At 60.8% G+C, this 57007-nt stretch carries 51 protein-coding genes and 4 pseudogenes (1 of these 55 cut by a window edge); 26 read left to right on the top strand and 29 right to left on the bottom strand.

Annotation, left to right across the window (positions count from 1 at the left end; genetic code table 11):
* On the top strand, positions 1–751 hold the 3' portion of the coding sequence (gene nagZ, locus AC07XM_RS18995; RefSeq protein WP_172455937.1) for a beta-N-acetylhexosaminidase. The gene continues 248 nt to the left of window position 1, outside the view; 751 of the gene's 999 nt are visible here — the last part of the coding sequence; its start codon lies off the left edge, out of view; the stop codon is at positions 749–751.
* A gap of 125 nt (positions 752–876) precedes the next feature.
* Here nagZ and AC07XM_RS18990 read toward each other — a convergent pair whose 3' ends face one another.
* From AC07XM_RS18990 to mfd, 3 genes are read right to left on the bottom strand one after another with little or no spacing between them, the layout of a single operon-like run.
* The gene (locus tag AC07XM_RS18990; RefSeq protein WP_016485647.1) at positions 877–4194 is read right to left on the bottom strand and encodes a DEAD/DEAH box helicase; all 3318 of its coding nucleotides are present in this window, start codon (positions 4192–4194) and stop codon (positions 877–879) included.
* A gap of 4 nt (positions 4195–4198) precedes the next feature.
* Entirely contained in the window at positions 4199–4771 is a 573-nt protein-coding gene (locus tag AC07XM_RS18985; RefSeq protein WP_016485648.1) for a CsiV family protein, read from the bottom strand.
* 9 nt (positions 4772–4780) lie between these two features.
* The gene (mfd, locus tag AC07XM_RS18980) at positions 4781–8230 is read right to left on the bottom strand and encodes a transcription-repair coupling factor (RefSeq protein ID WP_031311939.1); all 3450 of its coding nucleotides are present in this window, start codon (positions 8228–8230) and stop codon (positions 4781–4783) included.
* 167 nt (positions 8231–8397) lie between these two features.
* Between mfd and AC07XM_RS18975 the strand changes: the two genes are divergently transcribed.
* The 3 genes from AC07XM_RS18975 to sthA all read left to right on the top strand — a co-directional run bounded on the left by AC07XM_RS18975 (position 8398) and on the right by sthA (position 12615).
* On the top strand, positions 8398–9861 hold the full coding sequence (locus tag AC07XM_RS18975; RefSeq protein ID WP_016485650.1) for a glyceraldehyde-3-phosphate dehydrogenase: 1464 nt from the start codon (positions 8398–8400) through the stop codon (positions 9859–9861).
* 156 nt (positions 9862–10017) lie between these two features.
* On the top strand, positions 10018–11016 hold the full coding sequence (locus AC07XM_RS18970) for an FAD:protein FMN transferase (protein WP_024717338.1): 999 nt from the start codon (positions 10018–10020) through the stop codon (positions 11014–11016).
* 204 nt (positions 11017–11220) lie between these two features.
* Complete coding sequence (sthA, locus tag AC07XM_RS18965; RefSeq protein ID WP_016485651.1) at positions 11221–12615, top strand: Si-specific NAD(P)(+) transhydrogenase; 1395 nt, start codon at positions 11221–11223, stop codon at positions 12613–12615.
* A 48-nt stretch (positions 12616–12663) separates the two neighbouring features.
* Here sthA and AC07XM_RS18960 read toward each other — a convergent pair whose 3' ends face one another.
* Entirely contained in the window at positions 12664–13380 is a 717-nt protein-coding gene (locus tag AC07XM_RS18960) for a glycerophosphodiester phosphodiesterase (protein ID WP_016485652.1), read from the bottom strand.
* Between the two features lie 31 nt (positions 13381–13411).
* Positions 13412–13996 carry a PilZ domain-containing protein gene (locus AC07XM_RS18955; protein ID WP_016485653.1) on the bottom strand — a complete coding sequence of 195 codons (585 nt, stop codon included), beginning with the start codon at positions 13994–13996 and terminating at the stop codon, positions 13412–13414.
* 93 nt (positions 13997–14089) lie between these two features.
* Here AC07XM_RS18955 and AC07XM_RS18950 point away from each other — a divergent pair, with 93 nt between their 5' ends.
* The 3 genes from AC07XM_RS18950 (at position 14090) to AC07XM_RS18940 (ending at position 17334) form a co-directional block, all read left to right on the top strand.
* On the top strand, positions 14090–15340 hold the full coding sequence (locus tag AC07XM_RS18950) for a lipoprotein-releasing ABC transporter permease subunit (protein WP_016485654.1): 1251 nt from the start codon (positions 14090–14092) through the stop codon (positions 15338–15340).
* Positions 15341–15347: 7 nt separating this feature from the next.
* Positions 15348–16031: a lipoprotein-releasing ABC transporter ATP-binding protein LolD gene (gene lolD / locus AC07XM_RS18945; protein ID WP_172455936.1), complete on the top strand. Its 684-nt coding sequence runs from the start codon at positions 15348–15350 to the stop codon at positions 16029–16031.
* Between the two features lie 61 nt (positions 16032–16092).
* Positions 16093–17334 carry a lipoprotein-releasing ABC transporter permease subunit gene (locus tag AC07XM_RS18940; protein ID WP_024717337.1) on the top strand — a complete coding sequence of 414 codons (1242 nt, stop codon included), beginning with the start codon at positions 16093–16095 and terminating at the stop codon, positions 17332–17334.
* A 121-nt stretch (positions 17335–17455) separates the two neighbouring features.
* Here the strand turns inward: AC07XM_RS18940 and AC07XM_RS18935 are convergent, their stop codons facing one another.
* Positions 17456–18808, bottom strand: a complete 1353-nt coding sequence (locus AC07XM_RS18935; RefSeq protein WP_016485657.1) for a heavy metal sensor histidine kinase — start codon at positions 18806–18808, stop codon at positions 17456–17458.
* Positions 18805–19485 (bottom strand): two-component system response regulator CinR, encoded by a 681-nt coding sequence (gene cinR, locus AC07XM_RS18930; RefSeq protein WP_016485658.1) that lies wholly within the window; start codon positions 19483–19485, stop codon positions 18805–18807. The genes AC07XM_RS18935 and cinR overlap by 4 nt, the downstream gene beginning before the upstream one ends.
* Positions 19486–19667: 182 nt before the next feature.
* On the opposite strand from cinR, the gene AC07XM_RS18925 reads away from it, so the two are divergent.
* Positions 19668–20174, top strand: coding sequence for a cupredoxin domain-containing protein (locus tag AC07XM_RS18925; protein WP_016485659.1), 507 nt, complete (start codon positions 19668–19670; stop codon positions 20172–20174).
* Positions 20175–20242: 68 nt separating this feature from the next.
* Entirely contained in the window at positions 20243–21073 is an 831-nt protein-coding gene (gene queF / locus AC07XM_RS18920; RefSeq protein ID WP_016485660.1) for an NADPH-dependent 7-cyano-7-deazaguanine reductase QueF, read from the top strand.
* Between the two features lie 142 nt (positions 21074–21215).
* Here queF and AC07XM_RS18915 read toward each other — a convergent pair whose 3' ends face one another.
* Both AC07XM_RS18915 and pcrP read right to left on the bottom strand, forming a co-directional pair.
* Positions 21216–21479: a DUF4404 family protein gene (locus AC07XM_RS18915; protein WP_016485661.1), complete on the bottom strand. Its 264-nt coding sequence runs from the start codon at positions 21477–21479 to the stop codon at positions 21216–21218.
* Positions 21480–21601: 122 nt separating this feature from the next.
* The gene (gene pcrP, locus AC07XM_RS18910; RefSeq protein WP_016485662.1) at positions 21602–22168 is read right to left on the bottom strand and encodes an HAD superfamily inactivated hydrolase PcrP; all 567 of its coding nucleotides are present in this window, start codon (positions 22166–22168) and stop codon (positions 21602–21604) included.
* 201 nt (positions 22169–22369) lie between these two features.
* On the opposite strand from pcrP, the gene AC07XM_RS18905 reads away from it, so the two are divergent.
* Entirely contained in the window at positions 22370–23077 is a 708-nt protein-coding gene (locus AC07XM_RS18905; RefSeq protein WP_016485663.1) for an MlaA family lipoprotein, read from the top strand.
* A gap of 31 nt (positions 23078–23108) precedes the next feature.
* On the opposite strand, the gene AC07XM_RS18900 is transcribed toward AC07XM_RS18905, so the two are convergent.
* Entirely contained in the window at positions 23109–23408 is a 300-nt protein-coding gene (locus tag AC07XM_RS18900) for a PilZ domain-containing protein (protein WP_016485664.1), read from the bottom strand.
* A 270-nt stretch (positions 23409–23678) separates the two neighbouring features.
* Here AC07XM_RS18900 and rssB point away from each other — a divergent pair, with 270 nt between their 5' ends.
* Both rssB and rssC read left to right on the top strand, forming a co-directional pair.
* Positions 23679–24860, top strand: coding sequence for a two-component system response regulator RssB (rssB, locus tag AC07XM_RS18895; protein ID WP_024717336.1), 1182 nt, complete (start codon positions 23679–23681; stop codon positions 24858–24860).
* The gene (rssC, locus tag AC07XM_RS18890) at positions 24857–25339 is read left to right on the top strand and encodes an anti-sigma factor antagonist RssC (protein ID WP_102689585.1); all 483 of its coding nucleotides are present in this window, start codon (positions 24857–24859) and stop codon (positions 25337–25339) included. Before rssB ends, rssC begins: the two co-directional genes overlap by 4 nt.
* A gap of 138 nt (positions 25340–25477) precedes the next feature.
* Here rssC and AC07XM_RS18885 read toward each other — a convergent pair whose 3' ends face one another.
* From AC07XM_RS18885 to AC07XM_RS18855, 7 genes are all read right to left on the bottom strand, one after another.
* Positions 25478–27328, bottom strand: a complete 1851-nt coding sequence (locus AC07XM_RS18885) for an alkaline phosphatase D family protein (RefSeq protein WP_096425813.1) — start codon at positions 27326–27328, stop codon at positions 25478–25480.
* Positions 27329–27535: 207 nt separating this feature from the next.
* Positions 27536–28462: a transaldolase gene (tal, locus tag AC07XM_RS18880; protein ID WP_016485667.1), complete on the bottom strand. Its 927-nt coding sequence runs from the start codon at positions 28460–28462 to the stop codon at positions 27536–27538.
* Positions 28463–28672: 210 nt separating this feature from the next.
* Positions 28673–29683 carry a tRNA dihydrouridine(20/20a) synthase DusA gene (dusA, locus tag AC07XM_RS18875; protein ID WP_102689586.1) on the bottom strand — a complete coding sequence of 337 codons (1011 nt, stop codon included), beginning with the start codon at positions 29681–29683 and terminating at the stop codon, positions 28673–28675.
* A 422-nt stretch (positions 29684–30105) separates the two neighbouring features.
* A complete protein-coding gene (locus AC07XM_RS18870) occupies positions 30106–32631 on the bottom strand; it encodes a TonB-dependent siderophore receptor (RefSeq protein WP_060518368.1) in 2526 nt (841 codons plus the stop codon).
* Positions 32632–32730: 99 nt separating this feature from the next.
* Positions 32731–33672 carry a FecR domain-containing protein gene (locus AC07XM_RS18865; protein ID WP_060518366.1) on the bottom strand — a complete coding sequence of 314 codons (942 nt, stop codon included), beginning with the start codon at positions 33670–33672 and terminating at the stop codon, positions 32731–32733.
* Complete coding sequence (locus AC07XM_RS18860) at positions 33669–34196, bottom strand: sigma-70 family RNA polymerase sigma factor (protein ID WP_019472810.1); 528 nt, start codon at positions 34194–34196, stop codon at positions 33669–33671. The genes AC07XM_RS18865 and AC07XM_RS18860 overlap by 4 nt, the downstream gene beginning before the upstream one ends.
* A gap of 73 nt (positions 34197–34269) precedes the next feature.
* Positions 34270–34671, bottom strand: a complete 402-nt coding sequence (locus AC07XM_RS18855; protein WP_082422023.1) for a GFA family protein — start codon at positions 34669–34671, stop codon at positions 34270–34272.
* Between the two features lie 216 nt (positions 34672–34887).
* Here AC07XM_RS18855 and AC07XM_RS18850 point away from each other — a divergent pair, with 216 nt between their 5' ends.
* From AC07XM_RS18850 to AC07XM_RS18840, 3 genes are all read left to right on the top strand, one after another.
* The gene (locus AC07XM_RS18850) at positions 34888–35415 is read left to right on the top strand and encodes a DUF3455 domain-containing protein (RefSeq protein ID WP_096425816.1); all 528 of its coding nucleotides are present in this window, start codon (positions 34888–34890) and stop codon (positions 35413–35415) included.
* Between the two features lie 109 nt (positions 35416–35524).
* Positions 35525–36067 (top strand): sigma-70 family RNA polymerase sigma factor, encoded by a 543-nt coding sequence (locus tag AC07XM_RS18845; protein WP_031311700.1) that lies wholly within the window; start codon positions 35525–35527, stop codon positions 36065–36067.
* A complete protein-coding gene (locus AC07XM_RS18840) occupies positions 36064–36771 on the top strand; it encodes an anti-sigma factor (protein ID WP_023047169.1) in 708 nt (235 codons plus the stop codon). Before AC07XM_RS18845 ends, AC07XM_RS18840 begins: the two co-directional genes overlap by 4 nt.
* Positions 36772–37027: 256 nt before the next feature.
* Here the strand turns inward: AC07XM_RS18840 and AC07XM_RS18835 are convergent, their stop codons facing one another.
* The 4 genes from AC07XM_RS18835 to AC07XM_RS18820 all read right to left on the bottom strand — a co-directional run bounded on the left by AC07XM_RS18835 (position 37028) and on the right by AC07XM_RS18820 (position 39776).
* Complete coding sequence (locus AC07XM_RS18835) at positions 37028–38251, bottom strand: amidohydrolase family protein (RefSeq protein ID WP_102689587.1); 1224 nt, start codon at positions 38249–38251, stop codon at positions 37028–37030.
* 47 nt (positions 38252–38298) lie between these two features.
* Positions 38299–38556, bottom strand: coding sequence for a DUF2790 domain-containing protein (locus tag AC07XM_RS18830; protein WP_102689595.1), 258 nt, complete (start codon positions 38554–38556; stop codon positions 38299–38301).
* 63 nt (positions 38557–38619) lie between these two features.
* Positions 38620–39090 carry a cyanase gene (gene cynS / locus AC07XM_RS18825; protein WP_023047166.1) on the bottom strand — a complete coding sequence of 157 codons (471 nt, stop codon included), beginning with the start codon at positions 39088–39090 and terminating at the stop codon, positions 38620–38622.
* A gap of 26 nt (positions 39091–39116) precedes the next feature.
* The gene (locus AC07XM_RS18820; protein WP_031311695.1) at positions 39117–39776 is read right to left on the bottom strand and encodes a carbonic anhydrase; all 660 of its coding nucleotides are present in this window, start codon (positions 39774–39776) and stop codon (positions 39117–39119) included.
* A gap of 112 nt (positions 39777–39888) precedes the next feature.
* On the opposite strand from AC07XM_RS18820, the gene cynR reads away from it, so the two are divergent.
* Entirely contained in the window at positions 39889–40800 is a 912-nt protein-coding gene (gene cynR, locus AC07XM_RS18815) for a transcriptional regulator CynR (protein WP_102689588.1), read from the top strand.
* Between the two features lie 47 nt (positions 40801–40847).
* Positions 40848–40980 (top strand): annotated as a pseudogene (locus AC07XM_RS18810) (LysE family translocator); the annotation flags it as partial.
* 37 nt (positions 40981–41017) lie between these two features.
* Here AC07XM_RS18810 and AC07XM_RS18805 read toward each other — a convergent pair.
* On the bottom strand, positions 41018–41326 hold the full coding sequence (locus AC07XM_RS18805) for a chorismate mutase (protein ID WP_023047163.1): 309 nt from the start codon (positions 41324–41326) through the stop codon (positions 41018–41020).
* A gap of 160 nt (positions 41327–41486) precedes the next feature.
* On the opposite strand from AC07XM_RS18805, the pseudogene AC07XM_RS18800 reads away from it, so the two are divergent.
* Positions 41487–42108 (top strand): annotated as a pseudogene (locus tag AC07XM_RS18800) (tyrosine-type recombinase/integrase).
* A gap of 200 nt (positions 42109–42308) precedes the next feature.
* Here AC07XM_RS18800 and dmeF read toward each other — a convergent pair.
* From dmeF to AC07XM_RS18775, 5 genes are all read right to left on the bottom strand, one after another.
* Positions 42309–43238 carry a CDF family Co(II)/Ni(II) efflux transporter DmeF gene (dmeF, locus tag AC07XM_RS18795; RefSeq protein ID WP_102689589.1) on the bottom strand — a complete coding sequence of 310 codons (930 nt, stop codon included), beginning with the start codon at positions 43236–43238 and terminating at the stop codon, positions 42309–42311.
* Positions 43239–43246: 8 nt separating this feature from the next.
* Complete coding sequence (locus tag AC07XM_RS18790) at positions 43247–43522, bottom strand: metal/formaldehyde-sensitive transcriptional repressor (protein ID WP_031311694.1); 276 nt, start codon at positions 43520–43522, stop codon at positions 43247–43249.
* 413 nt (positions 43523–43935) lie between these two features.
* The gene (locus tag AC07XM_RS18785) at positions 43936–46371 is read right to left on the bottom strand and encodes a TonB-dependent siderophore receptor (RefSeq protein WP_060518354.1); all 2436 of its coding nucleotides are present in this window, start codon (positions 46369–46371) and stop codon (positions 43936–43938) included.
* A 102-nt stretch (positions 46372–46473) separates the two neighbouring features.
* A complete protein-coding gene (locus AC07XM_RS18780) occupies positions 46474–47427 on the bottom strand; it encodes a FecR domain-containing protein (RefSeq protein WP_102689590.1) in 954 nt (317 codons plus the stop codon).
* Positions 47424–47939 (bottom strand): sigma-70 family RNA polymerase sigma factor, encoded by a 516-nt coding sequence (locus AC07XM_RS18775; RefSeq protein ID WP_102689591.1) that lies wholly within the window; start codon positions 47937–47939, stop codon positions 47424–47426. Before AC07XM_RS18775 ends, AC07XM_RS18780 begins: the two co-directional genes overlap by 4 nt.
* Positions 47940–48270: 331 nt before the next feature.
* Between AC07XM_RS18775 and AC07XM_RS18770 the strand changes: the two genes are divergently transcribed.
* Complete coding sequence (locus AC07XM_RS18770; protein ID WP_023047156.1) at positions 48271–48813, top strand: AAA family ATPase; 543 nt, start codon at positions 48271–48273, stop codon at positions 48811–48813.
* Between the two features lie 62 nt (positions 48814–48875).
* Positions 48876–49388: a GrpB family protein gene (locus AC07XM_RS18765; protein ID WP_023047155.1), complete on the top strand. Its 513-nt coding sequence runs from the start codon at positions 48876–48878 to the stop codon at positions 49386–49388.
* Between the two features lie 229 nt (positions 49389–49617).
* Here the strand turns inward: AC07XM_RS18765 and AC07XM_RS18760 are convergent.
* Positions 49618–49788 (bottom strand): annotated as a pseudogene (locus tag AC07XM_RS18760) (FAD-dependent oxidoreductase); the annotation flags it as partial.
* A 510-nt stretch (positions 49789–50298) separates the two neighbouring features.
* Here AC07XM_RS18760 and AC07XM_RS18755 point away from each other — a divergent pair.
* The 4 genes from AC07XM_RS18755 to AC07XM_RS18740 all read left to right on the top strand — a co-directional run bounded on the left by AC07XM_RS18755 (position 50299) and on the right by AC07XM_RS18740 (position 53123).
* Positions 50299–50841: a redoxin domain-containing protein gene (locus AC07XM_RS18755; RefSeq protein ID WP_019751018.1), complete on the top strand. Its 543-nt coding sequence runs from the start codon at positions 50299–50301 to the stop codon at positions 50839–50841.
* A gap of 11 nt (positions 50842–50852) precedes the next feature.
* Positions 50853–51392 (top strand): DsbA family protein, encoded by a 540-nt coding sequence (locus tag AC07XM_RS18750; RefSeq protein WP_070086726.1) that lies wholly within the window; start codon positions 50853–50855, stop codon positions 51390–51392.
* Positions 51393–51491: 99 nt separating this feature from the next.
* A complete protein-coding gene (locus AC07XM_RS18745; RefSeq protein WP_102689592.1) occupies positions 51492–52592 on the top strand; it encodes a low temperature requirement protein A in 1101 nt (366 codons plus the stop codon).
* 228 nt (positions 52593–52820) lie between these two features.
* Positions 52821–53123 carry a putative quinol monooxygenase gene (locus tag AC07XM_RS18740; protein WP_023047152.1) on the top strand — a complete coding sequence of 101 codons (303 nt, stop codon included), beginning with the start codon at positions 52821–52823 and terminating at the stop codon, positions 53121–53123.
* A 415-nt stretch (positions 53124–53538) separates the two neighbouring features.
* On the opposite strand, the gene AC07XM_RS18735 is transcribed toward AC07XM_RS18740, so the two are convergent.
* Positions 53539–54522, bottom strand: a complete 984-nt coding sequence (locus AC07XM_RS18735) for an LLM class oxidoreductase (protein WP_102689593.1) — start codon at positions 54520–54522, stop codon at positions 53539–53541.
* A gap of 523 nt (positions 54523–55045) precedes the next feature.
* Here AC07XM_RS18735 and AC07XM_RS18730 point away from each other — a divergent pair.
* Positions 55046–55732, top strand: a pseudogene (locus AC07XM_RS18730) (transposase); the annotation flags it as partial.
* A 235-nt stretch (positions 55733–55967) separates the two neighbouring features.
* Positions 55968–57007, top strand: a 1040-nt coding sequence (locus tag AC07XM_RS18725; RefSeq protein WP_102690329.1) for a GAF domain-containing sensor histidine kinase, incomplete at its 3' end; no start/stop codon positions are given.

The following is a 57007-nucleotide window of genomic DNA, read 5'->3' as shown; positions in this document are numbered from 1 at the left end:
GCTGGCCGACAATGACAACGCCGAGTACCTGGCGGAGCAGTGCGGTTGGCTGATGGCGACCGAGGTGCTGGCGGTTGGCCTGGACCTCAGCTTTGCACCCGTGCTGGACCTGGACCACCAGCGCAGCGCCGTTGTCGGCAGCCGTGCCTTCGAGGGCGACCCCCTGCGTGCCACGCAACTTGCGGGGGCGTTCATCCGCGGTATGAATGCGGCGGGCATGGCTGCCTGTGGCAAGCACTTCCCCGGCCATGGCTGGGCCGAGGCTGACTCGCATGTGGCCATTCCCACCGATGAGCGCAGCCTTGAGCAATTACGCCAGGCCGACCTGGTGCCGTTCACGCGCCTGAGCGGCCAGCTGGCGGCGGTGATGCCGGCGCATGTCATCTACCCGCAGGTTGACAACCAGCCAGCCGGTTTTTCGCGGCGCTGGCTGCAGGACATCCTTCGCGGCGAGCTGGGCTTTGACGGGGTGATCTTCAGTGATGACTTGTCGATGGCCGGTGCGCATGTGGTGGGTGATGCGGCCAGCCGTATCGAGGCAGCGTTGAGCGCCGGCTGTGACATGGGCCTGGTGTGCAATGACCGGGCGGCAGCGGAGCTGGCACTGAGTGCGGCGCAACGTATGAAGGTCAAGCCATCGCCGCGGATTGCGCGGATGCGCGGGCAAGGGTTTGCGCGGACCGATTATCGCCAGCAGCCGCGCTGGCTGGAGGCGTTGGGGGCGTTGAAGGAAGCTCAGCTGGTCGATTGACTGCCTCGGCCGCTTCGCGGGCATGCCCGCTCCCACAGGTACTGCGCATGCCAGATAGCGGTGCGGTCACTGTGGGAGCGGGTTCACCCGCGAAGAGGCCAGCTTGGGCAGTGAAAGTTGATGGTTTACCGCCCACGCTTGCCTGGCAATGGCGCAAACAGTGCCTCGATTTCTTCATCGCCCATGCGCCATTGCCCAGCCTGCCCGCCATCCAGCAAGCTGGCTGCCAATGCCGCTTTCTCCTGCTGCAACATCTGGATCTTCTCTTCCACCGTACCCCGGGTAATCAGCTTGAACACGAACACTGGCTTGTCCTGGCCAATCCGGTACGCCCGGTCGGTGGCCTGGTTTTCGCTGGCCGGGTTCCACCAGGGGTCGTAGTGGATCACCGTGTCTGCGGCCGTCAGGTTCAAGCCCACCCCGCCTGCCTTCAAGCTGATCAGGAACACTTCGCTGTCACCCTGCTGGAACTGCCGCACTGGCGTGCGCCGGTCGCGCGTGTCGCCGGTCAGCAAGCTATAGCGGATCTTGCGTTTCTGCAGCTCCTGCTCGATAAGTGCCAGCATCGAGGTGAACTGCGAGAACAGCAGTACCCGGCGCCCTTCGCTGAGCAGCTCCTCGAGCATTTCCAGCAGCGCGCCCAGCTTGCCCTTGTCGGCCTGGTTCCCATGGCTTTCCACCCCTTTTACCAGGCGCAGGTCGCAGCACACCTGGCGCAGCTTGAGCAGGGCGTCGAGGATGACGATCTGGCTGCGCGCGGCGCCATTGCGAGCGATTTCGTCGCGGACTTTCTGGTCCATGGCCACTCGCACGGCCTCGTAGGTGTCGCGCTGGGCGTCGCTGAGCTCGACCCAGTGCACCATCTCGGTCTTGGCGGGCAACTCGGTGGCCACCTCCTCCTTGGTGCGGCGCAGCAGGAAGGGGCGAATACGCGTGACCAGGTGGGCCAGGCGCTCAGCGTCGCCATGGCGCTCTATCGGGACGCGGTAGTCCTGGTTGAACCGTTTGAGGTCGCCCAGCCAGCCGGGCATGAGGAAGTGGAAGATCGACCACAGCTCGCCCAGGTTGTTTTCCATCGGCGTGCCGGTGAGGCACAGGCGCTGGCCGGCCTGTAGCTCGCAGACGGCGAGGGCGGCCTTGCTGGTGCTGCTCTTGATGTTCTGTGCCTCGTCCAGCACCAGCATGTGCCAGGCTTGGGCGCGCAGGTGTTCCAGGTCGCGTGGCATCAGGGCGTAAGTGGTCAGGACCAGGTCGTATTCGTGCAACCGGGTGAAATGCTTGCTGCGCCCTGGGCCATGCAGTGCCAGTACGCGCAGGTCAGGGGCGAAACGCTGGGCTTCGTCCAACCAGTTGGGTATCAGGCTGGTGGGCATGACCGCCAGGGCCGGTGCGCCCAAGCGCCCGGACTGTTTTTCCAGCAGCAGGTGTGCCAGGGTCTGCAGGGTCTTGCCCAGGCCCATGTCGTCGCCGAGGATGCCGCCGGTACCCATCCCTCGCAGTGCCTGCAGCCAGTTCAGGCCCTGCTGCTGATACGGCCGCAAGTTGGCCCGCAGCCCGGCGGGGGGTGGCACTTGCAGCTCGCGGGCATCGCGCAGGCGGCGGCCCAGGTCGCGTACGTGCTCGCCCCCTTCCCAGTGCAAGGGCAGGCCCTCGATTTCGTTCAGGCGCGCGGCGTCGGCGCGCTCCATGCGCAGGCTCGGGCCAGCGGTGTCTTCGTGCAGGTACAGCTCACCCAGGGTGCCCATCACGGCCTTGATGCGGCCGTAGGGCAGGGCGACGCGCAATGCCGGTGTGTCCAGGCGGCCGCGGTTGAGGTCGATCAGCAGGTGTTCATCGTCACTGCGCCGGGCCAGTTCGCTGGGGCGCAGCAGCTCTGGGCTGCTGCGCAGCAGTTGCAACACGATGGGCAACAGGCTGTGACGCTGGCCATCGACCACAATGCCCAGCTCCAGGTCGAACCATTCATGGCCGGGCGCCTCGTCGATGGTCGCATACCAGTCGTCCACCTCCTGCAAGTTGAAGGCGAAATCGCGGTGTATGTCGATGTTCCAGCCGGCTTCGCGCAGGCGCGGCAGACCTTCGCGTGCAAAGCGCAGCCAGGCTTCGTCGTCGGGCAACTGATACATTTCGCCGGCACTGTCGGGCAGGGCCTTGCTCTGCCGAGTGGCGGGTTTGAAGCCCAGGTCGCGTAACGCATTGCGCAGGGCTAGCTCGGCTTGCGGCTGTCGGCGAATTCGCTGGCTGGTGCTGCCCGCCAGGCGGGTCAGCGGCTTCTCGTCGGTGCCGCTGACCTGCAAACCGTCATAGTTGAATGCCAATGCGGCGCGGTGTTGCATTTGCCGTTGCATGCGACCGGTTTTCGGCATGTAGGCGGTGTATTCAAGGCTGCCGAGCGCAAGAATGGGCTTGGGCTGGATGTGATCGAGCAACTGCTCCTGCACTGGCGTCGGCGTCGGCACCTTGTGGCTGAGGGCATTGAGTTTATGGCTGAGGGGTACGACCAGGTGCTCGGGTACATCGGGGGCAATAGTCAGCTGCACGGCGACATGCGGATCCAGGCTGTGCTCAACCTTGCCCACTTCACTGGTCAGCAGATCGAAGTAGTAAAGTGGCAGCAGCGGGATGACGCAGCGCAGCATTTCCTCGCCGCTGTACCACAGTCCCCGGTAGTTTCCGTTGTCCAGGCGTACCCAGCGGAACTCGGCATGGCGCACCGGGCCTTGATGAAGCGGTGGGAAGCCGACATCGTAAAACATGCGCCCGGTTTCGAGTGCGCGCTGGAACAACTCGCCACCTTCCTGGCCCTTCAGTTTATAGCCGCGGTCCTGGCCGCCGCCCTGATTCAGGGCCGAGAGCAGGCGCAGAATGCGGGTGTCTTCTTCCGTCACGAAGCGCGGTGGCTCGTAGAGAAAGTCGTACAGTGACTGGACGCGGCTGAAGCGTATGCCGTCCTCGGTTCGTGTGCCCTTGCGTACCAGCAGGGCGCAGCCGGCATCATCGGTGAGGTCGAGCTGGTAGCACACCATGCGTCCGCGTTTGTCTTCGGCTGCGTTGGGCTTGGGCGGGGCCTGCTCCAGGCCGCTCAACCAGTGCTGCAGTTCCGCGGACAACGTTGCCGGGTCGGCTTGCGTGGCCTCATGATTGGACCAAGGGTCGCTTATGCAGAACAGTGCAGCGGCGCAATGCTTGCAGTTTTGCCCTACAGGGCAATCGCATTCACCGTGCACATGGCAACGGCCGCCGGCTACGTGCAACTCGATGCTTTGCCGATAGTGGTTGTCGCCACTCCCTTGGCAATTGGCCGTGATGGTCGGCCCATAGAAGCCTTCCAGTTCGACCCTGCCTTCCTCGGCATAGCGCTCACCGCGTTGCAGGGCAGCTTTGCTGAACGATTGGGTCCAGTTCGGATAAGCGTTCACCATCTCGGCGGCATCTTGCTTCATCGGATTACTGCTCCATCATCTCCGGGTCCATCACCGGCATTTTCGGCGTACCCGGTGGTGTCACCTTCAGCAGCACCGCCAGGTGCCCGCCGTCGAGGAAGGTCAGCTGGCCGGCCTTGACGTTGCTGTTGTTCTGCCTGAACTGCTCGCTTTGCAGCACGCTGCCGTTGCCGTCCAGCTGGTTGACCCAGAAGTTGGCCTCGACCGAGATGAAGCGGCCTTGCGCGATGCTCAGGTTGCCTTCGATAGGGAAGTGGCCGAACTGTTCGGCGCCTTCGCCCAGGGCAATGCGGCCAGGTTCGCTGCCGACCTGCTGCTGCCAGGCCTTGTGCATCAATACGGTGTAGTCGGCGGTGGCTTCCAGGCGGGTGGCTTCGTCTTCCAGCGCCAGTGGGCGCTCTGCGTCTTTTGCCAGGCGTGGGGCGCCAGCGCTCCAGTCTTCCGGGGCGAACGGGCTGGTGAAGGCGGGCACGCTGTTCTGCCGCACCAGAATCATTTCTACCTGATACAGGCCTTCGGCGAAGGCGGCTGGCGCGAACAGCGCCAGCAGCAGGGTCAGGCAACGGATGGCACGCATGGATCTTCCTTAGGCAGGCTGTGGGGTCAGGCGCTCGAACAGCGCCTCCAGGGTGTTGAAACGTTCGTCGGGGCGTTCCATCGGCACAAGGAAGCGGAACTGGGTAGCGCCTTCGAACTTGTAGCGTTTGGGCTGGCCCTGGATCAGCTTGATCAGGGTCAGCGGGTCGACCGGGGTTTCGGCTTCGAACTCGAGCTTGCCACCATTGGGGCCAGCATCGACTTTCTTGATGCCGAGCTTTTCCGCCTGCAGCTTGAGCGAAGTCAGGCGCATCAGGTTCTTGGTCGGTTCTGGCAGCAGACCGAAGCGGTCGATCATTTCCACTTGCAGGTCCTTGAGGCCTTCTTCGTCGGCGGCCGAAGCAATGCGCTTGTACAGGATCAGCCGTGCATGCACGTCAGGCAGGTAGTCCTCGGGGATCAGTGCTGGCAGGCGCAGGTTGATCTCCGGGCCGCCGCCAAGCGGTTGCTCCAGATTTGGCTGGGTACCCTTGCGGATCGCCTTGACCGCGCGTTCGAGCATTTCCATGTACAGGGTGAAGCCCACCGCCTGGATCTGACCGCTCTGGCCTTCGCCCAGCAGCTCGCCCGCACCGCGGATTTCCAGGTCGTTGGTGGCCAGCACAAAGCCAGCACCCAGGTCCTGGGTGTTGGCGATGGCTTCCAGGCGTTTTTCAGCGTCGGCGCTGACTTTCTGTCGGGTTGGGGTCAGCAGGTAGGCGTAGGCCTGGTGGTGGCTACGGCCGACCCGGCCACGCAGCTGGTGCAGCTGGGCCAGGCCAAACTTGTCGGCGCGCTCGATGACGATGGTATTGGCGCTAGGCACGTCGATGCCGGTTTCGATGATGGTCGACGCCACCAGCACGTTGAAGCGCTTGTGGTAGAAATCGCTCATCACCTGTTCCAGCTCGCGTTCGCGCATTTGCCCGTGGCCGATGCCGATACGTGCCTCGGGCACCAGTTCGGCAAGGTCGGCGGCGCATTTTTCGATGGTTTTCACATCGTTGTGCAGGTAGTACACCTGGCCACCGCGCAGCAGTTCGCGCAGCAGTGCCTCCTTGACCGTGCTCTTGTTCTGCTCCATGACAAAGGTGCGCACCGACAGGCGGCGCGCTGGCGGCGTGGCGATGATCGACAGGTCGCGCATGCCGGCCACTGCCATGTTCAACGTGCGCGGGATCGGCGTAGCGGTCAGGGTGAGGATGTCGACCTCGCTGCGCAGTGCCTTGAGCTGCTCTTTCTGGCGCACACCAAAGCGGTGCTCTTCGTCGATGATGGCCAGGCCCAGGTCCTTGAAGCGCACATCGTCCTGCAGCAGCTTGTGGGTGCCGATGAGGATGTCGATCTTGCCTTCGGCCAGGTCGGCGGCGGCGGCGGCCACTTCCTTGGCCGACTTGAAGCGGCTCATCACCTCCACGGTCACCGGCCAGTCGGCAAAGCGGTCGCGGAAGCTGTTGTAGTGTTGCTGGGCGAGCAGGGTAGTGGGCACCAGCACGGCGACCTGGCGGCCACTGTGCACGGCGATGAACGCCGCCCGCATGGCCACTTCTGTCTTGCCGAAGCCGACGTCGCCACACACCAGGCGGTCCATTGGCTTGGGCGCGAGCATGTCAGCCCGCACCGCCTCGATGGCCGTTTGCTGGTCCGGGGTTTCTTCGAACGGGAAGCCGGCGCTGAACGTGGCGTAGTCGGCGGACGGGTCGGCAAACGCATACCCTTTGCGCGCGGCCCGGCGGGCATAGATGTCGAGCAGTTCGGCGGCCACGTCGCGCACCTGTTCGGCGGCCTTGCGCTTGGCCTTCTGCCAGGCTTCCGAGCCCAGCCGGTGCAGCGGTGCCAGGGCATCATCGCTGCCGGTGTAGCGGGCGATCAGGTGCAGGTTGGCCACCGGCACGTACAGCTTGGCGTTCTCGGCGTATTCCAGGGTAAGGAATTCGGCAGCCTGGCCTTCGATTTCCAGGGTGGCCAGGCCCAGGTAGCGGCCCACGCCATGGTCGATGTGTACCACCGGTGCGCCTTCGCGCAGCTCGGTGAGGTTCTTGATGACCGCGTCGTTGGCGGTTTCGCCACGCTTGTCGCGGCGGCGGCGCTGCATCACGCGCTGGCCGAACAGTGGGCTTTCCGCGACCAGGGCCAGGCCTGGGTCGTCCAGCAGCAAGCCGTCATCCAGCGGGGCGATGGTGATCGCCAGGCGCTCGCTTCCGGTGATGAAGTCGGCCCAGCCGTCGACAGTGTGCGGCCGCAGTTTCAATCGTTCGAGCAGCTCCAGCAACACTTCGCGGCGGCCGGCCGATTCGGCGGTGAACAGCACGCGGCCGGGGAACTGGTCGAGGAAGTTGGCCAGCTCGGCCAGCGGCTGGTTGGCCTTGGCCTCAATCGCCAGGTTGGGCAGGGCGCGCGCCGGGAAGCGCTCGCGGCCCGCGCCCGGTTCGATGTCTTCGCTGCTGACCACCACTCGCGGCCACTGCTTGAGCCGGGCGAAGCAGTCCTCCACTGGCATGAACAGCTCGGCAGGCGGCAGCAGCGGCCGGCTGAGGTCGCCACGGCGGTCTTCATAACGGCCGCGCACGTCGTTCCAGAAGTGTTCGGCGGCCTGTTCCACGCCAGGCAGCGAAAACACCTGGGTGTCGGCCGGCAGATAGTCGAACAGGGTGGACGTTTCTTCGAAGAACAACGGCAGGTAGTACTCGATGCCGGCCGGGATGATGCCGCTGGCCAGGTCCTGGAAGATCGCACTGCGGCGGAAATCGACGTCGAAGCGTTCACGGAAGCGTGCCTTGAAGCGGGTCACTTCCTCTTTTTGCATCGGAAATTCGCGTGCCGGCAGCAGGCGCACCGAATCCACCTTGTCGATCGAGCGCTGGGTCTCGGGGTCGAAGGTGCGCAGTGTCTCGATCTCGTCATCGAACAGGTCGATGCGGTAGGGCAGCTTGCTGCCCATCGGGAACAGGTCGATCAGCGCGCCGCGCACGGCGAACTCGCCATGCTCGTAGACGGTGTCGACGCAACGATAGCCACTGGCCTCCAGGCGTGTGCGCATCTGCTCCACGTCGATGGTCTGGCCCACGTCCAGCACCAGGCTGCTGCCCAGCAGGAAGCGGGTGGGCGCCAGGCGGTGCAGGGCGGTGGTGACCGGCACCACGAGGATGCCATGGCTCAGTTCCGGCAGGCGGTACAGGCTTGCGATGCGCTGGGAAATGATGTCCTGGTGTGGCGAGAACAGGTCGTAGGGCAGGGTTTCCCAGTCGGGGAATGGCAGCACCGGCAGGTCCGGGGCGAAGAAGCGCAGCTCCTGCTCCAGACGGTCGGCGGCCTGGCTGTCGGCTGTCAGCAGCAGGGTGAAGCGGCCAGCGTTGCTGGCGGCCTCGGCGATGGCAAGGCTGAGGGCGGCACCGGGCAGGTTACCCCAGGTTTGTTTGCCGGCCGTGGCCGACATGTGCGGTAGGCGCAGAACTGACACGGGAGATTGCACTCCAAGCGTTGCGGCAAAGACACCGATTGTACCGGTGACCGTGCCGGCTGTCAGGCTCGAAAGGGCGTGAACGCTGGCTTGCGTGACTGCGACAGGCGCTCATTGCCGGTTCCGCGTCGGGGCGTCATAATGTAGCCCCTTTTTTCTGTCCCTACATGTGGAAGGTTCCCGTGACTCAGAAGCCCGACCAGTGTCTTGGTGAGTGGATTGATCGTGAAGCTCTGGCTGAAGCGATGATCCCGCTTATCGGTCAGCTCTACCGCAACAACAACGTGGTGAGCTCGATTTATGGCCGTAGCCTGATCAACCGTTCGGTTATCTCGATCCTCAAGGCGCACCGCTTTGCGCGTCATCGTCAAGCCGACGAAACCGAGCTGTCCGTCCACGAGACATTCCCCCTGCTCAAGGCCATGAGCGAGCTGAAACTGGGCGCCGCTTCGGTCGACCTGGGCAAGCTGGCCAACAAATTCAAGCAGGAAGGCAATGGCCGTACTGCCGAGCAGTTCGTCCGTGAAGAACTGGCCGACGTGGTTGGCCAGCAGAACGCTTCGGCGCGCAAAGGCACCGACGTTGTCCTGTACGGCTTCGGCCGCATCGGCCGCCTGCTGGCGCGTATCCTGATCGAGAAGACCGGTGGTGGCGACGGCCTGCGCCTGCGCGCCATTGTCGTGCGCAAAGGCGCCGAGAACGACCTGGTCAAGCGTGCCAGCCTGCTGCGTCGTGACTCGGTTCACGGCCCGTTCGACGGCACCATCACCATCGACGAAGCCAACAACACCATCACTGCCAACGGCAACCTGATCCAGGTTATCTACGCCAAGAGCCCGAGCGAAGTCGACTACACCCAGTACGGCATCGAAAACGCGTTGATCGTCGACAACACCGGGGTATGGCGTGATGCCGACGGCCTGGGCCAGCACCTGGCCTGCCCGGGCGCTGCCCGCGTTATCCTCACCGCACCTGGCAAGGGCGCGCTGAAGAACATCGTGCACGGCATCAACCACGGTGACATTGCTGCCGATGACAAGATCATCTCGGCGGCCTCCTGCACCACCAACGCCATCGTGCCGGTGCTCAAGGCTGTCAACGACAAGTACGGCATCGTCAACGGCCACGTCGAAACCGTTCACTCGTTCACCAACGACCAGAACCTGATCGACAACTTCCACAAGGGCAGCCGCCGTGGTCGTGCCGCGCCGCTGAACATGGTCATCACCGAAACCGGCGCAGCCACTGCTGCCGCCAAGGCGCTGCCGGTGCTGAAGGGCAAGCTGACCGGCAACGCCATTCGCGTACCTACGCCGAACGTTTCGATGGCCATCCTGAACCTGAACCTGGAAAAGGCCACCAACCGCGACGAAATCAACGAGTACCTGCGCCAGACCGCCATGCACTCGGAACTGCACAAGCAGATCGACTACGTCAGCTCGCAGGAAGTGGTTTCGACCGACTTCGTTGGCTCGCGCCACGCCGGTGTCGTTGACGCTGAAGCCACCATCGCCAACGACAACCGCGTTGTCCTGTACGTCTGGTACGACAACGAATTCGGTTACAGCTGCCAGGTGGTTCGCGTGATGGAAGACATGGCCGGTGTGAACCCGCCAGCGTTTCCACGCTGATTCGCTTGTAAGGCAATGAAAAAACGGGAACCTTCGGGTTCCCGTTTTTTTTGCTTGCCGTGGGTTGTGTGGTGCCTGTGAGATCGAGCGCCGCCCGCGCGGCGCTCGATATGCGCCATACCCCAAAGCCCAAGCCAAGCACCCAGGAACCGAACCTTGCGCACAGCCTTACTGTTCATTTTCCTGCTGCTCACCGCCTGCAACCAGGGCCCCACCCTTGAGCGCCTGGGCGGCCCGACCATGGGTAGCAGCTACAGCATCCAGTACGTTCGCGAGCCTGGCGGCCCGGCGCCGGCCCAGGTGCAGGCAGCGGTCGAAACCATTCTTGGTGAAATCGACCGGCACTATTCGACCTACCGCGGCGACTCTACCGTCAGCCGGTTCAACCAGTTGCCCGCCAACCAGTGCCTGGCCCTGCCACCCGACATGCTTGAACTGGTTGCCCTTGGCCAGCACCTGGCCGAGCAGAGTGAGGGTGCCTTTGACCTCACCGTTGAACCCTTGCTTGACCTGTGGGGTTTCGGCCCCCAGGCCCGCCATGAGCGGGTACCCGACCCGCAAGCCGTGGCCCAGGTTCGTCAGCGTGTGGGTTACCGGCACTTGCATATCGAAGACCAGGCCCTGTGCAAGGACGCCCCGGTGCAGCTCGACTTCAATAGCATCGCCGCCGGCCATGCCGTGGACTTGATCGCTGCGCGCCTGCGCGCCATGGGTATAGCCAGTTTTGTCGCCGAAGCCACTGGCGAGCTCAAGGCGGTTGGCCGCAAGCCCGATGGCAGTCCCTGGCGCATCGCCCTGGAGTTGCCCCGTGAAGACCGCCAGATCGCCCGGCAGATCATTGCAGTCAATGAGCTTTCAGTCTCAACCTCGGGTGACTATCGGCACTATTTCGAGGAGAATGGCCGGCGTTATTCGCACACCTTCGATGCCCGCCTCGGGCGCCCCGTGCAGCACGACCTGGCTGCAGTCACCGTACTGGACGCCTCGGCGTTGCAGGCCGACGGCTATTCGACACTGCTGCTGATCCTTGGCCCTGAGCGTGGCTGGGATTTTGCCGTGGCGCACGGCTTGGCCGCGGTATTGGTGACTCGGGCCGAGGGTGGCTTCGTCTCTCGAGCTACGCCCGCATTCGAACGGGCGGTGAAAGGCGATTGAAAGCGCAGGCAGGGATGATGGCCGCCAGGGAATGGGTGAACCAAATGTAGTGCGGGCAAAATTGGCCTACGACGCGACCAAGGGTTAATGTGCGCGGCGTTCAGGCTTGATTAGACTGCACCCGAATTTTCTCATGACGCCCCGGCGGCATGATCGCGTCCCGCGAGCGACCGTGGCTTGCGGGCCAGTTCTGAAGGAGTACGCATGGCTGTCTACAACTACGACGTAGTGGTGCTGGGTTCCGGCCCGGCCGGTGAAGGCGCGGCAATGAACGCCGCCAAAGCAGGGCGCAAGGTAGCGATGGTCGATGACCGTCGCCAGGTCGGTGGCAACTGCACGCACCTGGGTACCATCCCGTCCAAGGCACTGCGTCACTCGGTGCGGCAGATCATGCAGTTCAACACCAACCCGATGTTCCGGGCGATCGGTGAGCCGCGCTGGTTCTCGTTTCCGGACGTGCTGAAAAGCGCCGAGAAGGTGATTTCCAAGCAAGTTGCATCGCGCACCGGCTACTACGCCCGCAACCGTGTTGATGTGTTCGTCGGCACCGGCAGCTTTGCCGACGAGCAAACCGTTGAAGTGGTGTGCCCGAACGGTGTAGTTGAAAAGCTCAACGCCAAGCACATCATCATCGCCACCGGCTCGCGCCCTTACCGCCCGGCCGACATCGACTTCCACCATCCGCGGGTCTACGACAGCGACACCATCCTCAGCCTCAGCCACACCCCGCGCAAGCTGATCGTGTACGGCGCCGGTGTGATCGGTTGCGAGTACGCGTCGATCTTCAGCGGCCTGGGCGTGCTGGTAGAGCTGGTGGATAACCGTGGCCAACTGTTGAGCTTCCTGGATTCGGAAATTTCCCAGGCACTGAGCTACCACTTCAGCAACAACAACATCACCGTGCGCCACAACGAAGAGTATGAGCGTGTCGAAGGCCTGGACAACGGGGTGATCCTGCACCTGAAGTCGGGCAAGAAGATCAAGGCCGACGCCTTGCTGTGGTGCAACGGCCGGACCGGCAACACCGACAAGCTGGGCCTGGAGAACATCGGCATCAAGGTCAACAGCCGTGGCCAGATCGAGGTCGACGAGGCTTATCGCACTACCGTGCCGAACATCTACGGCGCCGGTGACGTGATCGGCTGGCCGAGCCTGGCCAGTGCCGCCCATGACCAGGGGCGTTCTGCGGCTGGCAGCATCGTCGACAATGGCAGCTGGCGCTTCGTCAATGACGTACCGACCGGCATCTACACCATTCCGGAAATCAGCTCGATCGGCAAGAACGAGCAGGAACTGACCCAGGCCAAGGTGCCATACGAAGTGGGCAAGGCCTTCTTCAAGAGCATGGCGCGTGCGCAGATCGCCGGCGAGCCGCAGGGCATGCTGAAGATCCTGTTCCACCGTGAAACCCTGGAAATCCTCGGCGTGCACTGCTTCGGCTACCAGGCTTCGGAGATCGTCCATATCGGCCAGGCGATCATGAACCAGCCGGGTGAGCAGAACAACCTGAAGTACTTCGTCAACACCACGTTCAACTACCCGACCATGGCCGAAGCCTATCGGGTAGCTGCCTACGATGGCCTGAACCGGCTTTTTTGAGCGGCTCCGACCGGTGGCCTGAGCCGGTCGGAGAGACCGATTTCAACCCTACCCGAGGGTGGTCTTGGCCAAACCGGGAAAGTCTGTAATCAGGCTGTCCACGCCAAAGTCCGCGAGCCGGCGCATCAGTGCCGGCTCGTTGACCGTCCACACCGATACGTGCAAACCCTGGCCCTGCGCTTTAAGCAGGCGCTCGGGGGTGCACAGTGTCCAGTTCAATGCCAGCAGTTCACAGCCGTAGTTCTGCGCTACCTTCAACGGGTCGAGCCAGGCGTACTCGGCGACCAGCCCGCGCTTCACGTCTGGCACCAGCTCCAGGGCGGCGCCCAGCACTTCGCGTGAGCTGGAGGTGATGGTGACCTTGTCCAGCAGGCCATGCTGCTGGGCCAATTCGCGAATTGCCAACACGGTGGTGGCAGCACGGGTGCGCGAGGCGCTTTTTACCTCAAGCTGCCAGTGCTCGAACGGGCATTTTTCGAACAGCTCTTCCAGTTTCGGTATAGGGCAGGGCTGCACGTGGCCCGGGCCGCCTTTGCGCGCATCGATCTTCATCAAGTCGGCGGCCGGGTGGTCGACCACCTTGCCGCGTCGGCCAGTGGTGCGCTTGAGGGTGGGGTCGTGGATCACCATCAGCTCGTTGTCGGCCGACAGGTGCAGGTCCAGCTCGCAGCGGGTGACGCCGTGGGACAGGCACTGGCGGAAGCTGTGCAGTGTGTTCTCGGGTGCTTCGCCCTTGGCGCCGCGATGGCCGTAGATCAGGGTCACGTTCGTTCCTTCAAATCAGAGAAAAACAGGGTCATGGGGCGGGATCGTTCTGTTCCAGCTGCTGGCGCCGCTGTTGTTGCTGGCGCTGCAGGATATAGCGAGCCAGCAGTTGACGCTGGGCGTCGGTCATGTCGATGAATTCGGTACCGACCTCGAAGCCGCCCGCGGGGCGCGGGTCGCAATGGGTGACCTTGCCGCGCAGCAGCAAACCGTGGGCGCGGGGCATCAGCACCATCTTCACTTTCACCCGGGTGCCAGGGGCAACCTGCGTGGCCTGGGCGAATTCGATACCGCCTTCGGAAAGCACGACCGGCACCGGCTGGCCTACTTCGCCGAGCAGGGTCTGGGCGACGACTGCACTGAGCAGGTCGAGGCGTTTGTTCTGCGCCCGCAGGAAGGCCGCGAGTGTGCGGTCCTTGTCGCTCAACTGACGCAGCAGGTGCTGCGACTCGAAGTCGGACAGGTGCAGCTCGCTCAGCAGGTTGAACAGCGGAGAATCATCTTGCAATACATCTGGCTCAAGGGCTTCGGCCGCACTGAGGGGGCTGATTTGAAGTGCGATCCGGTCTTCGATGCGGTAGTATTCGCGGCGATCTTCTTCGTCTAATGTCGTCATGGCGAACCCAAGGTAGCGGCGGTGGTCCGAGTGTAAAGCCGCCGTAGGCGCCTCGCCACAAGGACGTTCCCTTTCATCCGAACAAGCCCCGACATGTTCAGACCTCTTTTCGCATTCATAGGCACGCGTTATACCCGTGCCAAACGCCGTAACCACTTCGTCTCGTTCATTTCCCTGACCTCGATGATCGGCCTCGCCCTGGGCGTGGTGGTGATGATCGTGGTGCTGTCGGTGATGAACGGCTTCGACCACGAGATGCGCACCCGCGTGCTCGGCATGATCCCGCATGCCACGCTGGAGAGCGGCCAGCCCATTGCCGACTGGCCGGCCCTTGCCCAACAAGTAAAGCAGAATCCGCAGGTGGTGGCGGTTGCGCCGTTCACCCAGATGCAGGGGCTGCTGACCCATGACGGCAAGGTGCAGAAGGTGCTGCTCAACGGCATCGACCCGGCCCGCGAGCGCGAGGTGTCGATCATCGACAACTTTGTCCTGCAAGGCCGCCTCGACCAGCTGGCGCCGGGTGAGTGGGGCATCATGATCGGCGACAAGGCTGCGGCCAAGCTGGGGGTGGGCATTGGCGACAAACTCACCTTCGTCGCCCCCGAGGTCAGCGTGACGCCGGCCGGCATGTTCCCGCGCATGAAACGCTTCACCGTGGTTGGCACCTTTCACGTCGGCGCAGGCGAGATCGACGGTTACCTGGGGCTGACCAACATCAGCGACCTTTCCCGCCTGCACCGCTGGAAGCCCGACCAGGTGCAGGGCCTGCGCCTGAAGTTCGACGACCTGTTCCAGGCGCCGCGCGTGGCCTGGAGCATCGCACAGCAGCTGGGCGACCAGGAGTTCTACAGCCGTGACTGGACCCGCACCCACGGCAACCTGTACCAGGCCATCCGCATGGAAAAGGCCATGATCGGCCTGCTGTTGCTGCTGATCGTGGCGGTGGCGGCGTTCAACATCATTTCTACCCTGGTGATGGTGGTCAACGACAAGCGCGGCGACATTGCCATCTTGCGCACGCTGGGCGCCACGCCCGGCCAGATCATGCTCATCTTCATGGTCCAGGGCACGGTGATCGGGGTGATCGGTACCCTGATCGGCGCCGTGGTCGGGATCGTTGCTGCGCTGAACGTGAGTGCGGCGATCGCCGGCATCGAGAAGCTGATCGGGCACAAGTTCCTGAACGCCGACGTGTACTTCATCGATTACCTGCCGTCGCAGATCCAGTCCCAGGACGTGTACATGGTCTGTGGTGCGGCGCTGGTCCTGAGTTTCTTCGCCACCCTGTACCCGGCCTGGCGTGCGGCCCGCACCCAGCCTGCAGAGGCGCTACGTTATGAGTGAGTCGCGCATGAGTGATAAAGCCGTTCTGAGTTGCCGCAACCTGGGCAAGTCTTACGACGAAGGCCCGGAATCGGTGAAGGTGCTATCCGTGCTCAACCTTGAGCTGCATGCCGGGGAGCGGGTGGCCATTGTCGGTAGCTCCGGTTCGGGCAAGAGTACCTTGCTCAACCTGTTGGGCGGCCTTGATCGGCCCACACAAGGCAGCGTATGGCTGGCTGGCGAAGAGCTGTCGGCCCTGGGTGAACGTGCCCGTGGCCTGCTGCGCAACCGTGAGCTGGGCTTTGTCTACCAGTTCCACCACCTGTTGCCGGAATTCACCGCCATCGAGAACGTGTGCATGCCGCTGCTGATCGGCCGCACGCCCATCCCTGAGGCCCGGGAACGTGCCGAGGCGCTGCTCAAGCGGGTGGGCCTGGGCCACCGCCTGAACCACAAGCCGGCCGAATTGTCTGGCGGTGAGCGCCAGCGGGTGGCGATTGCCCGAGCACTCGTCAACCGCCCCGGCCTGGTGATGCTCGATGAGCCTACCGGCAACCTCGACCACCATACCGCACAAGGCATCCAGGAACTGATGCAGGAGCTGTCCAGTTCGTCGCGCACGGCGTTCCTGGTGGTGACCCATGACCTCAACCTGGCGCGGCAGATGGACCGTGTATTGAAGCTCGACGACGGCCACCTGGTGGCGATCTGATCGACTGCTCGGGGTGGCAGGTGCCGCCCCGTTTTCCTGTTTTCATTGGGTGATTTCGTACATGTTCAGACCCTTGCCCATCTTCATCGGCGCGCGCTACACCCGAGCCAAGCGGCGCAACCACTTCATCTCGTTCATCTCGATGACCTCGATGATCGGCCTGTCGCTGGGCGTGCTGGCGATGATCGTGGTGCTGTCGGTGATGAACGGCTTCCAGCGCGAAATGAGCTCGCGCATTCTCGGCCTGGTACCGCATGCCGCCATCCTCGGCGTGCAGCCGCTGGACGACTGGCACAAGGTGGCCGACGCAGCCTTGCAGAACCCGGCGGTGATGGCGGCTGCGCCGATTACCGAAATGGAGGGCATGCTCTCGTACAAGGGTGCGATGCAGCCGATCCAGGTGGGCGGTATCGACCCGGCCGAAGAGGGCAAGGTCTCGATCGTTGGCCAGCACATTGTCCAGGGCCGCCTGCAGGACCTGCAGCCGGGTGAGTTCGGTGTGGTCATTGGTGAATTGACCGCACGGCGCTTCCGCCTGAACACCGGCGACAAGCTGACCCTGATCGTGCCGGAAATCAGCAAGGAGCCGGGTGGCATTACCCCGCGCATGCAGCGCCTGACCGTGGTCGGTATCTTCAAGGTCGGTGCCGAGCTGGATGGTTCGCAAGCCTACATCCACGTCGCCGATGCCGGCGAGATGCAACGTTGGGCACCGGGCCAGGTGCAGGGCGTGCGCCTGAAGCTGCATGACCTGTATGCCGCGCCGCAGGTGTCCAAGGCGATTGCAGCCGGGCTGGGTGACGCCTACCGCGCCGATGACTGGTCGCACACCCAGGGCAGCCTGTTCAGCGCCATGAAGATGGAAAAGACCATGATCGGCCTGCTGTTGATGATGATCATCGCCGTGGCGGCCTTCAATATCATTGCCACCTTGGTAATGGTGGTGAACGACAAGGGGCCGGACATTGCCATTCTGCGGACCTTGGGCGCCACGCCCGCGCAGATCATGGGCACGTTCATGGTCCAGGGCAGCCTGATTGGTGTTGTCGGGACGCTGATCGGCGGCGTGCTGGGCGTGATTGCGGCGTTCAATGTCAGCCAGATCGTGGGTTGGCTGGAGCGGGTGAGCGGGCAACACATCTTTACTTCGGATGTGTACTTCGTCAGCAGCTTGCCGTCGCAATTGCAGTGGGGCGATGTGGTGATGATCTGCACGGCGGGGTTGGTGATGAGCTTCCTGGCGACCATTTACCCGGCTTATCGGGCGTCGCAGGTGCAGCCGGCGATTGGCCTGGCGGTTTGAGGTAGGTTCCAGGGCCTTATCGCCGGCAAGCCAACTCCCACAGGTACCGCGCAGGCTCTCGGCTTGATGCGTACCCGTGGGGGGCGGCTTGCCGGCGATGGGCCGCGAAGCGGCCCCATTTTCACCGATCCTGGCTGAACTCGATCACGAACCGTGTCCACCCATCTTCACATTCCGCCCGAATGCCCCCGCCATGGGCCTGCACGATCGACCGGGTAATCGCCAAGCCCAACCCAGCATGCTCGCTACTGCCTTCGCGCCGTGCCGGGTCCACACGGTAAAAGCGGTCGAACAACCGCGGCAAAGCAGCTGGCTCGATGGCCGGCCCGGTATTGGCCACGCTGATTCTCGGCCCAGGCGCCAGCGTCACCCTTATCTGCCCGCCCGCCGGGGTAAAGCGCATGGCGTTATCCAGCAGGTTGGACAGCGCCCGGCGCAGCATATGCCGGTCACCGTGCAACACGGCCTCCCCCTCGCGCAGCATCTGCACATTGTTGTCTTCGGCCAGCGGCGCGTAGTACTCCAGCAGCGCATCCACCTCGTCATGCAACGCCAACGGCGCTTGCCCCGGTACCAGCAAGCCGTGATCGGCCTTGGCCAGGAACAACATGTCGTTGATCATTTGCGCCATCCACTGCAGTTCTTCCAGGTTGCCATGCAGCGCTTCGCGGTACTCCTCAAGGCTGCGTGGGCGGGTGAGGGTAACCTGGGTATGAGTTAGCAGATTGGACAGCGGCGTGCGCAACTCGTGGGCTATGTCGGCAGAAAATGCCGACAGGCGCTGGAAGGCATCGTCCAGGCGCTGCAGCATGGCGTTCATGCTGGTGGCCAGTTCGGCCAGCTCTTCGGGCATTTGCGCCACCGGCAGGCGTGTGGTGAGCGAGCGTGCCGACACGCTGGCGGCCACCTGGCCCATCTGCCGTAACGGGCGCAGGCCGCTGCGTACCGCCCAGGCGCCGAGCAGCGCGGTGGCCAGCGCTGAAAGGCCGACCGTCAGCCAGATCAGGCGTTGCATGCCCTGCAGGAAATGCTGGTGGTGGGTGATGTCGAGGTACAGGGCCAGTTGTGGCGACTGCACGGCGCCCTGCGCCAGGTGCACAGCCAGGCTGCGGTAGTCGGTGCCTTGTGCATGCAGGGTGGCCAGCCCGGCGGGCAGCGGTGCCTGCGGTAGCCCGGTGCGGCTTTCGAACCAGGTGGTGCCGTCGCTGCCGCTGATGCGCAGGGCCAGGTCGGCCTGGTGGCTCAGCTCATCGCGCAGGGCGGGCAGGCGTGCCTGCAGCTCGGTTGGGGTGGCGATGCCGGCCAGTTGCGTACGGAACAGTGACAGGCGCGAGTCCAGCAGTTGCTGGTCGAGTTCGACGAAGTGCTGCTCGCTGGCCCGGCTGAACAACACGCCGGCGCCCAGCGAAACGGCGGCGGTGCAGGCGGCAAACAACAGGGCCAGACGGCTGCCGAGGGAAACCCTGCGCATCATTCCGTGCGCTCTTCGAGCACATAGCCCATGCCACGTACGGTGTGGATCAGCTTGTTGGGGTGCGGGTCGTCGATTTTCAGGCGCAGGCGGCGGATCGCCACTTCGATCACGTTGGTGTCGCTGTCGAAATTCATGTCCCACACCTGCGAGGCGATCAGCGATTTTGGCAATACCTCGCCTTGGCGGCGCAGCAGCAGTTCGAGCAGGGCGAACTCCTTGGCGGTCAGGTCGATACGCTGGCCGGCGCGCTCGGCGCGGCGGCGGATCAAGTCCAGGCGCAGGTCGGCCAGGTTCAGGGTGGTGTCCTGGCTGGGGCTGGTGCCGCGGCGCAACAGGCTGCGCACCCGGGCCAGCAGTTCGGAAAAGGCGAACGGCTTGACCAGATAGTCGTCGGCGCCCAGCTCCAGGCCATGCACGCGGTCCTCGACGGCATCGCGGGCGGTGAGGAACAGTACTGGCGTATCCAGGCCGGCCTGGCGCACGGCCTGGAGGATCTGCCAGCCGTCACGTCCAGGCAACATTACGTCGAGGATCAGCAGGTCGTGGTCGCCGGTCAGGGCCAGGAACTGGCCGGTTTCGCCATCGGTGGCCAGCTCAGTGGCGAAGCCGGCCTCGCTCAAGCCCTGGCTGAGGTACTGGCCGGTGCGGGCCTGGTCTTCGACGATCAGCAGTTTCATGCACTGTCCATAATCTGAAAGTTTGTGCCTGCCCTGTGGAAGCGGGTGATGTAGTGGCTGAAATGATACGTGACGAAGCGCAGGCACGCCCAAGCTGACAAAGTTGTAATCTCCCTGTCAGGTAGCTGCCAGTCGCCCGTGACTAAGGTGGCCTCATCCTGTTGTACATTTCCGGAGTCATCATGAAACGCCTGTTCATCGCCGCCCTTGCCTTGGCCAGCCTGCCGACCTTTGCCGGCGAGGCGCAAACTTTCGCCTTTGGCGAGCCGGCCCCGGCGAACAAAGCCACCCGCACGGTCAACGTGGTGCTCAAGGACATCGCCTTCGAGCCCAGAAACCTGCAGGTAAAAGCCGGCGAGACGGTGCGCTTCGTGCTGGTCAACGAGGGCAAGCTGCCGCATGAATTCAACCTGGGTGACAAGGCCATGCATGCCGAGCACCAGAAGGAAATGGTCGCCATGCAAGGCAAGCTGTTCACCGAGGCCATGAACCACGAAGGCATGGACCACGGCCAGATGATGGGTCACGGCGGCGGCCATGGCCACGGTGGCGGCAACACGGTGCTGGTCATGCCAGGCCAGCGCGCCGAGCTGACCTGGACCTTCCGCAAGTCGGCGCCCATCGAGTTCGCCTGCAACGTGCCGGGGCATTATCAGGCTGGCATGGTCGGGGCGTTGACCATCGAGTGACTTGCGCTCCAAGGCAGGGTGCAAAACCGGTAGACTAGGGGCAATTTCGAACCTCTAGGTCAGTTTCCATGCATCCTGCTGCCGAACACTCGCCGCTGGGCAAGTCCAGCGAATACATTGCCACCTACTCCCCGGAGCAGCTCTTCCCGATCCCGCGTACCGCCAAGTGGGCTGAGCTGGGCGTCACTGCACAGACCTTGCCCTGGCAGGGCGTGGATTACTGGAACTGCTTCGAATTGAGCTGGCTGCTGCCGTCGGGCAAACCGGTGGTGGCGATCGGCGAGTTCGCCATCCCGGCCGATTCGCCGAACATCATCGAGTCCAAGTCGTTCAAGTTGTACCTCAACTCGCTGAATCAGACGGTGTTTGCCTCGCTGGGCGAATTGCAGGCCTGCCTGGAGAAAGACCTGTCTGCCGCGGCCGGCAAGCCGGTGGGGGTGAAGGTACGTACCTTGGCTGAAGTCGAGGGCCAAGGCGTGGAGGCCTTGCCTGGGCTGTGCATCGATGCGCTGGACGTTGCCATCAGCAACTACGAGCAGCCGCAGCCTGAGCTGCTGCGCTGCACCCCGGAGCGAGTGGTAGAAGAAACCTTGCACAGCCACCTGCTGAAGTCCAACTGCCCCGTTACCGGCCAGCCGGACTGGGGCAGCGTGGTGGTCGAGTACAAGGGCAGGGCGCTGGACCACGCCAGCCTGCTGACCTATCTGATCAGCTTCCGCCAGCATGCCGACTTCCATGAGCAGTGCGTAGAACGCATTTATCTGGACTTGAAGAACCTGCTGCAGCCCGAGCACCTGACGGTGTATGCGCGGTATGTGCGCCGGGGTGGGCTGGATATCAACCCGTACCGTAGCACTGGGGCGATCAGCCCGAAGAATGTGCGTCTGGTGCGTCAGTAACTCTGACCGGACTGGGGCCGTTTCTCGGCCCATTCGCGGGGCAAGCCCGCTCCCACAGGTGCCGCACTGCCCTCAAGTGCAGCGAATAGCCTGTGGGAGCGGGCTTGTCCCGCGAATGGGGCGCGAAGCGGCCCTTGCTGTATCAGATACCCATGCTGTGCAGCGAGTTGGCAATGCTGCGCAGGGTGGCGGTAAGGTCTGGGTGGTCAGCCTCGAAGCGTTCGATTGCCAGGTTCACGCCATCCACCAGGTTGTTGTCTGGCGTGGCTTCCTCCAGTTTCAGTTGCGCCTCGATCTGGCGCGCTTCTTCGTGCAGCGCAGCCAGTTCGTCTTCCGAAAGCGGTACGTTGCGGTCCAGTTGCTCGCGCAGGCTGTTCAGGCGCTTTTGCAATTCGCGGGCAGGCATGGGTAGTTCTCCATCAATGGCTTGGCAAACCATGGACCTTAGCGAAGCGGCAAAGGTTCTGGTCTGCCTTCAGCGTAATCCACCTGAAGCTGCTTTGCATGATCCGCATCAAGGGTGCTGTATCAAGGTTTTTCACCTTTGCGCCGGCGCTGGGTGATGTCCTGCAGGCAGGTATCCAGCGCTTCCAGGTGGTCGATGACCGAGTGCACCCCCAGGCCGAACAGTTCCAGCGTCGCCTTGCCACGGGCCGCGTCCTGTTGCTGTGAGGTCATGGCTTGCCATTGCCGAGAGCTGCGATCGCAGAATGGGCTGCAGGCGGCCAGGCCAACTGTCCACAAGCCGGCGTTAAGGCCGGACTGCAGCAGTTGTGGGTTGCCGCTGACCAGTACGCAGCCGTCCAGGCGTTCGCTTTCCAGGGTCATCAACGCCTGCCAGCAGGCGTTGGGCGCCGGCCAGCGTACGCCGTTTACCGAATGCCCCGGCAGCCAGTCGGGCAGTACGTGTGCCAGGCGCTTGCTTTGGGTGGCGCTGAGGTCATCCAGCCAGATGCACGGCACCTGGTGCTGGCGCAGGCTGGCGAGGGTAGCCAGGGCGCCGGGGGCGGGCGAGGGGGCGCTACCATTGGCCGCCTGCACCAGGCAGCCGCGCAAGCCGAACAGCACAGCAGTGAAGGCGGGTGCAGCGTCCATGGCAACTTCCCCCAAATAGTCCGCAGGCTATTCGTTGATTGTTACCGCCCTGTGACATCGGCCCTTGTGCAACAGTTGTTCACAAAATATTGAACAAACATGTGTAAAGCTGTTTATCAGCCCGCAAGCCTCTATACTGCCGCCTTACCAGCAGCGCGACCCGTTGCGCTTGCGGCCGAGAAATTCGATGGAGAGACATCTATGCGTAGGATCGGTGCCAGTGTGATCGAACGAGTCACCCAGGCCTGTGTCTGCGCCAGCATGCTGCTGGCGCCCGTGGCAGCCACCCAGGCAGCCACCGAGGAAGATCCCTGGGAAGCGGTCAACCGGCCGATCTTCCGCTTCAACGATACCCTCGACACCTATGCCCTCAAGCCGTTGGCCAAGGGCTATCAGGCGGTCACGCCGCAGTTCCTTGAAGATGGCATCCACAACATCTTCCGCAACCTGGGCGACGTGACCAACCTGGCCAACGACGTGCTGCAGTTCAAGCCTCATGCGGCGGGTGTGGACACTGCGCGGCTGATCGTCAACACCACCTTCGGCCTGGGCGGTTTCTTCGATGTGGGCACCAAGATGGGCCTGCAGCGCAATGACGAGGACTTCGGGCAGACCTTGGGTTACTGGGGTGTGCCGAGCGGCCCTTACGTGGTTATCCCGCTGCTGGGGCCAAGCACGGTGCGTGATGGCGTGGCCAAGTACCCCGACAGCTACACCAAGCCTTACCGCTACATCGACCATGTGCCGACGCGCAACTCGATATTCGCCCTGGACGTGATCGACACGCGTGCCGACCTGCTGTCCGCCGAGAAGCTGATTCAGGGTGACAAGTACATCTTCATTCGTAACGCCTACCTGCAGAACCGCGAGTTCAAGGTCAAGGATGGCGAAGTCGAAGACGACTTCTGATCTGTGAACAGGGGCCGCAATCGGCCCCTGTTCAATGCATGGCCAGCACGCGCAACCCGAACTTCTGCTGCCCACCCGGCTGGTCGGCAATCCATACCACCTCAGTGCTGGCGTGCAGCCCTTTCAACGCCGGGTGGTCGGAATCGATGCGCACCTCAATCTGATCGCCCACCTGGAAGCGTTGCGGGGCCTGCACCTGCATGCCGCTGCTGGACAGGTCCAGGCACACGGCGGAAATCACCTGGCCTTCATGCAGCAGGCTCACCGCAGTGTCGATGCGCATGCGGATGAAATCGCGTTTTTCACTATGGCTGGAGGGCGTGTGGGGCATGCTGCATCCTTCCCATTGGGGTGCGCTAGTCGACTTTCTTATAACTCCCGGTGATTTGCCCTGTAAAGAGCGGCGAGGTCGACCGTTGCATGCTTGAAACGCCTGCCGGATGGGAGTACCGTCTGCGCCTTACAAGGTACCTTTGACAGTTGCCGGGCAGGTGTTCTTGTCCTACAACTCAAGTAGAGTGTGACCACCAAGAATTCCCGTAGCTGGCCGTCTGCTTTGCCGACACCGCTGCACCAACCCAAATCGGCGCCGTTCGCCCACATGCAGAAAACCAGTGCAACGCTGCTGATTATCGATGATGACGACGTGGTCCGTGCGAGCCTCGCCGCCTATCTCGAAGACAGTGGCTTCAGCGTCCTCCAGGCCGGTAATGGCCAGCAGGGGCTTCAGGTCTTCGAAGAACACCAGCCCGACCTTGTGATCTGCGATTTGCGCATGCCGCAGATGGGCGGCCTCGAACTGATCCGTCAGGTCAGCGAGCGTGCGCCGCAGTTACCGGTGATCGTGGTGTCTGGTGCCGGCGTCATGAGCGATGCGGTGGAAGCGTTGCGCCTGGGCGCCGCCGACTACCTGATCAAGCCGCTGGAAGACCTGGCCGTCCTTGAGCATTCGGTGCGCCGTGCCCTCGACCGCTCGCGTCTGGTGCTGGAAAACCAGCGCTACCGCGACAAGCTCGAAGCGGCCAACCGCGAGCTGGAGGCCAGCCTGCACCTGTTGCAGGAGGACCAGACCGCCGGTCGCCAGGTGCAGATGAACATGCTGCCGGAAAGCCCCTGGGTAGCTGGCGAGTTCGCGTTCGAGCACCAGATCATCCCGTCGTTGTACCTGTCGGGTGATTTTGTCGATTACTTCCGCGTGGACGAGCGGCGCATCGCCTTCTACCTCGCTGATGTTTCCGGGCATGGCGCGTCGTCGGCCTTTGTCACCGTCCTGTTGAAATTCATGACCACGCGACTCATGTTTGAGCTCAAGCGCAGCAAAATGCGCGAGTTCAAGCCGTCCGAAGTGCTCAGTCACATCAACCGCGGCCTGATCAACAGCAAGCTGGGCAAGCACGTCACCATGGTCGGCGGGGTGATCGACGAAGAGTCTGGTCTGTTGACCTACGCCGTGGGTGGGCATTTGCCGCTGCCAGTGCTGCATACCCCGGCGCACACCCGTTACCTGGAAGGCCGGGGCCTGCCGGTGGGGCTGTTCGACGAGGCCACTTATCAGGATCTGGTTGTTGAGCTGCCACCGCAGTTCAGCCTTAGCCTGATGTCCGATGGCATTCTGGACCTTTTGCCGGGTGATACGCTCAAAGATAAAGAAGCCGCCTTGCCGGAGATCGTCAGGGCAGCAGGTGGCAGCCTGGATGGGCTGCGTCAACGATTCGGATTAGCTACGCTTGGGGATATGCCGGATGATATCGCCCTATTGGTGTTAAGCAGGAACCTTCAATGAGTACCGGTAGAATCCAGTTCGCCGAGCAGAGCGGCACCTTCGTACTGAAGTTCGTCGGTGAAGTGCGCCTGACCCTGTGTTCGGCCTTGGATGCGACGATCGAGAAAATTTTCACTGCGTTGAACTTCTCGGCGATTGTCATCGACCTCACCGAAACCGAGAGTATCGACAGCACTACCTTGGGCCTGCTGGCCAAGCTGTCGATCCTGTCGCGGCAGAAGGTCGGCCTGTTGCCGACCGTGGTCAGCACCAACCCGGACATTTCCCGGCTGTTGCAGTCGATGGGCTTCGATCAGGTGTTCAACATTGTCGATCGCCCGATTCCTTGCCCTGAGTGCCTGACCGACCTACCGTCGCAGGACCAGAACGAAGACGTGGTGCGTTCCAAGGTACTGGAGGCGCACAAGATCCTCATGGGCCTGAACGACTCCAACCGCGAAGCCTTCCATGACCTGGTCAATGCGCTGGAGCGGACCTGATCGTTAACCTGCGCCGGCCCATTCGCGGGCTTGCCCGCTCCCACAGGTGCTGCGTAGTTTTCAAGCGGTACACCGCCCCTGTGGGAGCGGGCAAGCCCGCGAATGGGCCGGCACAGGCAGCAGAATTTCTCGAGCAGACTATTTTCCGCCAATAAACTCGGTAGCCTCACCCCCACCCGCATCGAGCTGATACACCCGCATCGGCCGCCCCTGTTCATCAAAGAATACCTGCCCCAACCCCGCACCGTTCCACAACCGCTCCCCGGCCTTGCTGTGGCTCGGCGTACGTGGCACTACTTCCATCTCCCGACGCTTGGTAAACCAGTTCAGCGGCGAGCGTGGCGCATACAGCCAGCGGTTGAGCCGGTCGAGCACGTCGAGCAGGCGCCGGGGGAACTCGTTCTTGATTCCGCTGCTGGTCACCTGCCACAAATGCGGGCTGCGCTGGCGGTGGCGGATCATTACTTCATAGACAAACGAGTAGTGCACATCCCCGGACAGCACCACGTAGTGGCCCGGCGTACGCGAGTGGCGGAAGATGTTGAGGATGACCTGCGCCGCACCGCGGTGGGCCATCCAGTTTTCGGCATCCACCAAAAGCGGATACCCCAGCCAGCTGAACACCTTCTGCACGGTCTCGATCAGCTTCACGCCAAAAATCGGCGCAGGCGAGACGATGACTGCTGATGGGTGGTCGAGCAGCGCGTGCTGCAGTTCGCTAAGCGCTTCCCAGTCGAGCAGGCCGGATGGCTTGGCCAGGTTGCTTTCGCTGCGCCAGCGCCGGGTACGGGTGTCCAGCACCAGCAAGGGTGGGTTTGTTGGCAAGCTGAATTGCCAGCCCTGAAAGCGCAGCAGATCGCCGATCAGTTCATCGCGGGTTTGGCTGTTCGACGCCTGGCATTGCCTGACCAGTGGCTTGCAGCCGTCCGGATCGTTGCCCCAGGCTTGGCACAGCAGGTAGCCGAGCAGGGCATTGCCGATGATCCGCCGTGAAAACGGGTGGCCGTAGGCGGTTTCTTCCCATTGTGCCGAGAGGTTCCAGTCATCGGTGATGTCGTGGTCGTCGAAGATCATCAGACAGGGCAGGTGGGCCATCACCCGCGCCACCTGGCCGAGGTTCTCGGCAAACGCCTGAATCAGCGGCAGCTCCTGCCGGTAACGCGCCTGGCGCTGGTCGCTGAGCCCGTCGGGCATGACCATGTCCACCCACTGCCAAGGCACGGGTGACCAGACCAGCAGGTACATGGCCATGACTTCGGCGAACGTCACCAGGTGGTTGTCGGCATTGCTGGACGAAAAGATCGGCTTGCGCTTGCCGCCGAAAAAGCGCTCGCGCAGGGTGTCGTTCGTTTCCTGCGCCGGCAACAGGTCGGCGCGGTGGTAGTAGCTGGCCGGGTGCTGGTACAGCGCCTGGCTATCAGGCACCACTGCGCCATCCAGTTGCTCGTCGAACAGGCCCAGGCGCTCGATCAGGCAATGGATAGCACGCAGCATCGGGCCGGCAACATCGTCGGCGTACACCTGGTCGCCGGTCATCAGTAGCACGGCCGGGCGATCTTCGGGTTGCTTGCAGGCTTGCAGCAAGCGGTCGGCGCACAGCAGGCCATCGATGGCGGGGTGGTGGGGCTTGCGGCAGGAGCCGTGCAGCAAGTGGTCGAGCCGATCGCGCAGCACCAGGCTTGGGCGCTGGGTGCCGGGGTAGAGCAGATGCGGCCCCCATCCAGCGATGCCCTGGCCATTGATCAGCAGGTCATAGTCGAGCTGCTGGTTGCGGGGCAGGGCATTGTCGAAGTGGATATCCAGCAGGTGGATGAAGGCGTGCTGGCCGACCGGGACGACCTGGCAATCCACCGTGGCCTCGCTTGCCGGGAGGATGAATTCGGGTTGCAGCGGTTGGGTAGCGACCAGCCAGATGGCCAGGCGCTGGGGTTCCAGGCGGCGCAGTACCGGGCCGGCGAGTACGAGGGGCAAGGGGGTAGAGGAGGTCATCGACAGCTCGGGTGGCTTATCGGGCCCCTTCGCGGGTAAACCCGCTCCCACAAGTACAGCGCCAATTTCAGGCCTGTGGGTATGCGTGTGGGAGCGGGTTTACCCGCGAAGAGGCCCTGGAATTCAATTCACAACTAAAGCTTGGCAAAACAAAAACGGGCGGAAAATGCTGAACACTTCCCGCCCATCAGGCAAACCGGATATGTATCAGGCTTTTTCAGCCATCAACTTCTCCAGCTTCTCCTGGTCCCGGGCAAACTGGCGGATACCTTCGGCCAGCTTTTCGGTGCCCATGGCATCTTCGTTCATCGCCCAGCGGAACTGGCTTTCACTCAACTGCTGCTTGGCCTCACCGGCATTGCCCGGCTTGAGCACGCGCGGCAGTTCACCCTGATCGTCGCTCAGTTGCTGCAGCAGTTCGGGGCTGATGGTCAGGCGGTCGCAGCCGGCCAGTTGTTCGATCTGGCCGATGTTGCGGAAGCTGGCGCCCATCACCACGGTGTTGTAACCATTGGCCTTGTAGTAGTTGTAGATGCGCGTCACCGATTGCACGCCAGGGTCCTCGGCGCCCACGTAATCCGTGCCGGTGCTCTTTTTGTACCAGTCGTAGATACGACCCACGAACGGCGAAATCAGGAACACCCCGGCATCGGCACAGGCCTGGGCCTGGGCGAAGGAGAACAGCAGGGTGAGGTTGGTCTGGATGCCTTCCTTCTCCAGCTGCTCGGCAGCGCGGATGCCTTCCCAGGTGGAGGCCAGCTTGATCAGCACGCGGTCTTTGGAGACCCCGGCTGCGTCATACAGGCCGATCAGCTGGCGGGCTTTGTTCAGCAGCGCCGGTTCATCGAACGACAGGCGTGCATCCACCTCGGTCGAGATACGGCCGGGAATGACCTTGAGAATGCCCGAGCCCACGGCCACCGCGAACTTGTCGCAGGCCAGGTCGACATCGCCCTTGGCATCGGCCTTCACCTGCTTGAGCAGGTCGGCGTAGCCCGGGATGGCGGCAGCCTTGAGCAGCAGCGACGGGTTGGTGGTGGCATCGACCGGCTTCAGGCGGGTGATGGCATCCAGGTCCCCGGTGTCGGCGACCACGGTGGTGAACTGCTTCAGTTGTTCCAGCTTGGAAGTCATGGGCGTGCTCTGTCCTGTGCATTTACTCGACATTACCCGAGCCCCGACAGCCGCTCAAGGGCCTGTAGAAGCGGGCTTGCCCACGAAGGGCCGTACGTAAGGTGAAGATTCGAGTGCCCGGCTGCCTTGAGGTTCCACATACTCGTCTGAGCGGCCTTGTGTCGCGACAGGGCGCTCCTACAACGGCCGTGTCGCGTGCATGGGGTAGTATCACCGTCCTTGCAGCAACTCCACCGCCTGGTCAAACACTGCCAGCGGCTGCGCCGCCTTGTGAATGTCTGCCGACAGCAACTGACGGAAGCGCCGCGCCCCCTTGAACCCTTGGGCCAGCCCCAGAATATGCCGGGTAACGTGGTGCATCGCGCCGCCACTTTCCATGTGCGCCACAATATAGGGCCGCAATTGCGCCAGCACTTCGCTACGGCTGACCACCGGCGCATCGCTGCCAAACAGCCGCTGGTCCACCTCGGCCAGCAGGTAAGGGTTGTGATACGCCTCACGCCCGAGCATTACGCCATCGAAGGTTTCAAGGTGTGCCTGGCATTCTTCCAGGGTCTTGATCCCGCCGTTGAGCACGATCTCCAGGTCCGGGAAGTCTGCCTTCAACTGCGCTGCTACTTCATAGCGCAGGGGCGGAACCTCGCGGTTCTCCTTCGGCGACAGTCCTTCCAGAATCGCGATGCGCGCATGCACGGTAAAACTCCGGCAGCCGGCTTCGCGCACCTGGCCGACGAAGTCGCAGAGTTCGGCATAGCTGTCGCGGCCATTGATGCCGATGCGGTGCTTGACCGTCACCGGTGTCGATACCGCATCACGCATGGCTTTCACGCAATCGGCCACCAATGCCGGGTGAGCCATCAGGCAGGCACCGATCATGTTGTTCTGCACCCGGTCGCTCGGGCAGCCGACATTGAGGTTGACCTCGTCGTAGCCCGCGTCCTCGGCCAGGCGTGCGCAGGCGGCCAAATCGGTGGGCACGCTACCGCCCAGTTGCAGGGCCAGCGGGTGCTCGGAGGCATCGTGGCGCAGGAAACGGTGGGCGTCGTTGTGCAGCAGGGCACCGGTGGTGACCATTTCGGTGTAGAGCAAGGTTTGCTTGGAGAGCAGGCGCAGGAAGAAGCGGCAGTGGCGGTCTGTCCAGTCCATCATGGGTGCAACGCTGAAGCGGCGTGACGGCTCAGGGCGCGTGGTTGTTGGGCTAGAGCCTGTATTAGCGGTCATATCGTTCAACGTTTTCGGTACCGAATGCTGGATTTTAGGGCGTAGCAGCAAATTGCAGGGGCGGCATTAGCAAATGCTGGCAACAAAAAGGATCTGCGTTTGCCCGGGGTGTCGGCTAGTTTACCAAGAGAGCTTGGTATCCGTCTGGAAACAGGCCGAGTGTTCCGTCTGAGGCCCAATACATGCGTGTAGACGTTAGCTAAATGTGTCGGAACCGTCGCCGTGTCCCGATTTGTCTCCGCTGACAATGATGTTGTCCTTGCGCTAGGGCGCATCAAGCGGGCAGGCCAAGGCGCACGACCTCGGCACTGCCTACCGACCCGCCGCCGATACCCAGTTCGTCCGGCGCCAGCAGCGCTGGCTAGATAGACCCTGTCCCCGGCGTGGTGGCGCCGGGGCTTCGTGAGGTGCCAGGCAATTCCCTAGAAGCTGTACTTCACATTGACCATCAGGTTACGCGGCGCCCCCCAGAAAACCGTCCCGTAGTTGCCAATGCCACTGTAGTAGTGCTTGTCGAACAGGTTGTTGACGTTAAGGGTTGCCTTCAGATTGCGGGTAAAGTCATAGCCACCCACCAACCCCACCAGCGCATAGGACTTCTGTTCAAACTTGGCAGCCGGGTCGTCGATCGCGTACCAGTCCTCATCGCTTGGCTTGAAGAAGGTCGCACTCTGCCAATACGCATTGCCGCCCACGGTGAACTTGTGCCAATCGCCCTGCAGGCGGTAGTTGGTCGCCAGCTTGAGCAGATGCTGCGGTTGGTTGGTTGCCACGCGCTGGTCATCAGCATCGTGGGATTCGGCGAAGGTGTAGCCCGCCATCACTTGCAGGTCTTTCATCAGTTCGCCGTTTACTTCCAGCTCGACGCCGCGGGTGGTGACGCCTTGCGCCGCCCGGTAGGCGCTGCCGCCACTTGGCGTGGTGCCGCCGGTGAGCACAGCGAAGTTGTCCTGCTTCAGCTCGAACAGGGCCAGGCTGGCATTCAGGCGGTTTTCGAAGTAGGCGCCTTTGATACCGATTTCATAGCTTGCACCGGTAAGTGGGTCGATAGGCTTGCCGTCCGCGCCGAGGCTATACGCCTGGGGTTTGAACACGTCGGTGTAGCTGGCATACACGGTGTGGTACCGGTCCAGGTCGTAGGTGACGCCAGCGTAAGGCACGATTTCGCTGGAGTTGGTGGCGCTGGCCGGGAGGCGGCGACCGATGGCGTTGATCGTGTCGATGTCCCATTTGTAGTCGACGATCCGTGCCCCCAGGATAACGGCCAGCGCGTCGGTAGGTTTCAGGATGGTTGCCGCAAAGCCCACCTTCTGCCGCGCCTCGATATCGAAGGTGGACCACCATTCGAAGTTGGTTGGGGTATCGCCGTAGCCGTCCCACTGGAATACATCGTCGATGACGCCATTGGTCACACCATCATCACGCTTGGAGGTTGATTTGGTGTGGGCGATGCTGTAGCCGAACACGGCTTCATGCACGCGCCCACCCAGCGAGAACGGGCCGCGAGCATACAGGTCCAGGCCTTTTTCCTTGCTGGTGGTGTTGAATTTGCTCGCGGTGCCGTTGTTGTTCACGGCGCCGGTTTCGGGGTCGATGTTGCCGCCGACAAAGCCATGAGAAATGCTGCCGTCTGCCTGAATCGCCTCGCTGCTGATGCCCGAGATCAGCTCGCGCGAGCGGTAATCACGGCTGCTGAGTACGCCCTTGAGTACCCAGTCGTTATCGAAGGTGTGGGCAAGTTCTGCAAAGGCGCGCTGGGTTTCCTGATTGCGCCAGGTCCAGCGGTCGGCGGCGTTGGTATCACGGTCGAACTTGACCGTACGGCCATCGAGAAAGAACGCGGGCAGTGCGCCGGTGGTGCTGCCGTTGTCGTAGTTTTTCTGCACGTCGTAGCCAAGCGTGAACAAGGTGTTCTCGCTGAGGTCGGCTTCCAGCACGCCATAGAAGGTGTTCTGCTCGCCGGTCAGGTACTCGACGTAACTGTGCCGGGATTGGGTGCCAGCGACCATGCGGCCACGGACATTACCGCTGTCGGTCAACGGGCCGGCAAGGTCGAAGTCGGCCTGGTATTTGTCCCAGGACCCGGCGCCTGCGCCGATACGGCCCTGCAGTGCGGCAGTGGGGCGCTTGCGCACCAGGTTGATGACCCCAGAGGGGTTGCCGGCGCCGTTGACCAGGCCGGTTGCGCCCTTCAGTACTTCGACCCGGTCATAGACCAGGCTGTTGCCGATGCTGTAGTTGTCGCGCAATGAGCCGCCGTCGGAGGACAGGCTGGGCACGCCATCGAACTGGTAGTTATCCAGCTTGAAACCGCGCGAGTAGAAGGTAAAGGCTTCGGAGCTTTCCTGGTTGACCGTGACACCGGGCGTTTGCTTCAGCACTTCGGAAACACTTTGCAGGTTCTGGTCGTCCATCTGTTGGCGGGTGACCACGCTGATCGACTGCGGGGTTTTGCGCAGGCTCAGGTTCAGGCGTGTGGCGGCGGCCGTTTCGCCGGTGGTGTAGGAGCCGCTTCCCTCGGTGGTCAGGCCCAAACCTTCACCCGTGATGCTGGTTGCGCCCAGTTGCAGTGCCGAACCAGCATCAACCTGGCTCACCAGCACATAGTCGTTGCCCACCCGCTGGGCCTGCAGCCCACTACCGGCCAGCAGTAGGGCAAACCCCTGTTCGATATTGAAGCGGCCGTGCAGCCCGCTGCTCTGCCGACCCTGGGTCAGCGCCGCATCGAACGACAGCAGCACCCCGGCCTCGCGGGCGAAGCGGTTCAAAGTCGTCATCAACGGCCCTGGGGCGATATCGTAGACGCGGCTGGCCTGTTGCGCTTGGGCCTGGGCGCTCGTCGACAGCAGCGGGGCCAGCAGCCCGGTATGCAGTGCGATGGCGCTGCCAAGCAGCAGGGACGTGAGGTGTTTTCGGCGCGGGTATGGGCAGCTTGTTGTTATAGGCATGACAGCTCCTTCAAATGCCTGTTTGGGCGGTTTGCAGGAGAGCTCGAACGAGAGAGGCCAATCCGACAATGCGGCTGATAATATTTTCACCCGACGCCATTACGTGGCAGGCATCAGCCTGACCCAGTAGCGCGTCCAGGTGCTGATCTTCAGTTGTAGCGCCTCGGCGATCGCCACCAGGGCGCGGTCGGTGTCGTCCAGTGGATACACCCCAGCCAGGCGCAGCCCGGCCACGTCGTCACTGCAACTCAGCACGCCGGGGCGGTAGCGCTGCAGTTCGGCCAAGGCGCGGCGCAGCGGCCAGCCGTCGAGCACCAGCTGCCCCTCGCGCCACGCGGTGCGAGCCAGGTCGGCTGGGCGTGGCTCGGGCAGCGGGCCGTTGTCGAAGGCCAGGGCCATCCCTGCGTCAACCCGCACCTCGCGGGCGCTCGCAGCGTTGCGCACCGCAACGGCGTGTTCGATAACGGACAGCTCGGTGCAGTCGGCACGCAGGCGCACGGTGAAATCAGTGCCCAGGGCACGCATCTCGCCATGCACCGTGCGCACGCGCAGCGGACGCGGGTCGCTGGCAGTGCGTATGGCGATTTCTCCCTCGACCAGGACGATCAGGCGTTGCTCTGTGCTATAGCGGATATCGACGACAGAGGCGGTATTGAGCGTCAGCCGCGTGCCGTCCTGCAGGGTCAGGCTGCGGCGTTCGCCGGTCGCCGTACGCACATCGGCCAACCAGACAGGGGCGTTGCGGTAGCCCGTCCAGGCTACCCCAGCCAGCCCCATACCCAGCACCAGCGTCTTGAGCACCGTACGCCGTCCCGTCCCGATCTGGCCTGCGGCAAGGGTGTGCCTTGCCAGCGGGCCATGCACGCCGGCCAGGCCTGCCTGCAACTGCTCCAGGCGCCCCCAGGCCCAACCGTGCAAGGGTGACTGCTCGAGCCAGGCTTGCCACTGTGCCCGGTTTTGCGGGCAGTCAGGTGCGGCGAGAAAGCGCGCATGCCAGTGTGCCGCTTCGCGCAGGGCCTGGCGCTGGTCGGAGGGGCTCACAGTTGCGCATCGAAAGCGAACAGCAGGCAACGTTCGGTGGCCTTGGCCATGTACTTCGTCACCGAACTGACAGACACACCGAGGCGCTGTGCGACCTCTGGGTAGGTCAGGCCATCCAGTTGCACGTACAGGAAGGTATCGCGCACTTTCTGGCCCAGCCCGTCGAGCATGGCGTTCAATTGCATCAAGGTTTCCAGCATCAGCAGGCGCTGCTCGGGCGAGCACTCTTCGAGTACCGGCTGGCTGCCGAGGAACTCCAAGTAGGCTTGCTCAAGGTTGCGTCGGCGCAGCTGGTCGATCATCACCCGCCGCGCTACGGTGGCCAGAAAGCTGCGAGGCTCTGCCAACGGCTGGCGTAGCGCGCTGCTGATCAGACGCAGAAAGGTGTCCTGGGTAATATCGGCCGCCCGGTCTGCATTACCCAGGCGCCGGCGAATCCAGCCTTGCAGCCATTGGCTGTGGTCGCGGTACAGGGCATGCATCTCATCATGCCGGGCTGATGCGGGCGGCTGCGGGTAGGGCACCTGGATCTTCCTGATTATAAAGTGCGGATAAGAATTGATCGCAATTATAGGGCTATCAGGATGCTTTGCAATGTCAGTGATTTTGAGGAGCTGAGCTGCAGGGCCCGTACCAAGGGGCAGCAGAATCAACGTGCAGGTGTTGCTGCTTCTTGGGCAGGAATGGCGTATCAAGCGTGCCCAGGGCTATCGAAACCCAGTCGGCAAACTCACCTTCGGAGCGTGACCAGAACAAGGTCGAGCCGCACTCTACGCAAAATTCCCGCATCACCCTCGGCGAAGACGCATAGGTCTTGATACTGGTGGCGCCACGAAGGATACGCAGCATGCTGCGCGGAACACTGCCGTATGAAGCGAATGCTGCCCCGTGCCCTTTGCGGCATTGGCTGCAATGGCAGTGGCTCACAGCTTTTGGCGGGGTAAGCAGCAGGTAACTGACCGCTGCGCACAAGCAGCTTCCTTGGTATGCCTCTTTCACTGGCGCTTCCGTGCAGGTGGAAAACGCCAGCGTAACCGCCCCGGCGAGATCAGTCGACCGTGGCACGCCTGCACACCTGCTTCGGTGTCCGCACGGTATCGATAACGAGCATGCAAAATTATTTTTCAGCCGGTGCATCCAGAACGGCACCCGATGGGTAGTTCTTATCAGGCAGTCGATGATTGCCTGACCCCAGACCCTTACGGAGTTCGCCCCATGATCATCAAGCCCGCTTTCTCCCTGCTCGCTGCCTGCCTCGTACTTGCATCTGGCGCCGCCCATGCCCAGTCGGGCGTCCCGGACGCAATCAAGGTTCCCGACGGCCACGCCATCATGCTGGAAACCGTCGGTGTCGGTGAGATCACCTACGAATGCCGCGACAAGGCCAGTGCGCCAGGCCAGATGGAGTGGGTTTTCGTCGGCCCCAAGGCGGTCCTGAACGATCGTAGCGGCAAGCCTGTGGGTGACTATTTTGGTCCTCCGGCCACCTGGCAGGCCAAGGACGGTTCGAAAGTGACCGGTACCCAGCTTGCCGTAGCCCCGGCCGCCAAAGGGGACATTCCGTATCAACTGGTCAAGGCCAACCCTGCCGAGGGCAAGGGTGCAATGCAAGGGGTCAGTTACATCCAGCGCGTGGCGACGCGCGGGGGAGTAGCGCCTTCGATGGACTGCACAGCGCAGAGCAAAGGGGCGCAGCAGGTCGTCAAGTACCAGGCGGACTACGTGTTCTGGTCAGCCAAATGATCAGGGCTTGAGCAGCACACCAGCGATTGATCATCTACGCTGCTGGAGGTGCCCCAAGCTGGTAAGCCAGGGCACCGTCCAGGTTTCATGACGAAGGAACGACCCCATTTTGAATTCGCCTGTGCTTCCCTTTGATTTCGAGGGCTGTCTTGCTGCTTGTGCTCAAGGAGACCGCCACGCCTTGCAGGCGCTCTATGAGCAGGAGGGGGGCCGTTTACTGGGTGTGGCGCGGCGCATTGCCCGCGACCAGGCGAGCGCGGAGGATATCGTTCACGATGCCTTTGTCCGTATCTGGACACATGCAGCCAGCTATGACCCATCGCGCGGGTCTGCCCGGGGCTGGGTCTACAGCATCACCCGTCACCTGGCGCTGAACTGCGTGCGAGACAGCCGCTGGGAAACCGAGCTGGACGAGCCTGGCATGATCGCAACTGCAAGCCCGGAATTGGACGACCTGCAACTGTGGTCAGGCTCGGCGAAAATCTATCGCTGCCTTGAGCGACTGCAACCCGCTCCCCGGCGCTGCATCCTGCACGCGTATGTGGACGGTTGCAGCAATGCCGAAATCGCAACCCTGCTGGGGGCGCCGCTGGGCACTGTGAAGGCATGGATCAAGCGAAGCCTGAAGGCCCTGCGAGAGTGCATGACATGAAGCCGACCCCTGGTGATGACAGCGCCGAGCAGCTGGACGACCTTGCAGCCGAGTACGTACTGGGCACCTTGAGCGGCGAACAGCGTGCTGCCATGCAGGTGCGGTTGGCGTCGGAGCCGGCCGTACGTGCCGCAGTGGACGCATGGGAGGCCCGCCTGCTCGAACTGGCTACGCGGGTTGAGCCCGTCACGCCAAGCCGCCGCCTGTGGGGCCGAATCGAGCGAAGCCTGGCGCAGGCCAACCCGCCCAGGCGCCAACGCACTGCCGGTTGGCAGCGCCTTGGACTGTGGCAGGGGCTGAGCGCTGCGGGGCTTGCGGCGAGCTTGCTGCTGGCCTTTGCGCTATTGACCAAGGCGCCACCTGTGACCACCTACATGGTGGTGCTGGTAGCGCCGTCGGGCCAGGCCCCGGGGTGGGTCGTGCAAGCCAACGATGCGAGCATGATCGAACTGATCCCGCTTGGCCTGGACGATGTGCCCGAAGGCATGACCTTGCAGTTCTGGACCAAGGGCGAGCAGTGGCGCGCACCTGTTTCGTTGGGGCTGGTCAAACCTGGCGAGCAGTACCGCGTGCCGTTGAGGCGTTTGCCTGAGCTTGAGCCCAACCAGTTGTTCGAGCTGACCCTTGAGAAGGCGGGGGGCTCACCCACGGGTGCACCAACGGGCCCAGTGAAGTTCATTGGCCGCGCGGTGAAGGTAATATGAGCCAGACAGGGCACAGGTGATACGCAGTGGCTTGGCCGACCGATGATTCCAGGTTTAAAGTCAACTCAAGGTCGCTAGCATTTTCCAAGTGGGCTACGAGGATAGGTGAACTGGCGAAGATCAGCGGGCGCGCTGATCCTGCAACAGCTCTCCATGGCCGTGCGTACTCGCCAGTATCGGAGATGGATAGAAAAGGCTTCGCGTAATGGCCTGGGAGACGCAGGGTGAGGCTGCGATAGGAATCTCCCCGATGGCCTCAAAATGCGACTGACCGACGATGCTCAGCCGTTGCCACCACCCTGCCGCGCTTGAGCACCATAAGCCGTGTCGGCAGGTCGAGAATGACATCGGCCACAGCACGGCAATCCATCATCACCAGGTCGGCATCATTGCCCACCGCCAAACCGTAGTGTTTCAAGCCCAAGGCTTTGGCAGGGTTTGTCGTGAGCATCGACAACACGGTGGCTTGATCATCCGCGCCGCCCAAGTGGCACGCGGGAATGGCCATTTGTGCAATGTGCAGCAGGTCGCCTGTGCCATACGGGGTGAAGGCGTTCCGGATGTTGTTGGTGGCCAGGCAAACCGTCACACCGCCGTCGCGCAGCGCACGTACAGGTGTCAGGGTGCGCCTTACATTGTGACTGTCACCCCGGGCTCCCAGGTGCAGGTCGGTGGCAGGCAGGCACATCACGCTGATGTCGGCCTCGCGTAGCAACGCAATGACCTGCGCCTGTCGCGCAGGCGAGACGGCGGCCAGGCTGGTCAGATGCCCCACGCAGACCCGCCCCTGGTAGCCTTCGGCAATGGTTCGACGTGCCACGTATTCAATGGTCATGTGCTCGGCGTCATCGGCGAAATCCTGGTGCAAGTCGATGTCTTTGCCATAGCGCTTGGCCAAATCAAAGACGAAATCAATGTGCTCCAGCGGTGACTCGTCGTTGTAGGGAATGCCGCCCACCACATCGGCCCCCATCTCCATTGCCTGGGTCATCATGGCCTGCATGCCAGGCAGCTTGAGAATGCCTTCTTGCGGAAAGGCTACGACCTGGATGTCGATCACCTCGCGGAACTGCTCGCGCAACTCCAGCACCACTTCGAGCCCCGTGAAGCCCTGGGCGGGGTCGAATTCGGCGTGGGCACGCACGTGCGTGGTACCGGCCTGCACCAGTGCGCGCAGTACCTGGATCGAACGTTCGCGGATATCTTCACGGGTCAGTGTGGGCTTCAGTTCGGCAGTGACGGCTATCGCTTCCTTCAAGGTGCCGGAGCGATTGGCTTTGCGCTGCATGACGTAAGCTTTTTCAAGGTGCAGGTGGCCTTCGACAAACCCGGCAACCAGCACTTTGCCGTGGCCTTGCACTTCGTGCTCTGCCGTGGTGTCGATGTGTTGCGCGATCTCGGCGATTTTGCCTGCTCGCACAGCCACATCTACCAGTGGCTGGGCATCGTCAATGCGTACACTTCGAAATATCAGGTCCATCAACTTCAGTCCTCATAGTGAGTGCTGTTGCGCTACGAAGGCCGGGCTCAATTATTCGAGCAACCATTGCCCATCACGCGGTACTCAAGCACATGCTCTTTGCCTTGGGAGTCTTCGTACGTCATGCGAGCAGGCACTACCTGGCAAACATCCGGCACTTCGCTTATGGAAATGACGCGAGCGATATCGAGGTGCTGGCCATAGCTGTACTGTTCAACCGGCAGCGGGTCGACCTGTTGCTCAACGCCGGCAGCCATGGCCACGTTGCACAGCCCGCTTAGTATCAATGCGAACAACGCTTTCAATTTGATCACCTTCAGGTTGTGGCTCGGCCGCAAAATTGCGGCCGAACTCATGTGTCAGCCAAATCAGAACGGTTTGGTGGGCAGGTATTTGCCATCCAGGGTGATTACCGCGCGCGAGCCACCCTCGGGGTCTTCGACTTTCTTGATGTCCAGCTTGAAATTGATGGCACTGATGATGCCGTCGCCGAACTTTTCATGAACAAGCGCCTTCAAGGTGGTGCCGTACACTTGCAACATCTCGTAAAAGCGGTAGATGGTGGGGTCGGTCGGGATACCGTTTTGAATGCTGCCGCGCAGTGGCACTGTCTGCAGCAGTGCGATGGCGTCCGCGTCGAGGCCGAGCTTGTCGCCCACCACCTGGGCAGCGCTCGCTGGCAGCGGGTGCTGGCCCAACAGTGCAGCGGTGACGAACGCTTCGGACAAGCCGGTGCCCTCGGTGATCTGGGAGAACGACAGGTCTTTGCGGGCTTTGGCCAGAAGGATGACTTCGCTCAGGGCAAGGCGGGCGTTCTGGTTGATTTGCGATTGGATCATGGTGTTTCTCCTTGGTTGAAAGATGTTCAGGCAACACGCTTGGGTTGATGGGAAACGGCGTGTACTTCGGGGTTGTGGGCGAGGGATACGAAGGTGCCGGTACTGCCATCGAAGGCCTCGATCAGCCCGCTTTCGATGTCGTAGATCCAGCCATGCAATGTCACGCGGCCTTCTTCCAAGGCCAGGCGCACCGAGGGGTGGGTCTGGATGTTGGCAAGCTGGGCGATCACGTTTTCGCGCACCATGGCTTCGACTTTGGCCTGCGGGCCGAAATGGTTGCGGGCTTCGTTTACCACGCGGGCCGAGTCGGCGTAGCGCAGCCAACCGGCCACTGCGGGCATGTGGTCCAGGCATTTGCAGGTGGCGATGGCCGTCATGGCACCGCAGTCGGAGTGGCCGCAGATGACGATGTCAGAAACCTGCAAGGCCGCCACGGCGTATTCGACCGAGGCCGATACACCTCCAGGCTCGGGGCCGTAGGACGGCACGATGTTGCCTGCATTGCGGATGACGAACAGGTCTCCGGGTTCGCGCTGGGTGACCAGCTCGGGCACCAGGCGGCTGTCGGAGCATGAGATGAACAGTGCACGTGGGCTTTGCTGGCTGGCCAAATCCTTGAACAGTTTGACGCGCTCGGGGTAGGCCTCTTTCTGGAACTTCAGAAACCCGTCGATGATGTCTTTCATGGTTGACTCCTTGAATGACGCGATGTGTTGAAGCAAAGGTTACGCAGCCCCTTCAATAAGGTAAAAGTCTGATTTATGATCTGGACCATCAGATAATCTTATAGGTGCGTTCATGCTTGCCCGGCACATCCAGTACTTCATCGCAGTGGCAAATCACCGCAGTTTCACGCGCGCCGCAGCGGCCTTGCATGTGTCTCAGCCGGCCTTGTCGCAGCAGGTCCGGCAGCTGGAAGAGAGTCTTGGCACACTGTTGTTCGATCGCTCTGGCCGGACCACGCGCTTGACGGATGCCGGCGAGGTTTACCTGCGTTATGCCAAGCGAGCTGCGCAGGAACTGCAGGAAGCAAAACGAGCGATTGATGACCTCGGCGATCTGAGTCGCGGGTCACTTCGGGTGGGGGTAACACCAACATTCACCAGCTACCTCGTTGGCCCGCTGGTTGAAGCGTTCTATGGGCGGTACCCGAACATCACGCTGGTGGTGCGTGAGATCGCTCAAGAGGCGATGGAAGAACTGTTGTTGGCCGACGAGGTTGATGTGGGCATTGCGTTCGACAACGGCCATCATCTGGACCTGGAGGCCCAAGCGCTACTGGTCGAAACCCTCGCGCTGGTGGTCGGCAAGCATCATCCTCTAGCCACGACGGGCAGTATTGGCCTGGAGGCGTTGAACTCAGAATCGTTGATACTCTTGAGCGCCGAATTCGCCACGCGTGAGCAGATCGACAGCTACTGCCGCCAACACAACATTCGCCCTCACGTACAAGTGGAAGCCAATACCATCAGTGCGCTTATCGAAGTGGTCAGCAGGACCACGCTCTCGACCTTGTTGCCGGCCACCATCGCCCAGGCTCACGAGCAGCTGGTCGCTATCGAGCTAGACCGGCAGCGCCTGCAACGCACTGCTGTTCTGATGCAACGAAAAGGGGTTTACCAAACGGCTGCAGCCAGGGCCTTTGTCGAATTGGCGATGAAAGTGGCCAAGCAACTTGAGTCGCCAGGCCGCTCCGTTCAGCGGATGTAAAAGGGTGCCGTTGGCCGCTATCGACCCTTGAAAAGGCTGAAAAATAATCCGGCATGGCGTCAGGCGCGGGCATTCTGTTCCACGTCGCAGCCGCTTCGTTAGGGTTGCGCCTTCTGATGCAAACCGCGGTGGCCGCTTTCTCGGTGATCAAGCTCTGCCGGCTATCTGCTCTGGCTCGGGGAAAGCGGCGGAGCTTCGAATGAGCCCCGCGTTGTCATCAAGAAACTGAAGGATCGTTGGCCAGCTTCGCATGGGTGGCCAGTTCTTCAGTGATGAAGGCCGAAATCATTGCCCGGTAGACCTGCTCTACGACCTCAGCCGAGGCACCATTCTCGGCAGCCATTTCACGAACCTTTCTTATCACTTGCTCGACCCGAGCAGGCGCACGCACATCATCGGTGGTTTTCTTGAAGGCAGCCGCTTGGGTCACAAGCCGGCCCCGTTTGGCGAGAAGCGAAACAAGGTTGCGGTCGATTTCATCGATCCCTTGGCGGACTTCGTCCAGAGAGGTGCAACGTACGTCCATGTGCCTGACTTCCTTTTCATGAGCCTACGTTTGGTTAGGGCAGGCAGTTGCTGGTGGTTTGGGGCTGTATTGTAGCCTCTGGTGAATGTCCGCAACGGGCCGGTTAGCGCCTCTGGATTGGGTTGACCATCCTTGTCCTACCTCACATGGAGGACAAGCCATGAACGCCATTACGACCAGCAACCATCAGCCTTGGAACAAAGCAAAATTGGTCGGGCAGAAAGCTCCGCTCCGACTGAAAGATATCTGGGCCATTCGGGTAAGGCTCCAAATCGCGGAGGAAACTCGTGATTTAGCCCTTTTCGATCTGGCCATCGATAGCCAAGCTACGAGCCTGCGATCTGACCAAGCTTCGCGTACGCGACGTTGCTCATGGGGAGCACGTGTCATCGCGGGCGATAGTGATTCAGCAGAAAACCCAACGTCCCGTACAGTTTGAAATTACAGAGCAAACGCGGCTGGCCCTACAGGCCTGGATACATCAAGCCCAACTCCACAGCGAGGATTGTCTTTTCCCAAGCCGGCTACACGCCTCAGCGCATCTCTCCAACCGGCAGTACGCCCGAATCGTCAAAGCGTGGATAAAGTCTATTGGGCTAGATCCTGCTATGTACGGCACCCACACGATGAGACGTACAAAGGCATCGCTGATCTATTGCAGGACAAAGAACCTGAGAGCAGTTCAGCTCCTGCTCGGCCATACAAAGCTTGAAAGCACGGTGCGATACCTGGGCATTGAAGTCGATGACGCATTGGAGATGGCAGAGCAGACGGAGGTCTGACAGCGTCCAGCGACGGTCGAGGAATGACCGTCGCGATTCGACCCATATCTGCCGCTCACGGACGGTCACGTCCGGCCCGGGAAGTATCTATCCGTGAGCTTTCTTAACCACTTCAAGCTTACATGCGCCCTTTGCACGGCAGCCATTTTTCAGGCCGCGATTGTCAGTAATCTTAGTTGCGCGAGAGTAAATCAGGCGATTTACCGGCTGCCATCTGATAGTCGAAACTCTACTGTGAGGTGACTGACTTCGTGAACAGGTTTGAGCCGCTCACGAATGCTGTCGGCGTTCGCAGTGGCGTCGCCAAGGACGCTGACGATGGCAGCATGGGCTTGTGGCCCAACCCGCCAGACGTGCAGGTCCGTAATGGAGGCATCTCCCGGCTTCTCAACCAGTTCGCGAATTTCCTCGGCAACGTGCATATCTGTCTGGTCCAGCAGTACCCCAGCTGTAATCCCCATCAAGCTCCAGGCCCAACGTGCGATGACAATGGCGCCTACGATGCCCATGGCCGGGTCCAGCCACACCCAGCCGAGATATCGCCCGGCGAGCAGTGCAATTATGGCCAGCACCGAAGTGAGTGCGTCAGCGATGACATGGACGTAGGCCGACTTCAGGTTGTTGTCATGGCCGTGATGGGCATGGCCGTGATCATCATGATCGTGCCCATGACTGTGCCCGTGACCCAGCAACAGCGCACTGACGAGGTTGACGACCAGGCCGACAACTGCGATGAGCGTAGCAGTACCGAACTGAACATCTGTTGGCTGCAAGAGGCGCATGACAGACTCAACTCCGATGCCCAGGGCGACCAGGCCGAGAATCAGTGCCGAGGCGAACCCGCCCAGGTCACCAACCTTGCCGGTGCCGAAACTGTAGCGCTGGCTGGATGCATGACGTCTTGCGTATCTGTAAGCGACTGCGGCGATGCCCAGCGCCCCGGCGTGGGTTGCCATGTGAAAGCCGTCGGCGAGCAACGCCATCGAGCCTGTGAGATAGCCGGCGGTGATCTCGCCAATCATCATCACAACAGTCAGGGCCACAACCCAAAGCGTACGCTTGGCATTTTCGTCGTGGGCCGAGCCAAGGAACATGTGGTCGTGTGTGTGGTTGATGTTGATGCTGTTCATGGACGTGTTCACTTGGAGTAGCGTCGGATGGCTTCCAGTAGCTCTTCGACACCCTTGCTACGCTCTTCTTCGCTGAGTGCTGGGTTAGCGACATGCTCCCGTGCATGGTCCTCGATGATTTCCTCCATCAAGCCATTGATGGCTCCGCGAGTAGCGGCAACAAGGTGAAGTGTTTTGGCGCAATCGTGGTCTGATTCCAATGCCCGTTCAACGGCTTGGATTTGCCCGGCGATGCGTTTTACGCGCTTGAGAAGATCGTCTTTGTTTGCTGCGATATGACCCATGGGATACCCCCTATACCTATCTACGCCTATGATAGGCATACCCCCTATACCTATGCAAGGTCGTTGCCCGAAACCCCAGGCAGGTAAAGTCAGATAAGAGCTAGAGGGAACGGGTATCTGTTTGTACCGACAGCTGTTCTCCGCAAAGGGCAGCTTCGGGTCGATAGCAGTCTGCGATCGGCTGACTTCAACCCTGAGCGGGCACCATCTGCATCGGGGCCGCTTCGCGCCCCATCGCCGACAAGCCCGGCTCCCACTGGTACAGTGCTGGCCTGAAAGCTGGTGACACCCCTGCGAAAGCCAGAGGCCAGCACAGTACTTCCAGGTCACCGACGCCGTCAGGTTGCTCGGGGCGCTGTAACTGGCAGGCGTGAACCAGGCATGCCAGTCGTGCATCTATTGTCGCGTCTATTTCAGAAGCTGTACCGGGCAGTGACAGTGAAGTTACGCAGATCACCATAGACGTCGTACGGGCTCCAGGTGTTGTTGCTGGCGATTCCCTGGTAGTACTTCTTGTCAAACACGTTGTTCACGTTCAACCGCGTGTCGAGCTTCTCGCTAACCTTGTAGCCCACCATCAACCCGTATACCGCGTAAGCACCTTGGTCGATGTGATAATTGCCGAACGCATTGGAACCTTTGTTGAAGATGCTGCTCTGGGCATAGACGTTGCCGCCGACACGCCATTTGTGCAACTCGCCCGGCAAGGTGTAGGTGGTGCTGAGCTTGAACAGGTGTTCGGGCAGGTCGGTGTCGAACTTCGTGCCCTCTTTGGTTTTGTCGGCGTCCTTGCGGTATTGGGTCTGCGAGTAGGTGTAGCCAGCGCCCACCTGCCAGTTCGGGGTCAATGCCCCCATCAACTCCAGGTCGATACCCTGGGTACGCACCTTGCCGGAGGCTTCGTAGCAGGTAAAGTTGGTGCAACCGGCCTGGTCGGTAGTTTCCGCCGCGCGATTTTCCTGATCGATCTGGAAGACAGCCACGCTGGCATTGAGCGCGCCGTCGAAGTACTCACCCTTGATACCTATTTCGTAGTTCTTGCCTTCGATCGGGCGGATGATCGAGGCATCTCGGGCCAGTTCCGACTGGGGCATGAAGATATCGGTGTAGCTTGCGTAGACCGAGTGATGGTCATCGAGGTCGTAGATCACGCCGGCGTAACGGGTAACGTTACGGGTTACCTTGTAGTCGGCATTGGTGTAGTAGCCATCATTGATCTCGCTGTACACCGACTGGTTGTCATACCAGTCCAAACGCGCGCCAACGATCAGCTTGAGCGGGTCGGCCAGGTTGATCCGGGTGGTGGCATAAACCCCTTCCTGCTCGACGTGCTCGCTGAGGGTGTAGATGTCGGCCACAGAAGGCTTGCTCACACCACTTGGGTTGACGCTGAACAGATCGTCGACCGGCAGGAACACGGTACCGCCGTGGGCGCTGGTCTTGACTTCACGCTTGCTGGCACCGACCACCAGCTCATGCTGGCGCTCGAGCAACTTGAACGGGCCACTGGCGTACACATCGTAGGTGGACTGGTCATAGTCACGCCGCTGGTTGAACACCCGCTGGCGGAGAACTTCTGCAGCCGGCGTGCCGGTGCGCTCGAACACCGCCCCTTGCATGGCAAAGTCCGACCAGCTCTTGGAAGCGGCCAGGTGCAGGCGCCAGTCGTTGCCAAAGCGGTGGTCGAGCTCGGCGAAAGCCGTGGTGTTGTCGATGTCCTGATAGCTCCAGTCGTAACCAACGTTAGTGGAGCGGGAGTAACCGACGTGGCTGCCATCACGGTTGACCGGCAGGCCACCCCAGTTGATGTTGTTATTGTCGTTCTGGTTGGAGGCACCCAGGCTCAGGGTGGTGCTGTCGGTCAGGTCGAACTCGGTGATGCCATAGAACAGGCCACGCTCGCGACCCGCGTAGTCCTGGTAGCTGTCCTTGTCGTGGTAGGCGCCCACGAAACGCCCGCGCACGCTGGCGCTGTCACTGAGCGGGCCACTGAGGTCCAGCTCGCCGCGGTAGTTGTCCCAACTGCCGGCGGAACCTGTGACGCTGCCCTGGAACTGCTGGGTGGGCCGTTTGCGCACCATGTTGATCGCCGCCGACGGGTTGCCTGCACCCTGCATCATGCCCGTGGCACCGCGCACGATTTCGACCCGGTCATACGGGGCCATATCGGCTGCGGCGACCCAGTCGGCGTTGTAGGTTGTCGGCAAGCCGTCGAACATCAGGTTGGTGACGGGAAAGCCACGCGAGAAATACTCGCTGTTGGCTGGGCGTGCTGCCGACATCCGCAGGCCGGGGGTGGCCTGCACCACGTCATCGAGGCTGCGCATGGCCTGGTCGTCCATCCGTTGCCGGGTGATGACCGTTACCGACTGCGGCGTTTCGCGTATGGACAAAGGCAGCTTGGTGGCGCTCTGCATGGCGCTGGAGGTGTATGAACCAGTGCCTTCGGTGGTACTGCCAAGAGCCTGCCCGGTGATGCTGGTGGCCCCCAGCACCACCGCGCCATCGCCACCGTCAACCAGCAAATAGATGCCGTTGGCCTGGCGCACTGCCTGCAGGTTGCTACCAGCAAGCAGCGTGGCAAAACCGCCCGCGACGCTGTAGCTGCCCCTGAGCCCAGCGGAGCGGCGGCCCTCGGTACTGGCACCGTCGAACGACAGTGTAACGCCCGCGGCGCTGGCGAATTGACCCAAGGTTTCGGTCAGCGAACCCGGTGCAATATCGTAGCTGCGGGTTTGCTCCTGGGCCGCCGATGCGGCAACGGCATTGCCCCCTGCCATGTACATTGCGCCCAAAGCCAGGTGTACGGCCAATGCCAATGCTGGATGCGACTGTCGCGTGTTGCTCATGTTTCCCTCCCCAGGAACATTCGATTGAACATGTGGGAGGAAAAGCCGAACGAGCTGCCAGCAAAGTGCAAGGTGGCGAACATTTTTTTCCGCGTGCGGCGGTCAGCTGCCTGGCAACACGGTCACCCAGTAACGCGTGCGCCGATGCACCTTGAGCGGGAATGCACTTTCCAGCGCGGTCAGCGCCAGGTCGGTGTCGGCGATCGGGAACGCGCCGGAGATCTTCATGCGCGCTACGCCAGGGTCGCAGCTCAACAAGCCGGGCCGGTAGCGCGACAAATCCGCCAACAGCTCAACCAGCGGGGTGTCGATGGCCACGACGCTGCCTTGCGCCCAGGCAGCGACGCTGGCGTCATTGGCACGCAGCGGGCCAATGCCCTGGGCGTTGAACGTTGCGCGCTGGCCGGCTACCAGGCGCATTTCGTAAAACCTGCCGACAGAAACCTCGACAGCTTTCTCCAGCACGGCCACTTCGCTGCGGTGGTCGTCGACACTGACCTGAAACTGCGTGCCTAGGGCGAACACACGGCCATCGCGGGTGTCGACCATGAACGGCCGGGCAGCGTGATCGCGTGCAGTGGTGATCAGCACCTGGCCGCGCCGCAACAGCAAACGCCGTTGCTGGCCATCGAAAAACGCGTCCACTGCCGTGTCGGTGTCCATCAGCATCCGACTGCCATCGGCGAGTTGCACCGTGCGCTGATCACCGACACCCGTACGATAGTCGGCGGCCCAGACCTGCCGGGTTTCGCTGCGCCAGCCGACACCACCGAGCACACCACCACCCAACAGCACGGCCAGCCCATACAATACCTGGCGGCGGGCCTGCCCTGCGCCGAGCAAGGTCGAAGCGGCGAGGCGCCCAGGCAAGCCGGCAAAGCGGTCGCTGACCGCCAGCATCCTCTGCCACGCCTCACGGTGCAGCGGGTCGCTGTCGTACCAGCCCTGCCAGCGCGCTTGCTCCTCTGTGCTGGCCGACTGGGTGGACAACTGCGCATACCAGCGTGCCGCCTCGCGAACGGCCTGGCGCTGGGCGGCGCTTGGCGCGCTGCTCACTGGTCGTGCTCCCACTGCATCAGGCAGACATGCTCCATGGCCTTGGCCATGTGGTTGTTCACCGTGCGCAACGAGATGCCCAGGCGCTGGGCGATCTGCGCATAGGGCAGGCCCTCGAGTTGCGCCAGCACGAACACCTCGCGCACCTTGGCGCCGAGGCCGGCGAGCATGCGGTCGAGCTCGATCAGGGTTTGGAACATCATCACCTGGGCTTCGGAGCTGGGCACGTGGGTCTCAGGCGAAGCGGCCAGTGCTTCGAGGTAAGCCTGCTCCAACGAGCGACGGCGATACAGGTCGATCATCAAGCCTTTGGCCACCTTCGACAGGTAGTGCCGGGGGGCGCGGATCTCATCGGCGGTACGCGCCTTGAGTACCTTGAGGAACGTATCCTGCACCAGGTCCGCAGCATCGCAGTGGTTGCCCATACGCTTGCGCAACCAGCCGAGCAGCCAAGGGCTGTGTTCGACGTAGAGCGTGCCGACGGAGGCAGAAACAGACGAGTCGGCCGAGATGGAGGCTATCTCAAATAGGAATTGCTCTTATTATTGTTTGTGAGCGTGAGGACTGGCAATACCTGTGGCTGCGGGTTTACCCGCAAAGCAGGCGGTGCGGTGGATGGCACCGGCTGTGCAGGTGTTCGCGGCTGAACCCGCTCCCACAAAGTGGGCTGCCCCCAAGAAAGAGCAGACGGGGCTCTGAAGCGTATGGCGACCGGCGCTTCCTTGCAGATGAGGGCGCGTCATTCAACCTGTCAGCTGACCAGGGCGGTGCAGTTGACCGCATCGCCCATTGCCGTAGAATCGCGCGCCCCAATTTCAACAAGCATGGCGAGAGGGAGCTTCAATGCAACGGGTGATGATCATTGGTCAGCCGGGTTCTGGGAAAAGTACCCTGGCGCGCAAGCTGGGCGAGCGCACGGGCTTGCCGGTCGTGCATATCGACACGATTCATTGGCAGCCAGGCTGGGTGGAGCGGAGCCGGGACGAGAAGACGCGTCTATGCCACGAGGTCGAGGCTCGTGAGCGCTGGATCTTCGAAGGCGGCCATTCGGCCACATGGAGCAACCGCCTGGCCCGCGCTGACATGGTGATATGGATCGATCGCTCGGCGCCGCTTCGATTCTGGCGCGTGCTCCTCAGAACGATGCTGAACCGCGGTCGGTCCCGGCCAGACTTGCCGGATGACTGCCCGGAACTGCTGGCCACCCTGCCGGAGTTTTTCAGGTTCATGTGGCGGACGAAAACCTCGTCTCGCAAGGCAATGAAGCGATTCGTGGCGACGGTGCCGTCGGGGTGTCGCGTGGTCTGCCTGCGGTCCAATCGGGAGACCGAGATTTTTCTCGCAAGCATGGGCACGCAGCCTGATGGGGTTGTGCAAGGTCATTAGATGGCGGCGGGCGCCTGCCGAAACGGCGCATTAGAACGTTCTTACCTGCCCAAGGATGGCCCATGGCGCTGACCAGCAAGATCACGACCCACAACCCCGCATGGCCGCAACGGTACGAAGCGGACAAACTGCTGCTCGCCTTGGCATTCGGCGATGAGCTTGTCGCCATGCACCATGTAGGCAGCACAGCTGTCCCGCAACTTGCAGCCAAGCCTGAAATCGATGTGCTGATCGAGGTTTCGGAGCATCGCAATGAGGCAGCGCGGGACGAGGTTCTGCTGACGCTGGGGTATGTACGCGGCAGTGACCTGTCGCAAGGGCACCATTTCTACCGCCGCAATGTTGGCGAGGTGCGAACCCACAAGATCCACATTTGCAGGTGTGGCCATCAATCAGTCATCCAGATGCTGACGTTCAGAGATCTGCTCAGGAACGACAGCTTACTTCGGCAGCGATATCAAGACCTAAAGATTGAGCTGGAAGCCACCAATACCGGCGGTATGGCTGAGTATCTGGAAAAGAAGGGGCCGTTCATTATCGCGGCGTTGCTTGAGGGGGATAACAGGCGACGGTGATGGTCCGCTAGGGGGCGGCAGCTGCCGGTCGCGCACGACCGCTTTCGACCCATAGCTGCCCTTGGCGGAGGGCAGCTAACGGCCAAAAGCGGTCAGTGACAATATTCGCAAAGTCTGCCGCTCAGCTTCCCGAAGACCGATCTCGACTATTCGTTAGGTACAGCACCATCGCTGCGCGAGCCGCATCTTTGACTGCTGCTCCGCGCAGTGCTGCAATGGGGTCACGTTATCCGTATAGGATGTTGCTCCATGCGAGTGAATCTCCAAACACTCCCGACGCGATACCTTCAGCCTCAACCAAGGTGATATTCGCGCCTTTATCAGCCAGGTGTTACGCCAGCGAAGCGCCCACGATGCCGGCACTAATGACAACGACTCGTTTGTCCAGAGCATTTCCCATATCAACCTTCACTCTGTAGACCTGAAGGCGGTTTCAGTGTCTGCCTCTGGTCGATTTCTGCTTGTCGTAAGGGGTAGCAGTTGTCGTCCAGAAAGCAGATGTAAATTTGTCTGAAGTGGCGAAATAGCTGCCAAAATCATCGTGTTAAAACGCCGCCTGAAATGGCAGCAAGATAAGCGCGTGAGTGTTGTTGGCACTGGAGGGTAGCGAAAAATCGTTCAGCTACTACGGTAAGCGTCATCAACGACTATAGTCATTGGTGAGCCAGAGCGAATCTGACCATTCCCCTGCCAACCTGGCCTAATCCAATTCCGCGATTACACGGCGGATCTTCTTGTGTTCCTTGATGCGGAACGTGAACGTTTCGCTGCCGAAATCACTCAGGCTCAGGCTGAGATCGAGGCAGCGTTGTCTTTTTTTGAACCCCTTGATGGTGGATGGAGTTATCCCACCGGGCACGTCGCATCCCACTGAGCACGTCCCAACCACCCATCTATCAAGGTTCAAGCAATGAATACTTTAGAGTTCGATGATGCACAAAAAACCAATGGCGACCTGGTTCAGGGGCCGCTGCCGGCCGGCACTGTCGCGCCCGACTTCACTCTTCACGCAACCCCTGATCAACAGTTGTCGCTGCGTGAGCTAAAGGGAAATCCCGTGATATTGGCGTTTTATCCCGCTGACTGGACTTCGGTGTGCGGTGACCAACTGACTTTGTACAACCAGTTGCTACCCACATTCAGAGAATACGGTGCGGCGCTACTGGGTATCTCGGTTGACAGCGCCTGGTGTCATCAGGCCTTTGCCAAAGATCGGAATTTTCACTTCAGCCTGCTGGCCGATTTCGAGCCCAAAGGGGCTGTGGCACGACAGTATGGAGCGTACCAGTCCCAGCTCGGGGTTTGTAAGCGTGCGCTGTTCGTGATTGACAAGGACGGGGTGGTTGCCTGGAGCTACGTCTCCCCGATGGCAATCAACCCTGGTGCGGACGGTATTCTGGATGCGCTGGATGCTTTGGCGAATTCGCCACAAAGCACGCCAACCAAAAATTAACAGGTGATTAGATGGCCACTCTCAAAGTCCCGGTAAGTGCCAACGACCATCGCCAGGGAAGTGCGCATGCCAAGGTCACCTTGGTCGAATTTGGCGACTATGAATGTCCCTATTGCGGTGAAGCTTATTGGATGGTCAAGAATCTGCAACAGCATTTTCGCGATGACTTGCTGTTTGTGTTCCGTAACTTCCCTCTGACCACCGCTCACCCCCATGCATTGGGTGCAGCGGTCACCGCTGAGTATGCCGGGAGTCGAGGATTCTTCTGGGAGGCCCACGACGAATTGTACGAAAATCAGGATCGATTGGGCCTGCCGCTGTATCGCGCCATCGTTCTCAAACACGGCCTTTCCAGGGAGGAATTCGATCTTGCAATGCAAGAGGATACTTACATTCCCAAAATACAAGCCGATTTCAATGGCGGTGTACGCAGCGGCGTGAATGGCACCCCAGCGTTTTACATTGACGGGCTTCGCTATGACGGAGTTCCAGAGTTCATCGGGATGAGTCAGATGATTGAGCTTTTGTTAGTGCGTGGACGAAATCGCTAGAGAGCCAAATCGGCTTGGCATCACCCACATCGGAGCCGAGGAAAAACCAACGTTAGCTTCCTTTTTACATTAAAGAGGTGGGCACGGAGCCGGCAACTAATGAAATCTTTGAAGTATTATGAAGAAAATCGACACGCCACATGGTTGGAGTTGTTTTTTGACCTGACTTTCGTTGTTACGATAGGCCAAGTTACGCACACTCTCGGACATGTTCATGATGGGCACTTTGAACATAAGCAATTATGGACATTCTTACTGCTTTTTGTGCCGCTGTGGTGGATCTGGTCCAGTCACACGATTTACTCCAACAGGTTCGATACAGACAGCAATCTTCACCGTTTGGCAACATTATTCATAATGCTCCTGCTCATTGTGCTATCGGCACGGATCGGGGAAGACTTGGAAGTGAACTACTCGCTCATTATTGCCTGCTATTTTGGTATACGTGCAATCATCAGTGTTATGTATATTTCATCCATTAGTAAACTCGATTCTCGCGGCGAACTTTCCTCAAGGCTTGGCTTCGCCCTATTAGTTAGCGCAGTTATTAGCCTTTCATCCGTTATTTTTGACCCGCCCTTGCGTTACCTTGTTGCTTATATTGGGATTATTCTTGATATTCTGTTTCCTGTATTTTTCTGGACTAAACTAAAACCGTTGCCAGCACACACAGAGCACTTGGTTGAGCGCATAGGCCTACTCACCCTAATCTTATTGGGGGAGTCAATTATTAGCCTTTCCGGAGGCTTATCTAACATTCAATGGGGTTATTATAATGTGATGGCAGCCATCACCGGATTTATCATGATTTGCAGTATCTGGTGGATCTATTTTGATAGTTTTTACTTGCTGAACAAACATCAAAGCAGTATGAGTGGACACGCCTTAATCTACTCGCACCTTTTTCTTTTTATGGGGCTGGCACTTCTGGCAAATTTGATTAGGCATGCGATCCTGAACGACATTGCGATACGCGATTTCCAGATTATGTCGATCACCGGCATGGCCTTGTTTTTCCTAGGTAAGCAATATGGCTATTTCATAGCCGTGAGTAGAATAAGGAAATACATCCTACAAAACACGTTGATAGTGTTTTCTTTGGGCGGGTTAGTCGTGTTTTTACCCCGCGTCGAGTACATATTGGTCGGCCTGACAGCAACCATGATCTCTTATGTTTTTCTAAATTTCAGATATCGTTGAATCATCATTATCAGACCAGAGGGTGGGACCAAGTGAGCAAGTGGCTGACTTGCGGTTACATGCTGCCCACTACGTCGTTCTCACTGCTCGTGCGCTACTCGCCGCTACCCTTGGTCTATTTGGGTTTGTAATCCTGGTATCGTCGACCATAGTTAAGAGTCTCGGATGCCCCTCTTAGCTATCGCGATCTGATAGCGCCAGCCGCATCGTAACAACAGGAGCCACATCATGGTCAAAGTAGCGTTGTTCGTTCGCCTAGAAGCAAAACCCGGGAAAGAAAAGGATGTAGAGAGCTTTCTTTTGGGTGGCCTTCCGTTAGTGGAGGAGGAGCCAGCCACTACAGCCTGGTTTGGAATCCGCTTGGGGCCGTCCACCTTTGGCATCTTTGACGCATTCCCGGATGAAGCGGGCCGGCAGGCTCATCTTTCGGGCAAGGTCGCGGCGGCGCTTATGGCAAACGCTGCCGAGCTATTTGCCGAACCGCCATCAATCGAGAAGGTTGACGTCCTTGCGGCCAAGCTACCCGGCTAAGCAAACCCAATAGGAAGCTCCAGTCAGTACTGGGAGGCCCACGATGTATTTTGTGAAAATCAGGATAGCTTGGGCCTGCTGCTGTTCCGGGCGGTGATCAATCAAAACACTTGTATTGAAGATAAATGTCATGGCTAAAGTGCCGTGTCCAGGGTTCATGCCATGCTTGCGCGCTCGGTATAAGTGAAAGGATACGCGCGCAAATCGTGTCCAGGGACGGCGTGGAAGCCGCACAGAATCTGCAAGGCAACGTGCTCATCACGGGTTTAGGCTGGGTAGGGTAGATTGTTTGCCGGGCACCGGTCGCTCATGGCGCGAAGATCTCCATCATTGATATAGAACCGGAGGTCATCCGCGCCGTGACACCTTATGGTTTCGTCAAGTGAGCATTCGTCGGCGTAGCAGTGACCGATGTTCAATGAGCTGCATGACGCGGCTGCACTCCGAACTGCGCAACGATGTGCGTACCCAATTCCTCAATAACTTCCACCGCAGGGCGCTTGCCGTATTTGAGATTGAGAATGACGTGGTCCACGCCGATTTCCTCAAGCGACTCCAGCAAAAAACGTAGATGGTAACGTCCAAGTCTGAACCCCAAATGGATACGTGTGGGTGGCGTTGACGGATTCTCATCGAGATCGATGTACAGCGACTGAGTAAAGGGCTTATACACAGAACCACATTGTTTCGTGACCTCCAGTCGCCAATCTTCCACGACCAGCCGCTGCATGTTCGGAATGCGTGGATAGTTGATCCATCCGTTGCTCTCACGCGCGATCCAAACCAGTGACTGGCGACTGTTGCCGGTCACGAGCATTGGAATGAATTGGGTGGTCGGTTTCGGAATCAGGTCTGCGCCTTGCATTTCACCAGTGCTCCAGTGGATGGGCTCAAAACTGGTGCTGTGGGCGCGGCGAATCACTTCGTAGTGTTCTCGAAAGATCTCTCCACGCCTTTCTGGATCGACGCCAAACGCCGAAAACTCCACTGGCCGATCTCCCGAAGCAACCCCCAGAATCAAGCGACCAGTGCTCAACTGATCTACGCTGGCAGACGCCTTGGCCGTGTGCAGGGGATGGTGCAGCGGGATGGCGATGGAGGCGGTGCCAAGTGCAATCTCCGAGGTATGGGCGGCCATATAACCCAGGTAAACCCAGGGGTCGAAGACTTGGCCGACATCGCCGAAGCCAGGGTCGCGAAGCGGCACGTCGCGAAACCAGAGCGCGCAGAAGCCCAGCGCCTCGGCTTGTTTAGCCAGTGTGACCTGGCTGAGCATGCTCGGAGTGTCCCCGTCGAACGCCTCCATGGGAAAGAATAATCCAAGGCTCAAATGCCCCTGAGTGAAGGTTCGGCTGAACCCTCGATGCTTCTGGTAAGGAATCGTGCTCGGCCGATACATACGGATTGACCTCATGGCAGAACGTGAACAGCGCCCCCGTTTCCAGAGGTGCTGCGGCATCGGTCGCTTTTGAACGGCGGTGGGGGGGCTGGGTCTGGCTTTTACCCGTTGCGCCGTACTGCTGGTCGTGTGGACCGGACTCAGGGGGCAGTTGCTGGCGATAGGCGCGGGTTGGTCCGGGTGGGTGTTAAGCGGACGGTCAAAGGAAGTCAGATCTCTCGGTTCTATACCACCAGATGGGCAAGGCGTTCGAGGAATCATTCTATAAGCGTAGGCGGTTTTGCAGCTCTCCGCCATATTCTTACAATCGAGCCGCTGGCGGGCGAAAGTCGCGTATCGAAGGCCGTTATCGGTCGTTTCCTGCCATTCCAGAACGGCCGCTATTGGCCGGTAGCTGCCTTTCGCGGAGGGCAGCTATGGGTCGATAGCTGCCGTCCGCGTGTGGCAGCTTACGACCCCGGCTGTGTGAAAACGCCTGCAATTGTCCAACCTTTTGATCGTCGAGATCGTGGCGGGGACGATCATGAAGCGATTCACTGAAGGTGAGTCTCGGACACAAGTTACGTTGCTGCCGGAGTGCCTGGACGACTACATCACCAAAAAACACCCAGTTCGGGTAGTCGACGTTTTTGTCGATGAACTCGACCTTGGAGCACGCGGGTTCGAGGGTGTCGATCCTGCGGCAACGGGTCGTCCGGCCTACCATCCAGCAGTCCTGCTGAAAATCTGCATCTATGGCTACCTCAACCGGATTCAGTCCAGCCGCCGGCTTGAGCGCGAAGCAGAGCGCAATGTCGAGCTGATGTGGTTAACGGGCCGGTTGGTTCCTGAATCCAAAACGATTACCGGCTTTCGCCGAGACAACGGCAAAGCCATTCGCAGCGTCTGCCGGCAATTCGTAGTGCTTTGCCGCAACCTCAATCTGTTATCCCAGTCGATCATTGCCATCGACGGCAGCAAATTCAAAGCCGTAAATAACCGCGACCGCAACTTTACCCAGGGCAAGATCAAGGCGCGCATGCAGCAGATCGAGCAGAGCATTGACCGCTCTCTTGCGGCGATGGGTTCGGCGGATCGGGCAGCGCTCGAGGTCGCCGGGGCAAAGGCTGAACGGCTGAGCGAAAAAATAGAAAAACTGAAACAGCAGATGACGAAGCTCAAGGACATTGAAGCCGAGGCTATTACAGTCGAAGCCGTGCAGATCCGATTGGAGCACAACCCAGGAAAGATGAAGGTTCGCCGGCAGACGGTGGAGCATCCCTTCGGAACGCTCAAATGACCTGACTTGACCAACGCCTTCCCCATAACTGGAACTGCCCGTCAGCCACCTGTATTGATCGAAACCACATGCCCGATTGACGGCCGCATACCCTGCACGGGTTCGTTGTCAAACGCTGGAGCATACGCTTTAATGCCAATTTACCATTTAAACAATCGGCGACTTGATGCCTTATCCGTCTGACCTTTCACATGACATCAGTACGATTGCCAAGGTCGAGGCCGTCCCGCTTATTCTCAATATGGTTAAGCATGTCACCGGCATGCGCTTTGCGGCAATTGCGCGTGTCACCGAGACGAAATGGGTGGCTTGCGCCGTCGATGATTCTATTGATTTTGGGCTCATGCCGGGCGGCGAGTTGGTGCTGGAAACGACGATTTGCCACGAAATTCGTCAGCACCACAAACCCGTCATATTCAAGCATGCCAGTGAGCACCCGGTGTATTCAGCCCACCACACCCCTAGGACATACGGCTTAGAAAGCTATGTCTCCATACCTATCATCAGGACAAACGGGGATTTTTTCGGAACGCTCTGTGCTATTGATGAGGTTCCAGCACGTTTTGATGAAGATGCGGTGTGCAAAACACTAACGCTTTTCGCCCAGTTGATAGCTGTTCAACTCGACGTTTTGGCGGACCTTGAGGCCAAAACGATTGAACTGGCCAATGCAGCCGAGACCGGCATTGTCCGTGAGCAGTTCATTGCCGTACTGGGGCATGACCTCCGTTCGCCACTGAGCGCTATCAGAATGAGCGCTGATCTACTGGAGGCCAAGCTTCCCGCCGGTCGCGAGCAGCAGCTTGCCATTGCAATACGACAAAGCTCGCAGCGGATGAATCACTTGATTGAGGATGTCCTGGATTTTTCTCGAGCAAAGTTGGGGGGAGGCATTCCGGTCAAACGGACTTTAGTGGATAACCTGGGTGACGTTTTTACTGCCGTCATCAATGAAATCATGATGAGTCATCCCAACGTCACAATCCGTCAAGAGGTGGTCATTTCACCTGGGGTGTTCTGTGATGCTGGGAGAATGGGGCAATTGCTTTCAAACCTGTTGGGCAATGCCGTTGCTCATGGGGCGCGTGATTGTCCGATAGACGTGAGCGCAAGCATGCAAGAAAATCATATAGTGCTGTCAGTGATGAACCATGGCCCAGAAATCCCCGACGTTTTGTTACCGCTACTGTTTCAGCCGTTCAAAAG

It is taken from the genome of Pseudomonas sp. GW460-LB5, assembly GCF_059423245.1.
The sequence above is the reverse complement of the archived record's forward strand: the minus strand, read 5'-3'. Positions and strand labels throughout refer to the sequence as shown.

Coding starts and splice junctions, on each gene's coding strand:
- AC07XM_RS18990 (WP_016485647.1), bottom strand. CDS start 4,194: ATGAAGCAAGATGCCGCCGAGATGGTGAACGCTTATCCGAACTGGACC.
- AC07XM_RS18985 (WP_016485648.1), bottom strand. CDS start 4,771: ATGCGTGCCATCCGTTGCCTGACCCTGCTGCTGGCGCTGTTCGCGCCA.
- AC07XM_RS18975 (WP_016485650.1), top strand. CDS start 8,398: ATGTGGAAGGTTCCCGTGACTCAGAAGCCCGACCAGTGTCTTGGTGAG.
- sthA (WP_016485651.1), top strand. CDS start 11,221: ATGGCTGTCTACAACTACGACGTAGTGGTGCTGGGTTCCGGCCCGGCC.
- AC07XM_RS18955 (WP_016485653.1), bottom strand. CDS start 13,996: ATGACGACATTAGACGAAGAAGATCGCCGCGAATACTACCGCATCGAA.
- AC07XM_RS18950 (WP_016485654.1), top strand. CDS start 14,090: ATGTTCAGACCTCTTTTCGCATTCATAGGCACGCGTTATACCCGTGCC.
- lolD (WP_172455936.1), top strand. CDS start 15,348: ATGAGTGATAAAGCCGTTCTGAGTTGCCGCAACCTGGGCAAGTCTTAC.
- AC07XM_RS18940 (WP_024717337.1), top strand. CDS start 16,093: ATGTTCAGACCCTTGCCCATCTTCATCGGCGCGCGCTACACCCGAGCC.
- AC07XM_RS18935 (WP_016485657.1), bottom strand. CDS start 18,808: ATGATGCGCAGGGTTTCCCTCGGCAGCCGTCTGGCCCTGTTGTTTGCC.
- cinR (WP_016485658.1), bottom strand. CDS start 19,485: ATGAAACTGCTGATCGTCGAAGACCAGGCCCGCACCGGCCAGTACCTC.
- AC07XM_RS18925 (WP_016485659.1), top strand. CDS start 19,668: ATGAAACGCCTGTTCATCGCCGCCCTTGCCTTGGCCAGCCTGCCGACC.
- queF (WP_016485660.1), top strand. CDS start 20,243: ATGCATCCTGCTGCCGAACACTCGCCGCTGGGCAAGTCCAGCGAATAC.
- AC07XM_RS18915 (WP_016485661.1), bottom strand. CDS start 21,479: ATGCCTGCCCGCGAATTGCAAAAGCGCCTGAACAGCCTGCGCGAGCAA.
- pcrP (WP_016485662.1), bottom strand. CDS start 22,168: ATGGACGCTGCACCCGCCTTCACTGCTGTGCTGTTCGGCTTGCGCGGC.
- AC07XM_RS18905 (WP_016485663.1), top strand. CDS start 22,370: ATGCGTAGGATCGGTGCCAGTGTGATCGAACGAGTCACCCAGGCCTGT.
- AC07XM_RS18900 (WP_016485664.1), bottom strand. CDS start 23,408: ATGCCCCACACGCCCTCCAGCCATAGTGAAAAACGCGATTTCATCCGC.
- rssB (WP_024717336.1), top strand. CDS start 23,679: ATGCAGAAAACCAGTGCAACGCTGCTGATTATCGATGATGACGACGTG.
- rssC (WP_102689585.1), top strand. CDS start 24,857: ATGAGTACCGGTAGAATCCAGTTCGCCGAGCAGAGCGGCACCTTCGTA.
- AC07XM_RS18885 (WP_096425813.1), bottom strand. CDS start 27,328: ATGACCTCCTCTACCCCCTTGCCCCTCGTACTCGCCGGCCCGGTACTG.
- tal (WP_016485667.1), bottom strand. CDS start 28,462: ATGACTTCCAAGCTGGAACAACTGAAGCAGTTCACCACCGTGGTCGCC.
- dusA (WP_102689586.1), bottom strand. CDS start 29,683: ATGACCGCTAATACAGGCTCTAGCCCAACAACCACGCGCCCTGAGCCG.
- AC07XM_RS18870 (WP_060518368.1), bottom strand. CDS start 32,631: ATGCCTATAACAACAAGCTGCCCATACCCGCGCCGAAAACACCTCACG.
- AC07XM_RS18850 (WP_096425816.1), top strand. CDS start 34,888: ATGATCATCAAGCCCGCTTTCTCCCTGCTCGCTGCCTGCCTCGTACTT.
- AC07XM_RS18840 (WP_023047169.1), top strand. CDS start 36,064: ATGAAGCCGACCCCTGGTGATGACAGCGCCGAGCAGCTGGACGACCTT.
- AC07XM_RS18835 (WP_102689587.1), bottom strand. CDS start 38,251: ATGGACCTGATATTTCGAAGTGTACGCATTGACGATGCCCAGCCACTG.
- cynS (WP_023047166.1), bottom strand. CDS start 39,090: ATGATCCAATCGCAAATCAACCAGAACGCCCGCCTTGCCCTGAGCGAA.
- AC07XM_RS18820 (WP_031311695.1), bottom strand. CDS start 39,776: ATGAAAGACATCATCGACGGGTTTCTGAAGTTCCAGAAAGAGGCCTAC.
- cynR (WP_102689588.1), top strand. CDS start 39,889: ATGCTTGCCCGGCACATCCAGTACTTCATCGCAGTGGCAAATCACCGC.
- AC07XM_RS18805 (WP_023047163.1), bottom strand. CDS start 41,326: ATGGACGTACGTTGCACCTCTCTGGACGAAGTCCGCCAAGGGATCGAT.
- dmeF (WP_102689589.1), bottom strand. CDS start 43,238: ATGAACAGCATCAACATCAACCACACACACGACCACATGTTCCTTGGC.
- AC07XM_RS18790 (WP_031311694.1), bottom strand. CDS start 43,522: ATGGGTCATATCGCAGCAAACAAAGACGATCTTCTCAAGCGCGTAAAA.
- AC07XM_RS18785 (WP_060518354.1), bottom strand. CDS start 46,371: ATGAGCAACACGCGACAGTCGCATCCAGCATTGGCATTGGCCGTACAC.
- AC07XM_RS18770 (WP_023047156.1), top strand. CDS start 48,271: ATGCAACGGGTGATGATCATTGGTCAGCCGGGTTCTGGGAAAAGTACC.
- AC07XM_RS18765 (WP_023047155.1), top strand. CDS start 48,876: ATGGCGCTGACCAGCAAGATCACGACCCACAACCCCGCATGGCCGCAA.
- AC07XM_RS18755 (WP_019751018.1), top strand. CDS start 50,299: ATGAATACTTTAGAGTTCGATGATGCACAAAAAACCAATGGCGACCTG.
- AC07XM_RS18750 (WP_070086726.1), top strand. CDS start 50,853: ATGGCCACTCTCAAAGTCCCGGTAAGTGCCAACGACCATCGCCAGGGA.
- AC07XM_RS18745 (WP_102689592.1), top strand. CDS start 51,492: ATGAAATCTTTGAAGTATTATGAAGAAAATCGACACGCCACATGGTTG.
- AC07XM_RS18740 (WP_023047152.1), top strand. CDS start 52,821: ATGGTCAAAGTAGCGTTGTTCGTTCGCCTAGAAGCAAAACCCGGGAAA.
- AC07XM_RS18735 (WP_102689593.1), bottom strand. CDS start 54,522: ATGTATCGGCCGAGCACGATTCCTTACCAGAAGCATCGAGGGTTCAGC.